Below are 55,651 nucleotides of genomic sequence, written 5' to 3'. Positions count from 1 at the left end.
AATCTCACAAAAGGTGTATCCGTTGAGGTTGGCGAAAAGCAAGTAGCTGTTGACCTAAGTGTAATTGTTGAATACGGTCAAAACATTCCTGATGTCTATAAGAAGGTTGTACAAAACGTTAAATCGTCTATCGTAAAAATGACAGGCTTAGAGGTTGTTGAAGTTACTATGCACGTTGAAGATGTTTCCACGGAGGACGAGAAGAATTACGAAAATGAAGAAGATAGGGCGCGCGTTGAATAACTTGAAATGAATGGTAGATTAAATACACCCCCTATCACATAGAAATGTGGTAGGGAGTTTAATGTTTATTTTAAATGATCCACGATGGGAAAGTAAGTATATCGAGTGTGTTTGCTTTCCATATGCTACTATCTTCTATTTTCCGATCTGTTAGAGTATGGACGACTTGATTTTTAGTCAACCGCTTATTTGTTGAAAAAGCAATAAAATTAAAAAGAATAATGGCTCCTATAAGTCCTACCATTACTAATACAGTCCCTTTTTTCACATAGCCCTCCCTTAACCTTCTTTAAATATCCTATACTGACTTTTTCTTTGAGATCAGCGCCTGTTTAATAAAAGGTAGTTGTTGTGGTTTTCTAATCCTAAAATGATGTTGTTTAGTTGTTGGGTTCACAAACCCTTCTTTATTCCTATGTAGGACTAGGAATAAAGTTGTTAATACCAACCAAAGACTCTATGAAAATATTTGAAAATTTGAAATAATTAAATTTGTTAGGTCAATTACATATGGTTAAGGAGGTTACAAATGAAAGGGAAATTTTTATTAAGTGCGGGTCTTGCGGCTGTAATTGGTTTAGGTGGTTTGCTTCCAACCGCTTCAGCCCATGATGAACTTGGTGGAGACACAATTGAGAAAGGGACAGGTGCCGGGTACGATAACATCGTTCCGACCATTGAAGGCAGTAAAAACTTTGGATGGGAAGAGATTGCTGCAGAGCAAATCCAAATGAAGGATGGCGTACAAAACAACACTGCAGACGTCTATGCTCATAATGGATTTGCTTATACGGGGACCCATACGAAAAATGGTGGGGAAGGCGGTGTACGGATTTGGGATTTGAAAGATCCTTCCAACCCAAAAGAAATCGCGGTGATTGCCGATGATATACCTGGAACATGGCAAGAAAAAGTGATAGTGAAGAGGGTCCATACAAAAGAATTCAAAGGTGATCTAGCCGTGGTTAGTGTACAGCAATTGAATACTCATAACCCTAATTCTAAAGGCGGTTTCCTATTATATGACGTTACGAACCCTTATGAACCAAATAAACTCGGTTTTTGGGAACTAGATAAGAGGGTAAGGGGAACGCATGAACTGTATTTAACAGTACAAAAGGGCCGAGCGCTTGTTCTGACAGCGAACCCTTATGCTGACTATTATACCAACGGTGAGCAAAAAGATTTTCAAATTGTTGATGTAAGTAATCCTGCTGAGCCTCAAACAATCTATCAATTCGATCCTCGTATTCTAGCTGAAGTTCCTGAGGATTTTAACGGATATCATTGGAATGCTCCGGATGGCAAAGTAAGACCGGTGTTCAACCATAGCACAATGGTAGATAAACACTATGCTTATTTATCGTTTTGGGATTTAGGTACCATCATACTGGATATTCGAAATCCTGAGCAACCCAAATATTTAGGAAGAACCACTTATGCCTCTGATCAGCAGGGATCTGCACACTCTACAGCACTTGCAAGGGGTGGAAATATCTTAATTGAAACTCGTGAAGTATATAACCCGACCAAAGAAGGTTATGAAGAGTCTTACGGGTACACACGTATCTTTGATATTAAGAATAAAAAGTATCCTAAGCTTCTTAGTGAGTTTAAAACGGATCTTGTCGATAATATAGAAGATGGTGTAACATTCGCGAACACGGTTCATGATCCAAAAGTACAAGGAAATACATTATATCTTTCTCACTATGCAGGGGGAGTACGTGCTGTAGATATCTCAAACCCAAAAAATCCAGTTGAAATCGGTAAATATGTTCCAGAAAATTCAAACGTATGGGGCGTATTCGTCGATCGAAATTATATCATCGCTTCTGACATGGGAACAGGGTTGAAAGTTTTGAAGAAACTAGGACATGGAAGACCACATAAGTAAAAAAAGGTGAATTAAGAAAACTAGCTGTCCCTAAGTCGGTATAACCGACTACTAGGGACAGCTTTTTTATTTGACTTATTAACTTTATAACGTATTATTGCATTAATTTATTAAAAGTACAATTTCTTCTTATCAAGAGAGGCGGAGGGAACTGGCCCTTTGAATTACAGACCGTATCTTTAATACGAAGCAGGCGTACATTTGCATGATGCAAAAAGAAGACAGGATCGTTAGGAGCGGTAGGTACAAACTGCATATCCCCGCCTATCCAAACATGAACGCGGTTGTGCAGCTGCGGTCCGTTGATAAATCCTTCAAGGTAGTTTCTGAAACTCTCCGTACTCGACATATCCCAAGGGGGACTATCGTAAGGGACGATTTTTAGGGCATTACCCTCTTTCAAAAAACACATCTTTTCTCTATTGAATGAGAAACATTCAATCTATGACAGGGCGGATGTGTAATGTTTGAAGGGTATTAAAGATAAAATTTTTTTACGAATTTAAATCATATGCGGAAGCTAGGATGAGTCCATAATAGAATAAAGAGATTCGAATCATCAATCCGACTGTCCAAAATCTTGGGACTTGAATATAGTAAATGCGAATTTTGATCTAACCCAAGGGCCTTATGATCTAGGCCACAAGTTCATGCTACTTTTTCACCAAAAGAAATCGTTAAACGCGGGGATTTTGCAGTAGCCATAACAAGATTTTTTAAGGCTTATCATCAATAACAAACTTTAAAACTCAGTTTGCCCAACTTAGGGGGAACTGAGTTTTTTGAAAGATAAGAAATTAAAATAGGTATACCACAGTAGGTGTACTGTTTCAGGTATGGAGACTATATTTTAAAACAGATCCTCGGTATGGAATCGGTAATCTTTGTTTGTTAACTAGCTTTTTCTTACTATAAAATCCAGGTTCTATATACCTTCTGTAGTATTCCAGCTACTACTCTTGTTTCTTGTTTTTATATCTTTTGTATTATAGTAAAGAATGTCTTTCATCTGAAATAATTAAAGTATTCGAAATATTACCAACGGGGGATGGAAAATGAAAAAAATCACCTTATTAATGTGTGTATTGTTATTGTTCTCTACCTGGTTTACTGCATTCTCATCGGTTTCGCCGGCAAATGCCGAGACAAATCACGGTGCGATTATTGATGAGAGCCTTGGAAAGGCAATGCAAAATACGACAGATCCATTAGAAGTAATCGTTACTTTTAACACAGATAATGGTCCGACGAAGGATCATATCAATCTATTAAAAGACACTGGGATTACAGCTGGACTCTCCTTCAAAGAACTGCCAATTGCTGGTGTCTTAGCGTCTCCAGATCAAATTAAGGAGCTGGCTAACAAAAAAGAAGTTCGTTCCTTATACCTAAACGAAAAATTGGAGTATGAAAATGAAAAAGGTACTGCACTTACTGGAGTGGACAAGCTTCGTGATAGCTCTGAACTTACGGAACTGAACGGGGGATTACCTGTTAGTGGGAAAGGTGTTTCCGTCCTAGTTAATGACAGTGGAGTGGATGGGACCCATAACGATATTAAGTTTGGTGACCATCTTGTCCAAAATGTAAGTGGGGCTACAAACCTCCACGCATTAACTGATATCCTCCCGGTTACATATGTAGAAGACGTTCCGAATACCGACAGCAACTCTGGGCATGGTACGCATGTTGCTGGAATCGTTGGTGGAAACGGTGCTCAGTCGAATGGAAAATACGAGGGTGTCGCACCTGGTGCAGGGATTGTCGGTTATGGATCTGGAGCAGGAATTGCAATCCTTGATACACTTGGAGGCTTCGATTACGCACTTACTCATCAGGCACAGTACAACATTCGCGTTGTGACGAATTCATGGGGTTCGACAAGCGATTCAGGAACGGATTTTGACCCCGAAAATCCAATTAACATCGCGACAAAAGAGCTGTATGACCGAAACATTGTAACAGTGTTCTCAGCTGGAAACTCTGGACCGGGCGAATCAACTATCTCTGGAAACTATAAAAAAGCCCCATGGGTAATTACCGTGGCAGCTGGGGATGCTCAGGGAAATCTTGCTGAATTTTCCTCTCGCGGTGTAAAAGGGAAGGGTGGAACAGTCACAGTAGATGGAGAAACATTTACATGGGTAGACCGTCCGACGATTACAACACCAGGAGTAGATATCGTTTCAACGAAAACAGTAGCACCACTGACTGCTCTCAGTGCCGAGCAGGATGCCGCAAATCTCGAACCGGCTCACTTACCGTATTATACACACATGAGTGGAACTTCGATGGCAGCACCACACGCAGCTGGTATTGTTGCCTTAATGCTCGATGCAGACCCAGGTCTTACCCCACGTGAAGTAAAAGAAATTATTCAAAAAACAGCAACAAACATGCCAGGATATGAACCGTGGGAAGTCGGTGCAGGCTATGCCAATGCATTTGCAGCAGTCGACTACATCTTGAACGATAAAAACTACGGTGAAACACTTAATTTAAGCCATGAGTTTAATGCAAACGGAGAAGTTGATGTACAACGAAGTCCGTTTGAGGTGGAATACAACCCTGCAACGGCTGATTCCAACAAAATTGAATTTGAGGTGGAAGAAGGTTTAAATGAACTTGTCGCAAGAGCGAACGCGAAAGGCGTACTTGGTGAAACAGGCAACCCGCTCAACCTTGTATTAACATCACCGGATGGAACCGAACACTCTTCAGGGATTTATGTTCTTTTTCCATTGTACAAAGATCGTACGGTACAATTGACAAACCCAACACCTGGGACGTGGACATTGGAACTGAGAGGGATTGAGGGAGGCGCAGCAGCACCAGAAACAGTTCAGGGAGAGTTAACTTTTAAAAAAGCAAGTGGTTTTACAGGGTTAAACGATATTAGTGGACACCCTGCAGAAGCGGCCATCAAAATCGGAGTAAGTGAGCGGTTGCTGGATAGTTACAATAGTGGAAACTATAAGCCAAATAAAGACCTCACAAGAATCGAGCTTGCAAAATATTTGATGATGGGAGCAGGAGTACGTCAAAACCTCCCTAAAGAAGGAACAACATTTACCGATGTTCCTGTTGAAGATGTACCATACGTGGAAGCTGTTTCCGCAACTGGTTCACCATTAAAGGATACGTTCCATCAATATCGTGGTGTCATGCTGCCAACTGCTGACAGTAAATTTTCACCGAAACAAGCAGTAGATCGAGCTGAACTCGCTTACTCTCTTGTGCAAAGCTTAGGATTGGAAGAAGCAGCGAAGAAACTCAACGAGAAGCCACTTACTGTTCAATATAAAGGTGAGCGAATTCCTGTAAAAGATGCTGAGGCAGTACCTTCAGATCTGAAAGGTTATGTCCAGTTGGCATTTGACCTGAACATCTTGAACGCTTATTTCGATGTAGTCCAGGGACCGTATGATACAGAACCAACGATTACAGCAGAGTTCAACCCAGGCCGAACAGTAACAAGAGGCGACTTTGCGGTAGCAATCTCACGCTACTATGCAAACTATTTAATGCCATAAAGAAAACTTGGTTCCTAAAGACTGTCGACGATAACTGAACTCGACAGTCTTTTCTACATTCTTGGTCGTTAGAGCTTTATTAAGTATCATGATAATAATATAGATAATAAGGTGACTCCTTGCCTAAAGGAGTCACCTTATTTTTTATTAACAGTAATCACAGCGTCTTCGTTTCTTTTTAGGACATTGTTTACAAGTGAATAACGTTTGTTCTCTGTCGCAGTCACAGTCTTTTTTTCGTTTTTTACGACAGCCGCCGCAACCACCACAACCACCACAACCACCACAACCACCGCAGCCACCACAGCCACCGCAGCCACCACAGCCACCACAGCCGCCGCAGCCGCCACAACCATCAAAAAAGCTTCCAGTATAATACATGGTAAAACCTCCCTTCTATACTAATATATTATCTTGTCCACCATATGGTATCGGCGAAAATACTAGTTCAATACTATTAAAGGTACATTTTAGAGGTTTCAATAAAAAATACAGTTAAATCACTATTGGTTGATGTTTATAATGGTCATTTAAATCTACGCATACGTACATTTTTACGTAATTCTAACGTATACCTAAAACCTTTTTAAGAATGAAAAATAGTATATTATGTAGCAACATTTTGATAGAAAAGGAGGACATGTTGTATGCCTATTAGTGTGAATTTAACGACTGCTCAGCGAATCCAAATTGCACGACAACTAGCTAACTTGATGACTTCAATAAATGTAAACACTGGGGTAGACCTCAGTGGAATTATTGATCTAGTTCCAGATGTTGATCCAACTCCAGATGTTGATCTTGGTCTTACAATTTCTTTAACAACTCCTATAGGGACTATTACAATTGGGATCAACTTAGATCTCGGTTTGGAAATTGAGGATGTACTAAACGTAATTATAGAATTGATAATTACAATTCTGTGTACGCTCTTCCCAAATCTAGATATTTGCACACCACCATCAGTACCATCCGCCCCATCGTCAGCTCTGTAATATAAATGGAAAGAAAGAGCCACCTCGCATTGGAGAAGTCACTTCAATGCGAGCTATGGCTCAGTACATATCGTGTATTCGAATTTAAATTTCCGAAATTGTCACAAGTGCAGTAATGATTTGTGTTACCACTTGGGCTACCACCGTAGTTTGGTCATCAATTAGAATGATTTTCACATTGTGCGAGTTTTCAATATGAATCTTTGTTTTGAGTTCCTGCTTCGTCCTAATAACTTGTAAGAAATCCTCTACAATCTCAGCAGTCGAGTAGGACCGAGGCAGGAGAGCGGTAACAGTAAAAAGGATTGCTGCTTGAAATGCAGTTTGAAGCTGATCTATGGCTTCCTCTGAAATAGAAATAATTTTCACATTACTGCAATTTTCTGTAATCGTTATGTGTTCACGTTTTTCTTCATGTTTTTCAAAAGGGTGGGGACAATTGGAATCTAATGCTTTCCATTTTTTTTTATCAGATGTTTTCTCAGTAGTCATACCCATTTTCATTCACCCTCTTTAAATTGAACTACCCGACTTACTTTCCGAATTTTCTTCTCCTACTCTGTTTGTTTTTCGGTTTCGTTTTTTTCTTGGCCATGTCCGCAAAATTATCTGCTTGCTGTTTAAATTGCGAAACTAAATTGAATAATTGGTTTTTTTGTTCTTCTGATAAAGGTTCGATATTATCCTTTTTTATTCCGTGTTTTTGTAATATAGATTGGACTAATAAATTTACAGAGTCTTGTGTAGTACTATCCAAGTGATCACTTGATTGGAGTTCCTTTAATAGGTCCTCATGAGACGATTCTTTATTGTTTTCCTCATTGTTTTTAGGTTCATCGGTCATAATCTTACCCCTCCCAAAATATAATGATGGTATAGTATATGCAAATAATTATAATCGGTTAAACGTTTACTGGGTTGACTTTTCCTTAAGAAAAAAACACCTGAATCAATGTTCAGATGTTTTTATAGACGGTTGTCCTTAATTAAGCGATTACTATGACGAAAGTGATAGCAGCTATCAGTACTTGTGCTGCAATCTGAACAGCAATGATATTTTGATCAGTATCACTTTCAACCTTAACGCCCCGAGAATTTTCAATACATATCTTCGTGCGTGCAACCTGTTTACTCTTGAAGATTTGCGTTAATTCTGCGAGAACTTCTTCATCATCAAAAGGATCGTCTACTGCAATAACCGCAGTTAGAGCTGCTATTAAGACTTGAGCTGCAACCTGAACTAAAATTAGTGATTGGTCTGATTCTCTTTTAACAGAGATATCACAAGAATCTTTGATTGTGATACATTCTTCACTAACTTGTTTTGCTGATGCAAGTTGGTTTAGTTCTGCTTCTATAGTTGCGTCGCCATCAAATACACCACCACGCCCCGATAATGCATTGAACCCATTGTTACAACAAACATCACAGCGTTTTTTATCTTCTCTTACATCACAATCTTTATAATCGTTAAAAAAACTACTCATCTATGTTTCCTCCTTTATGATTATTGTAGTTTCATTACATTAGATGAAACTGACTAATAATTGGTGTAGATTATTGTCCTAATAAAGGACAATTTATTTATATTTTTATCTTTTTATTACTTCCGACCTCTTTTTAATCTGCGTTTTTTGGAACCCACTGCATCATCTACTAAATTAGTAATGTTCTGATTTACATCTTGGAGCATTTTCATTACTTCCAACTTTGCATCACCCTTGACACCAAACCTAGTGGTTTTCTTTTCTGTGACTGTGGCCTCCTCAGCTTGTTCGTTTTTCGCATCCATATGCTGCATGAGTAGGTCCGGTAACTGAGTAGAGAGTTTATTCAGATCATCGACTGAATTGATATTAAATTTAAAATCAGGCACTTTATTCCCTCCTTTTTTAAGTGAACCGAGTAGTATATACTATGCACCTGAAAAGTAAATGGACATAAAGTTGAACAAAATAGGGTGTTCTCCTATCTATAAGTGTCTAGTATTTTTCTCTACAACCATTATTGACTCTTCATCATGTTCATTGGCGACCTCAATTGAAAGGATATCAATTGGATAGTCAATACTGTCCAAGTGTTTAATTGCTTTTATTTTTGCACCAATTTTAGTAAAAGCGGGAATGATCAATGTAAACACTATTTTTTTGTTAGCAAAGACTCGACCTGTCTCACAATTTACTTTAAACCGTTTAGATTGAGAGGCTGGAGCCGTTTGGTCCATGAGTTGTTTAAGGGATTCGCTCAAGTAATCTTTTGAATTATGGGTAGGCTGCTCTTTATCATTCATGCGAGGTCCTCCTTTGTTGAAAACTTTGTGGGGCGTGTCAAATGTGTATACAGGTGAAAGATAAGCTTCATATCATAAAAAGAACAATAGGTTCGGCTTATGAAAAGGAGCTTTTACAATATGGAAAAAGTGTCTATCGTCATCCCGTTTTACAATTGTCCTTATATTGAACATGCAATTGAAAGTGCACTTAACCAAACATATAAAAATATAGAGATCGTTGTCGTCAATGATGGTTCGACTGAACATACAGAAAAATTGCAGCCTTATATGAATCAAATAAAATACATTGAAAAACCGAATGGCGGAACTTCTACTGCATTAAATAGGGGTATCCAAAATGCAACAGGTGACTACTTCTGTTGGTTAAGTTCAGATGATATTTATTTTCCGAATAAGGTACAATTCCAATTGAATGAAATGAAACGGTATGAATCAGCGGTAAGCTATACAAATTACTATTCAATAAATGAAAACGGTGAAGTTATCAGTTTTCCACTTGGAGTTTATACACCTGATCGTATGGAATTTTTAAAAACGATGCGAACAGCAAATATCATTAACGGATGTACGATTATGATAAATAGGAAGGTATTTGATGAATTCGGAATCTTTGATGAGAGCTTACCATACACTCATGATTACGATATGTGGATTCGGATCTTGCAAAAGTATGACTTTATGTATATTAATGAACCATTGGTTTTATACCGGGTTCACGAAAAAATGGGTACTAGAAAGCATTGGGATGTAATAAAGGATGAAATCGATTTTGTCCAAAAAAGACATTCGGTTCTACTTAACCAATTAATAATGAAAGAAATTGTGAAGAATATGAAAAACAAATAATGATACCATTAATTAGTCTAAATAGGGCTGACCATTCGTTCGTTAGTGAACGTCTATGGTTAGCCCTTCGTAATTACTTCAGTGAATGAATCATGCTAAGGAAATTATTTGCGTAAAGGGGGAGAGAGAATTTATCTTTAACCTGCTGTTCCGCATGTTCGATAATGATTTTTCTAATAAAACTGCTATACATCAAGTCTTCTGCTTCAGCGACTGCTTTGGATATATCGTGATGTGGATAAATTTTTCCTGTGTTATTCTGTACAACCGACCGCTTAATACCGTCTGAATCAGTTGTTAAAACAGGGCATCGACAACTCATTGCTTCAATAATCGCATACCCAAACCCCTCGACCTTCGAAGTGGAGCATAATAATCCACCTGAATCACCGACCATAGAGTAATAGTCAGCCATACTAGCATGTGGGATATTATCGAACATTTTAATAGAGTTTGTCAGTTGCAAGGTTCTGACTGATTTATTAAAACGTAATCTTTCCTTGATAGAAGACATTGAAGAGTCCTCGAACATCCACCCATGAATAGTAGGGTTCCTATTTCTTAAAGTGGCCAATATTGTTAGATAATCGCTCCAATTTTTATTCTCCTCAATTCTTCCTACCCATGCTAAAATTGGCTGGCTTGGACAGTTGTTTTTTCTATATTGGAAAGTCGATGTATCGATGCAATTATCAAAACAAAAGTGATTATGGTTCGGGTAATATAAATCAACTAAACGCATTAAATGAGGGGTTCTTGGATACAGTAGTCCACTTACATCATTTTGTTCAATATAATGCACCGCATCCTTAAGCCATTGATCCGCTGTTTGAAAATCACCAAGTCCCTGTACTTCAAAGAGTATTTTTCCACTGTAACCTAATTTTCTAAGCCGCTCAATAAATGGATAATCTGAACAAACGATGATAAGATCATAGTTCCCTTTTTTGAGCAATCTGTTTATTTCATCATCCTTATTTGTAATAAATGTTTGATTACCGGTAATATTTTGAACTCCTTTTCCGGGATGAAAATAAAGAAAGTCAAAGCTTATTCCATGTTTTTTCATTGCCTCACTTCTTTGCCTTGCTAATGTTTCCATCCCTCCGCTAGGGAAATAATAAGTAAATAATATGTTCATTTCAATCTCCTTCAGGTTCGACAATTATATTCTATTTCCGAGTATGAACATGAACCTTATGACCACATTCTCTCATATTCTATTTTATTAATATGCTCATTGTTTGAGAGTGTTTACTTATTCAATCGCTTACCTATTAAACAAACCCTTCTAGAGATTGGTAGTGAACAGTGGAATTTGGTTGTTCTCTCATATTCGTTTATACAAAAGCTTGTCATCATTCATACGATACTAAAGGATCTATAAAATTTAATAACATAGGATGTGGAGGTGAAATATTGAGTAGATTAAATATCTTATTTCTAACGAAAGATCGAACCCATCAAATGGAAAAAAGTAGTCATTATTTCGGTGAGGAATTAAAGAAACAGTGTAATTTAACGATTTGGACGGAGGATGGACACATAGCAAATATTCTTAGACAAATACCTTTTACTCCTGATTTCATATTTATAAATGATGTTATTGATCCCCGTTTAGCACCAACCATCCAAGGCCTCAAAAATATCAAAATACCAACTGGTGTCCTTTTTCATGATATTTCCTATGAAATTCAAAAAAGAAAACAATATGTCATAAGCCACAATATCGATTATGTATTTACACATTATCGTGAAGCCTTTCTTAAATGGTTTCCTGAATTTAGAAATCGGATGGTTTGGGTACCACACAGCGTAAACGTAGACGTTCATAAGGATTACATGCAAAAGAAGACGATTGATATGCTAATGATGGGTGCTACGGTTCGAACCGTATATCCTTTACGTGATTATATGTTGAAGAAACTAACCCATCAACCAGGATTCATTTATCATCCCCATCCTGGGTATTGCGAGGTTGATAAAGTAGAAAAAGGTTCTTTAGTTGGAAAAGATTATGCGATGGAGATTAATAGAGCAAAGATCTTTTTTACTTGTAATTCCGTTTTTAAATATCCATTAATGAAATACTTTGAGGTACTTGCTTGTAATACGCTTTTATTAGCACCGCTTTCTAAAGACCTTCAGGAGCTAGGATTTAGGGATGGTGTTAATTGTGTAGATGTCGGTTACACGAACTTTCTTCAAAAGGCTAATTATTACCTTCAGAATGAACAAGAAAGAAAGAAGATTGCTCAAAACGGCTATCAGATGGTAAGAATGATGCATACAACCAAACATAGAGTTGAACAGTTTCTAATTATAATCAGAAGACTGGTTGAAGAACGCAATAGGTAAGAAAGGTAATAAAGGGATCATTTTCGAAAGGAGTTGTTCCATTCTTTAATATGATCAATATAGGTGCAAGGCCGTTAGTAAGTGTCATAGTACCTTTCTATAACTGTCCATATATACAGAGTGCTATTGAGAGTGTATTAAATCAAACGTATTCGAATGTAGAAATAATCGTCGTTAATGATGGATCGACGAAACACTCAGAGCTGCTGCAACCATTTCGTGACAAAATCATCTATATAGAGAAAGAAAATGGTGGAACTGCTACAGCTCTCAATGTTGGGCTGAAATCGGCGAATGGTGATTTAATTGCTTGGCTAAGCTCTGATGACCGTTTTGTTACTGATAAACTAGAGAAACAGGTTCACTTTATGAAGCAAACAAAGGCTGATTTAATCTATACGAATTATGACTATATAAATGAATACAATGAAATCACAGCAACTAAACTCGGAATCCCCCTTTTTAATAAAAAGGATTTACTTAGATATATGATAAGAAATAATCCGATAAACGGTTGCACGATATTAGCTAAAAGGCAGGCATTGATCAATGTGGGCCTATTTGATGAGACATTACGTTATGCAAATGATTATGATATGTGGATAAAGTTGGCTATCAATTACGAGGTCAAGTTTTTAGATGAATGCTTGGTGAGGTATAGGATTCATGAAAATATGGGTAGTAAAAAACACAGTAAAGAGGTCATGGCCGAGTTTATTCATGTTAAAAACAGATATAGGCTTCCTTTATTAAATAGGATCATTCAAGAAAAGAAAGATCAGTAGTCAACATTGGTATGGGGCTGTCCTGTAAAGTTTTGTTCCTCTTATCAGGGAGAACGATGCTTTGTATCAGGTCAGCCCCTGCCTTTTTTCAGTTACAGAGTAACTCGTCTAAACCAAACTGAATATTGTACATAAGGTAATATAGTATTCCGATTTTTGATAGATAAGGAGGAGGAATAGGATATGAAAATTATGACGATTTTAGGTACCCGACCTGAAATTATTCGTTTGAGTCTAATCCTCAAAAAGCTAGATCGTATAGCTTCTAAACATATTGTGGTCCATACTGGCCAAAATTTCACTGCATCTTTAAACGATATCTTCTTTAAAGAAATGGATATAAGGAAACCAGATTATGTATTAAGTACACGGGAGCACTCATTAGGACAACAGTTATCGTTAATGTTCCGGGAATTAGAGATTCTGTTCAATAATGAAAAGCCCGATAAAGTTCTGATTCTTGGTGATACGAACAGTGCATTGTCAGCAATCCTTGCAGAGAGAATGAATATCCCTGTTTATCATATGGAAGCTGGGAACCGTTGTAACGATTTGCGTGTACCGGAAGAAAAAAACAGAAAAACCGTAGATGCCATTTCAATGTACAACTTACCTTATACTCCTAAAAGTAGAGAAAATCTATTAAGGGAGGGCGTGCCATCAAAGAGAATTATGATGTCTGGCAATCCAATCTACGAGGTGCTTGATTTTTATAAGGATGACATTAATAAGAGTACAATCCTTAAAAAAATGAACTTAAATTCAAGTGATTATTTTTTGACTACCATTCATCGGGCTGAAAATGTAGACAACCCTGAAAATTTAAAGTTGATTTTAGAAGCGATAAATCTTATAGCTGCAACTTTCAAGAAGAGAGTGGTCTGTAGTGTTCATCCAAGAACAAGGTCCAAAATAAACGCTTTGGATTCATTAAATCTGGATCCTCTTATAGAACTTGAAGAACCTTTTGGCTTTTTTGACTTTGTCCAATTAGAAAAAAACGCGGTATGTGTACTTACAGATAGTGGAACTGTCCAGGAAGAATGCTGCCTGTACCGGGTTCCCACTGTAACAGTTAGAAACACTACGGAACGACCAGAAACCGTGGAATGCGGGAGTAATGTGGTCACTGGATTGCAGCCAGAAAACATTTTGAATGCTGTGAATGTCATGATTACTCAGCAAAGGAATTGGGAATTTCCAACAGGCTATGCTGATTCAAATGTGTCCGATAAAGTTGTTAAATTCTTAATAGGAGGAAATGAAAGTGTTGAATAAAACCATTCTAATTACTGGAGGGACAGGATCATGGGGACATGAACTTGTCAAGCAATTATTACCTAAAAATCCGAAAGAAATCAGGATATTATCTCGGAATGAGTCGAGCCAGGTCGCGATGGCCATGCAACATGAACTCAACGATAAATTAAAGTTTATTATAGGTGATATCCGAGATTATGAAGCGGTACAGAAAGCATCTCAAAATGTAGATGTTATTTATCATCTAGCCGCATTGAAGCACGTTCCGATTTGTGAGAATCAGCCATATGAAACATTGAAAACGAATATTGTTGGGACCCAACATGTAATTGATGCTGCAATCACGAACAACGTTAAGAAAGTCATTTATATATCAACAGATAAAGCTGCGAACCCAGCGAATTTTTATGGATTGACAAAAGCGATTGGCGAAAAGCTAATCATTCATGCAAATGTAATGAGATCCTCGACCAAATTTGTATGTATTCGCGGTGGTAATGTCCTAGGTACGAATGGAAGTGTAATCCATGTATTTAAAGATCAAATTCAACGTAAAGGGGTCGTCGGAATAACAGATAAACGAATGACTCGATTTTTCTTAACATTAGAGGAAGCCATAAAACTGATCTTCAAAGCGACCTATGAGAGTCAAGGTGGAGAAATATTTGTTATGAAAATGCCGACGTGTAAAATTACAGATTTAGCTGAAGTTTTAATTGAAGCTTCTGGAGAAAAAAATGTAACCATTATCGAAAATGGAATCCGGCCAGGTGAGAAGCTTCATGAATTATTGCTTTCAGAATACGAGTGTACGAGGTCCGTCTATTTTGATAACGAGTATTTTGTTATCTTACCTTCGATTGAAATTAAAGGGTTGAATGAGCACTATTCCAAACTTCAGAAAGTTGACTTACAGAGTTATAGTTCTAGCGAGGAATTAATGACCAAAGAGGAAATTAGGAAAATGCTTCAAAAAGGTGATTTTTTGTCATGAAATATTTAATTCTCGGAGGTAAAGGGATGGCAGGTCACCTTATTACTTCCTATCTAAAAGAGAAAGGATATATCGTGTATCATACCTCTAGAAATTTATATGACCAAAAATCATTATACTTGGATGCAACTTGCATAGATCAAGTGGAACATGTTATTCACCAAGTGAAACCAGATGTTGTCGTTAATTGCATAGGTTTATTGAATGAAAATGCGCAAGATCACCCGATTGAAGCAATTCAATTGAATAGTCTGTTACCTAAAGTAATTGAGAACACAGTGAATACGTATGGTGCAAAACTCGTTCATATTAGTACAGACTGTGTGTTTTCAGGAGCAAAAGGTGATTATTTAGAGAATGATGATCCAGATGGAAATTCTGTTTATTCTAAAACAAAAATGATCGGTGAAGTCTGTAATGCTCCTCATCTAACATTTCGAACGTCGATCATTGGACCTGAACTTAAAAATGGGATTGGATTGTTTCACTGGTTTATGAAACAAAAAGGAACGATCAAAGGTTTTACAAAAGTACCTTGGAACGGTGTTACCACATTAGAGATAGCAAAAGCAATCGAAGAAGCTGTTAAACAAAATTTATCAGGATTATATCATTTGACCGCACCAACGAAGATATCGAAATATGATCTGTTGATGCTAATCAAAACTACTTTCAATAAAGAAGATGTAACCATTGAACCTTATGATCAAACTGAAATTGATCGAACGTTATTAAATTCAAGGAACGATTTTTCCTATTCAGTATCTGCTTATCCACATATGATCCAGGAGCTAAAAGAGTGGATACAACAACATGAAAAGTAAACAGGAAACCATATTAATAACAGGGGCATCAGGTTTTACCGGTAAACATGCTTGTAACTACTTTGTTCAAGAAGGTATGCGTGTCGTCGGTTTATCTCGAACTGCAGAACAACCAGATACACCATATGAATACCGCCAACATGATTTGAGTGATTATGAGGGTTTAGAGTACATCGTACAAAAGATAAACCCTACCTATATACTACATTTAGCTGGAATGAACTCCGTTTCAACATCCTGGGAGGACCCGATTCAATGTATGAATACCAACCTTATATCTACATTGAACGTACTAGAGGCTGTCAGAAAGAAAGCGCCTGGATGTCAGGTTCTTGTTGTAGGTTCTTTATTGCAGTTCAACCCATTGAATGAAACCCACGCACCTCATCCATATAGCTTAAGTAAATCCTTTCAAACGATCGCAGCACAAAACTGGTCTCATTTTTTCAATCAAAAAATCATGATTGCAAAACCTTCTAATTTAATTGGCCCAGGTCATTCTTCAGGTGTATGTTCGATATTCGCTCAGAAAATGATCAGCATTGAAAATGGTGAAACTGAAAATCAATTTAGTATAAACCCAAATGTAGTAAGAGACTTTGTAGATGTAAGAGATGCTGTACGTGCCTATCATACCTTGCTCAAACACGGTGAAAACGGTCAAATCTATGAAATAGGAAGCGGGAAAGGGAAAAGCCTTCGTGAAATTGTTGATGAATTACAAAAGCTTACAACTACCCAGCTGAACGTTACGGAAACCTCTGAAAATGAAGTGGATGTATATGTAGCGGAAAATGTACGACCGATTACGAGACTTAACTGGAAACCGATCATCTCTTTTTCACACTCAATCTCAGATATTGTTATGTATTTCAGGACATAACTTTAAAATAAGTCGTAATGGTTTATAGATGAAAGGAGGAAATGCCAATGAAAATTGCAATTATAGCAGTCACCCTTTGTAAAGGTGGTGCGCAAAGGATGTTAGTAGAGCTGGCGAATGGACTGAAACAGAGAGGCCATGATATCACTATTGTCATGTCTTCTCATGGGATTGTGGAATTTCCTTTAAACGTAAAGATTATTCGAACAAAAACCCAGGACATAACAGTAAATGATATCCCAGATAGTGATGTAATTGTTTCAACTTATTATTCGTTAATTCAAGTATGTGAACAAGCTAGTCTTGCTGGAAAAGGTATCCATGTTAGAATAAGTCTTTGTTATGAGCCGGTTTTTCTACCTAATCAGGAAGTATCATTCAAAAGTTATCATATTAGTAAAAATCTCATTGTATTGTCTGCTTGGCAGAAACAAGTCATCAAATTAAATCATGGGATCGACGGTGAAACTGTTCCTGTTGGTATAAGTGGAGCGTTTCATAATATGGGGCTTAGAAATGGAAAAGCTCTTAGAGTTAGTGGGATTCTCCGTATACCAGAGGGTGGATACTCATGGCATCGTGATCAAGAATATCTTACCCAAACGCTAAACGCTATTAAACACAAATATCCTGATGTAGTAATCAGTTTAATAACTCATCCTAACGAATTAAAACATTCTCCTACTCTTAGAAGTGTCCATTCTAATCAAAACTTCGAATCTTTACACCCAGCAGATGACACTATGCTGAATCACTACTTGAATATTACAGATATTTTTATAAGTACATCAACCTTTGACACTGGATCTCTTCCCGGACTAGAGGCAATGAAATGCGGTGCTGCGGTTACTACAATCTATAGCGGTGGAAATGCGGATTATTGTCGCCATAATCATAACTGTTTGCTTTCATATCGATATGAAAATAAGTTGTTTGAACACATATCATTTTTGATCGACAATCCTGAACATCGCTATCGAATTGCTAAAGAGGGTGAAAAAGAAGCTGCAAAATGGACATGGGAAAAAAGTGTAGATGCTTTTGAATCAGCGATAAAGAAATTTATAGCAAGGATTTGAGCAATTAAGACAATGTGAAAGAATTATTTATTAACTAATCTGAAAGAAAGGGTGAAAATCAATGGGGAACCGTGAAGAACATTCATTACCTGCATTTTTATTAAATTCTATACCTAAAAGCGGTACACACTTATTAAAACAAATCCTCCTAGGTATACCTGGAATGAAACATTATCCGGATAAAGGGATGTTTGGTCATTATGAATATCAAACAGACATACAGATTAACCGGGCGAAAAATCTTGAAGACGATGAATTTATTAATGGACATTTATTCTATTCAAATAAATGGGAAGAATTTTTTAATGATATAAACATGAAGCAGGTATTTGTCATACGTGATCCGCGCGATATAGTGGTTTCATACGCACACTTTATACCAACGCTTCCAATCCACCCCTTATATGCGACCTTTACCCAAAAAGGATTTACACATCGTGACCGTATAAAATTTTTAATAGAAGGCGGGCAGCCGATAGATCCAAGAGTAGCTTACCAACCAAACGTTAACGATTGGTTTACTGGATTCTCGGAATGGATGGTGAAGTACAATGTACTTACAATTCGCTTTGAAGACATCCTTTCATCACCATTAACAAAGTTAAAAACAGTAAATAAAATCGTCCAATTTTTATGGGACGGCCGACGAGTTCCCGGTACATCGCCAATTATGGTTAAGAAAATGATTCAAAACATAGATCCTATCTCTTCACCGACATATCGTAAAGGGAAGATCGGTGGATGGAGAAAGGAACTAGATACTGATCTTAAAGATACTTTTAAAAATATTGCAGGTGATCTATTGATTTCTTTAAATTATGAAAAAGATCATAATTGGTGATTTGAAGTACTTGGACAAGTGCTTTTGCTTCCGTGGGGGGACCGACGGCGAGAGCAACTGTTTTTAAATTTTGGTCGATATTCTAGTAGCTTGGTCTATGCAATATTTTCAGTAATTTCATATGATAAACCAATTAACATAAGAGAAGCGAGGTGTAGAAGGATGAATAGCAGCTATTACCCCAAAATAAGTGTTATCATCCCATTTTATAATTGTTCATTCATACATGAAGCCATTGAAAGTGTTTTTAATCAAACTTACAAAAACATTGAATTGATAGTCATAAACGATGGTTCAACGATAAATGCTGAACGATTGACTCCATTCATGAATAGGATCTCATATTTTTATCAGGAGAATAATGGTACAGCGGCTGCTTTGAATCAAGGTATAAAACTCGCTACAGGTGATCTTATTGCATGGCTCAGCTCCGACGATATTTTTTTACCTGAAAAGCTAGAAAAACAAGTAGATTTAATACAACGAACAAATTGTGATATGGTTTATACAAATTTCAATCTAATCGATGAAAAAAGTGACGTTACAAAGAGGGATGTCGGGCTGATAATCCATGACAAATTAAGCTTATTAAGACAGTTTCGAACAAGTTGTCCAATTAATGGAAGTACAGTTCTCATAAAGAAAGAAGTTTTTTCTGAAGTGGGTTGGTTTGACAGTGAATTACGTTATACGCAGGACTATGATATGTGGCTAAGGATTGCGGCCAAGTTCAATCTTGCAGTGGTAGGGAATTCACTATTACACTACCGAATCCATGACAATATGGGTTCAAAACGTTTTATAGAGGGGCAATGGAAGGAAATTAAGCTTGTCCAAGAAAGATATCGAGGTATGCTTGCCAGGCTCATACAAACAGAAGAAAAGGGTAAGAGTTGATCCAGAATGATAGGTGGTAAAGTAGTATGAAAATTGTCTCTTCCTCTCATGCACACAGATCTACATTCGAAATAAGCATTATTATTCCGACCTTCAATAAGTTTCCTCAAGTTTTATTTACCCTTTTTTCGTTAGAAAAGCAGAATTTTGATTTATCGAGGGTAGAGGTTATCTTGATAGATGATGGATCTACCGATTCAACTGGTATCATTCCAGACCACTATCTATTCCCGTTTGAACTAAAATACATCAAGTGTGACAAAAATATTGGTAGACCAGCAGCACGGAACGTTGGGATTCGTAATGCACAAGGAAAAATTTTGATCTTTCTTGACGCTGAGATAATCGTAAGTCCTGAGTTTTTAAATATTCACTATACACACCACCAGGAAAATCAGAATCTAGTCGTTACAGGTGTTATGACAATCAAGGCACTATACTCTGTACTATTTCCGGATTTTTCAACGAATCAATTGAATCAAGCTGCACTGCTAATAAAGAATTTGCCAGAATACAAGACAAAATATGAAGTATTTCAAAAACAGCACGCGAAAACCTTTTTGTTAGACAGAATTGATATCCATTCAGGGAAGTATATAGGGTTGGCTCATACAACACCTTATGAAAAATTTTATAGGAATGTCATCATCTCTAATTATGGTTTCGATTTACAAGGGTACAGGATACCTTGGCAATTGTTCGGGACAGGTCATGTCTCAGTTCCAAAGTGGATGATCAATCAAGTAGGATTGTTTAAGGAATACAGTGGATATGGGTGGGATGATTGTGAAATGGGATATCGGTTGTATAAGAATGGTGCAACGTTTATTAGTGATGAGAACTTACTAAGTTATCATCAAGAACATCCTGTATCTGCTGGAAATGACAATCAATCTAAACAAAATTACTATACTTTTCAGGAAGCTTACAAAGAAATTGATCAAATGATCATTTCGTTAACCTTTTTACCAGCCCCGAAAAACCTCCATGAAGTAAACCAAATATTAATTAATTATCAAACTATGTGCAGTGAATTTCCAACTCAGTTTCCGATGATTGAACATGTATTCAAGGAAATGCTTCGCAATATCGGAATGAAATCAAAAAACAATGCCGATTTTTCAAATCTTTATAGTGCTACCCTAACCGAGACGGAAGCCCTTAGTAAAGAGAAGATGTTTCTAAGGAAATTGAATCGTTATCACCTATTTCTAGACTGTTTTGAATATCTTGAGAAATTATAAATCAAATTGGAGGTAGAAAAATGCCTAGCATTCCACATGGCGGGAAGCTGATTTCGCGGTATGATCCGTCTTCTTTGGAACAAGTAAAGAAGTTAAAGAAAATAGAATTATCTCAATCCGACTTATCCGAGCTAGAATGTATTGGGACCGGTGCCTATAGCCCATTAGAGGGTTTTATGAATCAATCCGATTATGATAGTGTTCTTAAACAAATGAGATTGAAGGATGGAACAATCTGGCCTTTGCCGATTAATTTATCAGTTTCCCAAGAGGTATCAAATGAACTTTCTGCCGGGGTGAGAGTTGCATTAAGCTTCGAGGGGGAGACATATGGATTCATTGATGTCGAAGAAATATACAAGGTGAATCTTGGAAATGAAGCTCAGCTTTTTTATGGAACGGGTGATTCCAATCATCCTGGTGTTGAAAAGCTGTTATCCCGCTCACCCTTTTATGTTGGCGGTCCCGTAACGATAATTAAAAGAATTCCTTCTTCTTTTCCTACTCACACATTAACCCCCGAGGAAACAAGAGACAGATTCAGATTGAATGGATGGGAAACGATTGTCGGATTTCAAACGAGAAACCCTGTTCATCGTGCCCATGAATATATTCAAAAGGTTGCACTTGAACAAGTTGATGGATTGTTCCTTCACCCGCTTGTAGGAGAGACAAAACCGGATGATGTACCTGCCCATGTTCGAATGAAATGTTACCAAACACTATTAAATAACTACTATCCATCAGACCGTTCCATTTTAGGGGTGTTCTTGGGGGCAATGAGGTACGCGGGGCCAAAGGAAGCATTATTCCATGCAATAGTCCGTAAAAATTACGGCTGTACACATTTTATCGTAGGAAGAGATCATGCTGGGGTTGGAGATTATTATGGGACGTATGATTCGCAAAATATTTTCAACCAGTTCTCCGCTAAGGAATTAGGGATTGTTCCACTAAAATTTGATCATAGCTTTTATTGTAAAAAATGTGAGCAAATGGCCTCCAGCAAAACATGCCCCCATACTAATAAAGATCATATCCACTTATCGGGGACGAAGGTCCGTCAAATGTTGAAACAAGGGTTACTTCCCCCTAAACATTTTAGTCGCCCAGAGGTTGTCAAACTATTACTAGAATATTATCGTAAACAAAAGGACTGAACCTACAAGCGATGACTGCAGATATTTTCATTACATTCTTTGTTTTGGGATTTATGTTTTTATTTTTAATACTGAACTATATTAGTGTAGAGGTTGTGATACTAGGCGCATTAATGGTCTTACTATGGGGCGGCATCCTTACACTTGATGAGGCTTTTGCCGGGTTTATAAATGAAGGAGTAATCACAATTGCTTCTTTATTTATCATGATGCATATGGTTCAGAAACACCCTTTGTTTCCAAAGCTTACACGCTTCATATTTGGCAATAAACAGACACTTCTAAGTGGAATGACACGTATGATGACTGTTACAGCGAGCTGTTCTAGTCTGATGAACAACACTCCGTTAGTTGTTTTATTTACCCCGATTGTCAAACGATGGTCCAACCTCCATTCCATTTTCCCTTCTAAATTATTGATTCCACTATCTTACGCAGCAATCCTTGGAGGCATGTGTACATTAATTGGTACTTCTACAAATTTAGTTGTACACACATTATTACAAAAAAACGGATTTGATGGATTTTCGATCTTTGAACTTGCCTTTGTAGGGGTCCCGTTATTTTTCTTTGCTTTACTATACATGGTCGTAATCGGCAAAAAATTATTACCGAATATTCAAAGCGATCCAAAAGACGTTAGTATGAATTCGCAATTAATTGAAGTACAAGTAAATGAAGACTTTCAATGGGTTGGTCAAACGATAAAAGAAGCGGGATTACGAGAACTGAAGCAATCCTATATCATGGCGATTTTAAGACAAGGAGAGTGTTTATTCCCGGTTTCACCAAATCAGAAAATACAAATGTTTGATCAACTCATTTTTGTAGGTGATACGACCTGTTATAAAGAAATCGAAACGATTCCAGGACTTTCTTTAGGAGAAACCAAATGTGAATTTATAACCCATGAAAGTGAATTGAGTTGGGTGGAAGCAGTTGTTCCACAGCATTCTTCTCTCGTATCACAACGTATTCGTAATCTGAATTTCCGCTCGCGTTTTGGTGGTGTAATCGTAGGAGTGTACAGGAATGGAAAAAGAATAAATGAAAAAATAGGGTCTATTCGGATAAAGTCCGGAGATATGCTTTACATTTTAACGTCAAAGGACCTTAGCCAGTTTCAAAGTGTCAATAATACCATGTGTTTATTAACTTCTCATTCTTCCGCCAAAAAGGCAACAGTCCGTGATTGGCTGCCGTTAATCGCTTTCGGTTCGATGGTTGGTTTAGTTGTCCTAGGGTTTTTGGAAATCGCATTTGCGGCAATTTCCACTGCAATAGTGTCATTGATCGTAAGCAGAACAACATTCGATGAGGTTAAGGATTCGATTAAATGGGATGTATTATTCGTTGTAGGAGGAGCATTCGGGATAGCAGAAGCAATGAATAAAACGGGTGCTGCAGAGTATCTGGCTACTCAACTATTTTTAATAGTAGACCCAATGACACCGTTAATCCTCTTAATGATTGTCTATATCTTAACGAATGTATTAACTGAAATGATTACGAATAATGCAGCGGCAGTTATCGTATTTCCGATTATGATGTCAATGGTTCAAGAAATGTCCTTAAATCCAGAACCATATGCTGTTGCGATCGCCATTGCTGCTTCAGCTAGTTTCTCCACTCCGATAGGTTATCAGACCAACCTTCTCGTTTACAGCTCGGGACAATACAGATTTCTGGATTTCATGAAAATCGGGTTTCCATTAAATGTGATTTGTTTTGTCGTAACTTCGTTGACTGTTCCCTTGTTTTGGCCATTATCCTAAAGGAGGAAAAGTAGATGACATCAAACTTATATTGGCATAACCAAGATGTATCTAAAAGAGAGAGACAACTATTACATGGTCATAAAAGTTTTATTATCTGGTTTACTGGTTTGTCTGGATCTGGTAAGTCAACCATTGCAAATCGATTGAACCGTTCATTATATGAAGAATCTATTTCCACCTACCTATTAGATGGCGATAATATAAGAATGGGCATTAACAATGATTTGGGTTTCGAACAAAAAGATCGTGAGGAAAATATTCGAAGAGTTGGTGAGGCAGCAAAACTGTTCGTAGATGCAGGTGTTGTTGTGTTAGCTACGTTCGTCTCTCCATATGTCAGGGACAGACAATTTGTCAGAAACCTCGTAGGTAATGATGAATTCATCGAAGTATATGTCGAATGCGATATGGAAACGTTGATAAAACGTGATCCAAAAGGGCTTTATGAAAAAGCATTGAACGGGAAAATAAACAACTTCACTGGTATAACAGACCCATACGAGCAGCCTGTAAACCCAGAGGTCATCTTAGATACATCTAAAATACCTTTAAATGAATGTGTCAAACATATTGAAGAGTATTTATATAAGAAAGGTTATCTATCGGAAATAAAATAAAAAGCTGAACCAGTATCTTTGATGACCACTGGTTCAGCTTTTGCATATATATGAGAACGGCCCATAAGTGAAGTTCGGAAACACCCGTATGATGTTAATTAATCTTGTGTTGGAGGCTTCCATGTCACCTTACCGCACGTCGAGCAGGATTTTTTTGGTTTTGCTGGGAAAAGTGATTTATTTGAAGTTCGTTTTCTTCTTTCACTCTTAATCTTATTGTATAACCCTTGAAGATCTTTCTTTTGCAACATCTGTCACCCCTTGTATGTTCTCTGTGAACATATAATATTCCACATAAAAAGAAGGGGTGTATTATTTGGGACGAAATGGATTAATCTTTTTTGTAGTTGGACTTTTAGCTTGATTTTTAAATGGATTTATTGGATTTTTCTTTGAGTTGTTTTTTTGTTTGAAAGGTTGGATGGGATTTTCCTTTATGTCTCCTGATCGTTTTGATCGGTTAAGGTCGTTTGAAACACGCTTACTTGAACTGTGAGTTTTTTTGTTCCCTTTTAAAAGGGGAGGATTCGGCCAATCGTTTTTATTTTTGTCTTTATTGTTCATTTGTATGTCACCCTTTCAAAAATAGGCATTAATCTTTGTATCATAACCCATGATTATTCCATAGTATGTATTGAATCTTCAGTTCATGATGAAGAAAGGAAGGGAAACTATGAGTTACAAAAAACACAATATACCTAAAGCTACTAACAGCTTACAGGATGAGTGTATTCGCGTACAAAAAGTTTACGATTGGGTAACGGATGCTTTATCCGTTCGCAAAACGGTACGGTTTACCCGCGACCAGCTTAAAGATATAGAAGAAGCGATGGAAGATCCTTGTCGTCGCCCTCTACGTCTAATCTGTGAACCGCCAAAAACACCGCCTCTATTCCCTCTAAACAATAGAAAATATGATTATGATAAGGACCATGAAGATCTAGATTTCATTTGTGAACAAGTGGGGGATAAGCGTGATGTAACGATTTCTACAAATGGCGGATTTGTAGATGCTCAATTGGTCGAGTTATTAATCAGTACCGATTTGAAAATTAATGTCGTTGACCGAAATGGTGATATAGTAACATGCCTAAAAGTCAATGCATCAGTATTTGAATCCTTTGTACTTTGCTATCCAGAGGGTACAGAGTTATTCTGCAAGGTATCCAAAATATTCTGTAGAATACCTACTGGAACGGTGCTCCTAAATACACCATGTCCAGATGAATTCGATATTGAGATTACATTCTGTCTTGATATTCAGGTGGAGGCAGAAGTGAAATTAGAAGTACTCGCAAAATTCTGTTCACCACGTGACAATGATCTTATCGCACCTGAAATGGGTGATCAGTGTCCGAAAGTTCATTTTCCACCTCAATGTCCAGATATCTTTCCACGTCCAAACTGTGATTGTACAGCAGAAGGGGAAGCAAGCGGGAATACTGGTTCAGGTGCAACAGAGGAAGGTCGCATAGCCGTTCTCGTCGACATCTGTCCGAATTGTAGCCTCATTGACAGTGTTCTTCGTGCAAGCTTTAAGGATCTGGATACTGGAGACGGTCAAAACGGATTTAATTTCACAGCAACGAGCTTCGATCAAGAAACACTTTGCTGCGACGAAAAAGATGGAGACCTTCGACTTACAATTAGTGGTGAAGGCCGAGCAGATGGTAAGAAAGTAGACTTCAACTTTGCAGTCGTGGATTGTAGTGAAGGAACTGAATTCCAGCTTCAATTGATCAATAACAAAGGTAAAACGATATTCGATACCGGAATTGTTGAAGCAGATGAAGGCGAAGTCGAAGTTGAAGATTGTGTCACTTTTGATGATGTTAAGATCAAGCAACCATAATCTACATGCTATAAAGAGCGAGGGGTCCTCTCGCTCTTTTTTTTGCACGAAAAAAGTAGTTGTAAAGTCTATTCGCGAATATACATATGATAAGGATGAGTGCCCGGTAAGGAGGGGAAACGTTTTATGAACTCGCAAAAAGAGCTTAGTTACGATCGATTAGCCTCACGTACCAAATATTATCAAGAAAAATCGCTTCAGTTAGAAAAAAAGTTACTTTTTGCTGAAGATACAATTGAACAGCTGGAAAAAAAGCTTAAAGAGGCTGAAGAAAATGATGGTCTACAACGTGAATTACAAACTAAAGAAGAGGAGCTCGTCCAATACCATCAGGAAATACATCGCTTAAAAGACCAACTTTCAAAGAGTAACCACGACGAAATGAACAATAAGATTAGCGGTTTCGAGGAACTGCTTGAAACGGTCGAGAAGGAGATGAATGAAAAGGAAAAACAAATTGACTCTTATCGTAGCAAAATTAAAAGCTTGGAGAAACGTCTGAAGCTGCAAAACCAAGCTGATAAAGCGCCAAAAGATATAGTAAAAGAAGAAACCGCCAAAGAGGAATTACTCCTCTCTGCTTATTTTAATTATAGTTTAATTTGCAAGGATGAGGGATCTTACGTCATTCATGGAAGTTTCCATATGACAAATATTGGGGAGAAAGAGCTTGAAAACCCACTCATTTGTTTTCGATATCAACCCACTGATTATACAAGCTTAAAAGGTAAGATAGGTTCTATGGAACAAACGAATGTAGCGGATGAGAAAAAGGAGTCTTTGCAGTGGGTTTTTCTAGAAAATGACTGGGCTAAAGAAGCACGAGAAAGAGGTGAGATATGGATCGCTTCCATGCATGAACTAAAACTTCAAGCGAACCAAACGATTTCTCTTACTGATTTCCAAATACCAATTCAAAAAGAGTTTGAAGATAGTATTACAATCGAGGCATTCGTTTATTTTCCTAATCATGAGTATCGGGCTCGTGCTGTTAACCAGATCGCCCTTAACTTCTAAGGTTGTTAAAAAGAAACCATATGATTGAACGGAGCCAATCGTATCCAAAACGGATAATAGGAGTTTCATTTTGAAAACTGGGGGTATATAAAGAATAAAAGCGTGAAGTAGGTGATGAAAATGGGATATGTACCTCCAATAGTACCTCAACAAAATTTAATTTACGGGAGTCGGACAGAGAACAACGTTGCTCTTAAATTAAGACTCTATCCAGTAGAACAAGTTCAATTGAATGATGTAACGGAAACCCCATTGGAAACGATTCAGAATCATGATTCAAAAAACGGAAAACGTGAATCCTTTAAAAAATTATTATCTGATTTAACAGGAAAAGGGCAAAATATAAACGAAGTAATATAGGGAATGAGTAGGGTCGATCCGCTCATTTCCTATTTTTTAATAGAAATGGTGCGATGTGAAAATGGAATTTATTCAAATAAACCATTCATGCTATTATTTTAACGGTCCTGTAAACGTCGGTTATGTAAATGAAGGTGAGCACGGTTTACTTATAGATACCGGAATTGACAAGCAAGTCATGAAGAAAATCATCCGAAAACTTGAAGAACTGTCATTGCCGATTACCCATCTTTTTATTACGCACGCTCACGCCGATCACTATGGCGGAGCCAATTACCTGCAAGCTTCAAAAAGGGTATATACAATAGCTCCTGCTGTTGAAGAATCAATCCTGCAAAATCCGATTCTTGAACCGATCTATTTATCACAAGGAAATAGACCACTTGATGAAATGCGCAATAAATTCCTAGAGGCACCTCCCGTTCGTGTAGATCTAGTGGTCACAGAAGGGGTTATTGAATTAGGTCAGTTCAATTTAGAGCTTATACCACTCCCAGGCCATAGTATCAATCAATTAGGTGTAAAAGTGAAACGAATCCTGTATGCAGCTGATAGTTATTTTTCTGCGGAACAACTAAACAAGCATCGTATTCCTTATATCATTGATGCAGATGCAACACTGGCTACACTCGAGAAATTGCTTTCGATGGACGTCGATGGCAGTATTCCTGGACATGGAATATATGAAGAAAATCCAGATCAAACACTGATCACAAATTATGACCACCATGTAGCAATTATCGAAAGTATGTATGAGATTCTTTCGATGTATGAGAGCGGTTGTAGCTTCGAAACTTTTATGAGCGAGATGTGCAGAAGGTGGGAGGTAAAGCTTCAATCGGTTTCCGTATGGGCACTCTACCGTACTGCAATCAACTCATATTTACTAAAAGGAATCGAAGATAAAAGAATCAACGTTGAAATAAGAGACTTTTCCCTTTACTTTACCCCGATTGCAGAAGCGTGACGGGTTACCAATAATCTTTCTTCTGCAATCCGCCATTCAGCATGTAATACGATAGAATAATCACCAATATTTTGCTGTTGAAGCTGGTATTTAAGCCATTTCACATCTTTTCCAAGTTCAATCAAATTATCATGAACAATCTCTCGATCAATGATAAGGGTTATTGGCAAGGATTGTTGTTTTACAGGCAAGTTTAGATCTTCACGATTTACGATATCATTTTGGGATTTAGGAAGAACGCTTACAGTTCCATTCGTTTCTAAAATGGCATATTCAACATCATAAAGTGAAAAAAAGCCTTTTTGTCGGATTAACCCCTGAAGTTGATTAAGGTCTAACTTACTCTTTTTCAAGGGTTGGTATAAAATTTTTCCTTTGTGAATAACAATTACGGGCTGTCCTTCTAATAAACCACGGGCACCCATTTTTTTCTGAGTCCACAATTCGATTGCATAAATCATTATTCCCCAAAGTACAAGGGCATAAAGAATAGAAAATATACTGACCTTATCATCATAAATGGCATTCCCCAATAACTCACCTAAAATAAGTGAGGAAATAAAATCAAACGGTGTAATTTGTGAGATTTGTGTCTTTCCCAGTAAACGGGTGACGATAAATAAGCCAATAAAACCAATGATAAGCTCGATCGATAATTCTAAAAGGTCCAAAGCCAACCCCCCGATGATTATTCTGGTCATAGTTTGGTCGAGAGCAGCTTAATTTAAACATTAAAACGGGACTGACAATAGAGTCAATCCCGTAAATTATGATCTGTTTTTTTGATTACACGTTAAGAAAGTATAACTTTTCAGCTGGAAGTAAATCGACGTTGAGGAAAAGTTTAAGTCCTAAGTATAAGTGCAGCTAGTGCTAGCCTGCGCAAAGCTTGGCTGGGCCAAGCTTACTTTACCTTACTTTACCAAGATGGAACGTTTCAAAAACTGTCCAAGTACCATTTTCCAGTTGATAGAGAAGTTGGAATCGATCCACTGCTTCGGTATGATCGACTTCCATCATCTTCAATGATTCTAAAACGTCATGGTGTTCTTCATCTGAAAGCTTTTGAGCTAATGTGAGATGAGGAACAAAGTTATATGAACGCTCACTGTATAAGTTATTCTCATGTAGCTTCTCGTGAAGTTCTGTTAATTTCTCATCATCTTTTATCCGAAAATAAATGACGTTGTTTACTGGGTGGAATGATCCTACCTTATAAACTTGAATGTTAAACGGTTGAATATTATCCGAAATTTCATGAATTCGTCTCGCTAGAGCCTTTAATTCGTCTTCGTCATCGACTTCAAATGGAGCTTTTAAAGTCACGTGAGGAGCGATTAAAGCATAATGAGGGTCATAACGTTTACGATATGTGTTAACAGTATCTTGTAGTTTTTTTGATGGAAAAATTACAATGCCGTACTTCATAGTTTCCCTCCTCAAAATCAATAGGTAGATTAAAGTGTACACAAATTCCATTATAGCAAATTTTCTTACTATTTCCTACTTTATCTTAAAGACCGTCTATTTCGCAATCGAACTTAAGTCTGATATTTACCGTGGAAACATCCATTTTAATGCGTTTGGAATGTCTGGCTGCCAATACTTCCAGGTGTGGTTGCCATCAAATTCCTCGTAGTAATAGTTAAAGGTTCTGTTCGATAACTCTTGGTTTAACTTACGGTTCGGTTCAATGAAATTTTTCACTTCTCCATTAGTTGTTTCAACCGCGGTCTCTCCTACACCTGCAATATGGTAAATCGATAATAGAGTCGGATTTTGGAACGATTTTACTTCATTTAACACTTTTTCATTCACAAAAGGGGACTGTAAAATGACTTTTCCGAATGTACGTGGATAGGAAAGGGCTGACATTAACGAAACAGTGGCTCCTAAGGAATCACCGATTAAACCGCGCGCATTAGAGAGTTCTAGAGTAGAATACTCAGCTTCGATGTATGGAACAAGTTCATTTATAAGAAAACGAATATATTCCTCGTTCTGTTCTCCTTCCGGGTGGTATTTCTTGCGACGGTCTTGAACGCTTTTATATGGAATTCCGATGATTATAAATTCTTCAATTTCGTTGTCATCACTTAGTTTCTCAGTCGTTCTGGCAATCCTACCTAGCTTGAAATAATCGTCACCATCTTGAGCAATTAGGACAGAATATCGTAAAAGTGGGGTATAAGATGGTGGCAAATATGCTAGGAGTTGGATGTCTTCACCTAATACCTCACTATAAATTGTTTTCTCTTCGATGCTACCTTTTTGTTTCATAAGAATCAGCCTCCGGTATTTCTTCGATAATGCTTTCAATTGTAATCTAAGATTGATTTTAACATAAATGATATAATAGTCATAAGTAAGCGAACTGGCTTCAAGAGAGGAGACTGTCCGATGAAAAAGCGAGTCCATAGTAAAGAAGTAAAAGCAGCTACGATGGAACTATTAAAGGAGCGAGGAGTTAACATTATCGATGTTGCAGAGATTGTATACCAAATGCAGGCTCCCTATGCTCCAGGGTTGAAAATGCAAGATTGCATCGAGAGTGTTGAGGCTGTTCTTGAAAAAAGAGAGATTCAGCATGCATTACTCGTTGGTATTGAACTAGATAAACTAGCTGAACAAAAGAAATTATCAGAACCGCTACAAGCAATCGTAGAATCGGATGAAGGCTTATTTGGTGTTGATGAAACGATTGCAATGGGCGCAGTGTTAGGATATGGAAGTATTGCGATTACGACATTCGGACATCTCGATAAACAGAAAGTCGGAATCATTGAAAAGCTTGATACAAAGCATGGAAATGGTGTACACACATTCTTAGATGATCTTGTAGCAAGTTTAGCAGCGAATGCATCAAGTAGACTTGCGCATCGTATTCGTGATCGGGAGGAAAATTTAAAGGAAGAAGAAATTAGGAAACGTGATGAGGAAGAAAAAATCGGCTAGTAAATTAACGAATGAGGAGATGGCCCGTAAATAAGTTCTTCAACGATAAATAGCGAAATGGTTTACCGGTCATCTCAATAACTATTAATAAAAAATGTATTGACATTAAGTTGAAAGATTCGTATAGTATTAATTGTCCGTATAAGGAAATCAAGTCTTAATAATACCTGATCCGTTAGCTCAGCTGGGAGAGCGCTACCTTGACAGGGTAGAGGTCATTGGTTCGAACCCAATACGGGTCACCATAACAGATAATCCAAAGCCCTTGATACATAAGGGTTTTTCTTATGTCTAAAATTAGTACAGTTTTACATAAAATGAGTAGTACAGGCAAATTGGGGACGAATTGGGGACATAGAAAAATTTATAGTCATTTTTGGGGACTAAATGGAATTAGATGTAAGTTAGGCTTTAATCGTTTTAGATAGAGGAGGTCCCGCAAACATCGTATTTATCGTATTATCGTATTTTCCCTTGATATGACAGGCTTTAAACCAATACGATAATTTTAAACATCGTATTTAATATCGTATTTATCGTATTTTTATCGTATTTTCAAAAAAAAGACGACTCAATATGAGTCATCCTTGTTGAGATGGTCGGAACAATTGATTTAATTTGTCCGCTGCTTCCTCGTCAGCTTGTCGTACATAGTGACCATATATATTCATGGTTGTTTTAATGTCCGCATGTCCTAACCTTTCCGAAATCACTTTAGCATGTACACCTTGGTTAATTAATAAAGTGGCAGCCGTATGTCTTAAATCATGGAAGCGGATATACTTTAATCCAGTTCGATTGATAAACCTTCTCCACCACGTACCCGGTACAGTTGGATAATATGGCTTACCGTGCCAAGTAGAGAATACAAAGAAATATGATCCACCTTCCCATAATTCCGCAGCTTGCAACCGTTCCTTCTTTTTCATGTGGTGAAACTGTCTCAATTCCTCCAGGACAAAATTAGGGGGAATAACTACACGAACCTTGTTATTTTTAGGTTTCTTCAATTTGTATCCATCTTCTTTGGTATATTGAAGCGAATGATTAACTTGTATAGTTCTATCCTCGAAATTAATATCTTCCCATTGTAAGCCCAGCAGTTCCCCTCTACGCAGTCCGGCAGTTATGGCAAGGGTAATCATTATACGATTGCTTATAGGCTCATTCTGTAGCTTCTCAAACACTTCACGTACTTCATCATCTGTATACACTTCTGTTTTGTTTTGTGTAACCTTTGGACGTTTCACGCTTTCTACTGGATTGGATTTAATTAACTTCCAATCATATGCACGACTGAATATATCTCTAAGCACTCTGTAATGGTAGTAGATACTGGATGAAGATAATCCACCAGGCTTATTGTCTTTCCTTATTCCGTCCTGTTCTAAGCTATCCAGATAGTTAATGATGTGAATTGGTTTCACGTCACCTATACGAGCATGACCGAATGTAGGAAGGATATAATTCTTTAATGGATAACCATATGTTTCTAGAGTTTTAGCGGACAAATGTTTTTTAGCGTACTTTTCACGCCATTCCTCCACAAAGTCAGCTAATTTTATTTTAGATGGATCAATATATTGTCCGGCTTCAATTTCAGTAACAAATTCCGCTAGTTTTTTATTCGCTTCTGTTTTATTCTTCGCTTTAATGGTCTTTTGCTTCTTGATCCGTTTTCCGTTCTGATCGTATCCCATACTATAGGTAAGTCTCCACGAATTAGAGCCACGCTTTTCTATGCTTCCAGCCAAGTTTACCCCTCCTTATCTGTTTTTCTTCTCGTAAAGGTAATCAATGAATGTTAGAATTTCCTTCTTTTCTTCATTGGTTAAGTATTGACCTTTATAATCCAGAAGCATTTCATCTGTGAAAATGTCCTCAATTGCATAGACAAGGGTAGGATTCTTTGAAGTTGTAAAACCTTGTTCTACTAATTGTCTGTGAATTTCTATTTTTCGCTCGTGTTCTTCCTTCATTTCTTTTAAAACATCATCCATATCGTTTAAATAACCGGCAACTTCCAACAATTCAACAGAAGAAATGCCTAAGCCATCAGACAATTTTAAAACTGTTTCATGTTTTGGGGTTGAACGTTTACCGCTTTCTAATTTAGATAAAAAAGAAGAGGAAATACCGGATCGTCTACTCAATTCCCTCATAGATAAGCCTTTTTGTTCCCTCATTTTCTTTAATTCATCACCAAAACTCATAAATATCACGACCTTTTAAAAGTGTTGTTGTTAACAAGTATACCCACAATGAGTCCAAATGTAAACATTTTTATTTATGTGTTGACTTTTGGACGCACTTCGATTAATATGAAATTAGGTAATAAAAACAACACCATCAAAAAACTAAATATCGAAAGTCGTGGTTACGGAATAACAAGACTAAAACTTAAAAAACGTCTGGTAGCCTTCCAGGGACAGGAATAAAAGGGTATAAGAAACTAGCGGGACTATCCACGTTTATCCACAATCAATTCTCTTACAGTCAAGCGGGTTACTGATGGGTTTATCCACATATTAACAATACCCTTAATATGAACACTGTTGTTGTGTTCCGTATTATGTAAGCTATAACAACAACAAGAAATACTCGTAGGAAAAGAGATTTTCAAAGGGACATATCCCTTATCGAATTAAAAGGAGAGGTTAAAAAGTGAATAACCAAGATGTTAGAAAAGCGATCCAAGAAGCTGGATTGAAACAATGGCAAGTAAGTGAGGTCTATGGCTTACATGAAGGAAATTTTAGTCGCTTGTTACGCAAAGAACTTCCTATAGATAAGAAGGAAAAAATCTTTTCTATTGTAGATCAACTAAAGGGGGACAAATAATGCACACATATGAAGAAGCACTTAAAAAGAAAGCCGCTTTTATTATAGAGAATCAGAAAGAATGGTATCAAAGAGGTCTACCGTTCAAAGAAGCACGGGAAGAAAAAGGCTTACCTATGTCATTCGTTGCAAATGAACTTGGAATATCACCAGGAAGACTCAAAAGATTCGAAAACGGAGATCCCGTATCTGATAGTAGATTGATTGAGAAGGCATATAAAATGTGGTTAGATAACTGGAATCTAACAGGAGAAATGCAAAGAACATTAAATCGTTATCGTTAGGGGGATGTAATATTGGAGCGTACAACATTATCTGTAGCGGAATCTGCTGAATACATTGGAGTGTCCGAAGATTTGTTAAGGAAAGAAATAAGGGAAAAACGACTAAGACACATTCGAATTGGCAGACGTATTCTGCTGAAAAAACATTCATTGGATCACTGGATGGATGAATTAGAGGAAGAAAGCACAAAACAAAAAACGCCTTATAGCGGAGGCGTTGGGAATGGGGCGGTTCTTTAAATGTCTACAGTAAGTATAACAGATTCTAAGAAAAGTCACAAGAACTATTTAGCTGCTCTTGCTTTTGCGCAGAAATTAAATTTACCTGTATTTCCATTATGTCCAAGGACTAAAAAACCTATACATGATGGAGGGTTCAAAAATGCGACAACCGATATTGAGCAGATAAAAGAGTGGTGGAATGCTACACCCGATGCCAATATCGGGATGCCTTGCGGGGCAGTAAGCGGGATAGTCGTGTTGGACGAAGATCCTCGAAACGGAGGAAGTGAATCACTTCACCGATTGGAAGATGATTACGAAAAACTTCCCGATACAGTCACTTGTTTAACTCCTGGAGGGGGTCAGCATTTTTGGTTCAAGTGGGACGATCGAATCAGTAAATCTAAATTATACGAATATGAAGGTTTGGACGTACAGGGAAACGGTAAATACGTGGTATTGCCACCAAGTGTCCATCCGAACGGGAAGGAATATACCTTCGAATTATCATCAAGACCTTTAGAAGTACCAATCGCAGAAATGCCTGGTTACTTAATTCAAATGTTAAAAGATGAGCCAAGCCAGAGGAAGAAAAAGCCTACAAGTTATTGGGCGAATGTCATGAACGGATCCAAAGAAGGGGAACGGAACCACACAGCTTCACAGTTAGCAGGTCATTTATTTAGAAGATACGTAGATCCTCATATAGTGCTTGAGGTTCTGCACATGTGGAACCAATTCAAAAATGAATCCCCTTTATCTAAAGAAGAATTAAACAAAGTTATAAATAGCATAGCTGGTAAAGAGTTAAGAAGACGTAACGGAGGACGAGCATGAGTGAAGAATTACAAAATGTTGATGCACTAGCCAATGAGGATACGAGCGGAGAAAAGAAAACACAGTCACAAATATTAGTAGAAATGGCTTCGGATGTGGAATTTTTCCATACTCCGGATGAGAAAGCCTATGCGGTTATTATGATAGATGGTCATGAGGTAGCAATGCCTTTACGTAAGAAAAAATTCAAACGGTGGCTACAGATGAAATTCTATGAGGACTTCGGCAAGGTGGCAGGGTCCCAAGCTGTAGAAGATGCTCTTTCGATGATGGAAGGTGCAGCATTGTTCAAAGGTGAAAAACACGAGGTCCATTCACGAATTGCCGAACATGAAGGATGTATCTACATTGACTTAGGAAACGAATTACACACTTCAATAGAAATTGCTGAAGACGGATGGGGAATTAGACTCGATCCGCCTGTTTACTTCAAACGTACCAACTCGATGGGAGTGTTACCTGTACCAAAGAAGGGTGGCACTATCGACCAATTAAAGAAATTCATCAACTATCAGCATGAAGATGATTTCAAAATGGTTGTAGCGTGGGTGTTGGGTGCAATGAGACCCAATTCACCTTATCCGATTTTAGTAGTCCAAGGCGAGCAAGGTTCAAGTAAATCGACAACTACGAAGGTCACAAGGTCATTAATTGATCCATCTGAAACGATGCCCTTGCGGAATTTACCAAAGACCGAAGAAGAACTAGCCATAGCAGCAAGTAAGGCTCATATAGGAGCGTATGACAACATTTCGTCATTATCAAACGCTATAAGTGATACGTTCTGTAAAATCGCTTTAGGCGGGTCTGTAGCTAAGCGTGAACTATATTCCGATGACGAGGAAACAGTCATTACGGTTATGAAGCCAAGTATATTGAATGGTATTTCTGATGTAGGAAAAAGACCGGATTTGCTAGACCGTTCAATTATGTTAAACCTACCAGCTATTCCAGAAGAAAAACGAACAGATGAACAAACATTCTGGAAGAAATTCGAAGAAGAACGACCATATATAATAGGTGCTTTCCTTGATGTGATTAGTTCAGCGCTTGGAAACATTGACAACGTAGAATTAGAGCATAAACCACGAATGGCAGATTTCGCATTATGGGTAACAGCGTGTGAAAAGGCTCTCGGATGGTATCCTGATGAGTTTATGGATATTTACAAGCGGAATCGTAGTAGGGGCGTTGAGCAATCGCTAGAAACTGACCCATTAGCAGTAGCGGTACTTGAATTTATGGAAAACAGAGCAGAATGGACAGGCACACCTACTGCAGCTTATGAAGCTTTATCAGAATATGTGGAAGACAGAAGGGACCGAGCTTGGCCGACTTCACGATCAATACGAGGAAGATTGACACGAATTGCACCAGGGTTACGATCACAAGGGATACATTACATTGACTTAGGAACTGAGAAAAATAAGCGGATGCTTAAATTGAAACGTGATGACAAACCAGAAATTGATGAGGACGTGATCTTATAGAAGCGTTAATTGAATCAGTTGAACAAGCGGGAGCGGAATTGGTAACGGAAGGTGAACAGCTACGTATCAAGCGGGGGAAAAGCCTTCCTCCTTCCCTTCTCCAGAAAGTTAAGGAAAATAAGCAGAATATCATTGAAACGATGACAAGAGACAATTCAGCCAAGTTGAACGGGTTTCTAATCGGTCTATCTGGAAAGCTTTACACTAAATCATTGAACCATCGAAGTAATGTCTATATAGAACAGATTGGCGACAAGTGGGAAGCGTGGCGGGAATCCTACCAAAAAGGACAAAGGATATCTACTAAGAGTATAGCTACTGGTACATTTGACGAGGTAATCGAAAAGGCGAAAAGTTATTTTGAATTTATGGAGAGAAAACGGGGAAATTAAGCCCCTGTCTTATACAACAAAATGTATATTATATACAGAATTGGTCGTTATAAACTGATTTATGTAAACTAACTAAAAGTAAGTTATAAGGGGCACAAGGGATTCAAGACTCAGTGAATAAGACCATTTTATAGAATATGCAGGATTTTATACATCGTTGATTTATCAAGGTTTTTCAGCAATCTATGATACTTTAACGTGATGAATTATTGCATAAATAGGGAGGGTGAAAATCTATTGAAAGATGATCTAATTGAAATCAAATTACCTAAATGTACATTGTTTCTAACCAAAGGCGAAATACAACAGTTACTACGGCATGACTTGGACATATGGCAGGAATCACTTAAGCGGGGCAAATACATCTTAAGGAGCAGGAAACAACGTCAGAGAGAGTCTAATAAGGAGGTGAAAGGATAATGGAAAAGGAACTATACAACTTACTTTATAAAACAAGGTTCTCCGGAATCTCCATGTATGAAGTCAGAACCAAACTAAACCTGACCAACAAGCAAATTATGAACCTGGTCGATGCGTTGAAAGAAAAAGGTCTGCACATTAAAAAGATTCGATTCTATAGCCATCAAGTGGAAAGACTACAGCTGATCCTCGATATCAGGGCGGTGGAAGTGTGAGGAAACGAAAAAATAGACACTACAAGACATGTATTAAGGTTAGGGACCATCTGACGGATGTACAAGTTATCAAGCTAAGAAGTTTACAACAGGTGTTACTAAAGGGGGGTGAGCAATGATACTTACTGAGCAAGAGCAAACACTCTTAGACCTTATCACTTCACATGGTGGAGGTAAGAAGGTAAGAGAGTTGGAAAGGGAAACAGGACTTAACTATCAAGAAATCATTAAAACGTCAAGATCACTTATTAGTAAAGGCTATGGGATACGAGGTATAGGGGTGTCTGACTGGATAGAACGATTATTTCTAAGTCCGTATGACAAAAACTATGAAACACTAATTCAAAAATAAAGGGTGTAGTCTTTGTTATCTGAAAAACAGAAGAAAGTATTGGATGTTTTGCAGGGCTATTCTGACGGTGTGGACGTTGATGAAGTTACCAAACAAACCGGATTAGATTATATCCAAATTATCAATGCTGTTTATGTTTTAAATAAAAGAGGTTATATAATCGCCGGTTCTTTAGAAGGCAATAAGAAGATTCATCCTTTTTTCAAAGGTCAAACCAAGAAACTTTATTTATGTAATTAATCTTAATCAATTTAAAAATAGGAGGAATTTTAAATGACAGCAGAACAAATTTTGACAGAATTGAAACAATTTTTGGTGGCAAATCGTGATCATGCTCGTGGAATAGGCGGGAAATTCAATCGTACTTCAACAACATTAGATCGTGTATTAGAAAAGCTTCAGGAGTTGGATCCGACTATTACAGATGCAGAAATTTATTACAATGGTACAGAGTTTTATCCAGAAAACTACAATATGTTACCAAAGGCGTAAGGGGGATTTAATACATGAGTAAACTAAGCGTATATGAAGTATATGGACAGGATAAAGAATATCAGAGCTTTATGGGTGAGTTTAACAAGAAAAAATGGTTACTTGAAGAAATGGCCAGACAAGGAACATACAGCAAAGAACACCTCAGAGAAGTATCTAAACACCTGCACAGTCAATTACAAAACTTTATGTCAGGTCATAAAGATAAACGTTGCAACGAGAGAGCAGAACGAATGAAAGAGATCAAGAGCAAAACCAATAAAATCGGCTATGTGGAGCGAAAAGATGAAGCAAAGGAGCTTGAAATGCGGTTCAGGTTGGCGAATGATTTCGAACTAAAACGAATGGTCGATGAATTGGACTCGACAGACCTTCTGGAATTAAACCTCTTACGAATGGAACTGAAAAGCAGAGGATTAGATAAAAACGATGTTTCAGGTCAAAACTCTGATGCTAAAGTTAAGCAGCACATCATCAAAAACAACCTCGAAGGTATGAGTCCGGATGATCAGAAAGAACATGACCGACTCCAAGAAGAAACAAACATATACTTCTCAATGGGATCAAGCTTCATTGTGGGAGAGGATAGTTTCACCACATTAGAAACTGTCAAAGGTGAACTGGATAAGGCAGTCAACACTATTCCGGACAAGCAATCGGCGGAACGGAGCGTTAACTTAGAACGGTTCAATTTATAAAACAATGCCCGATGAACCTTAACAGGGGAGGGTGTTTCCTTTAAGGGGGTACTGATGGAGGATATAGATTTCATGAAGTATGAGGTTAGGAAAAAACTTAAGAGTTTACTTGCCTTAAATAGTTTGGATCGTGAACGTGAAGAACTCGAAAAAGAATTAGAAGAAGACTGCTACCGACCAACCAGCGCTTATATTTGTCCACATACTGGGTTAATGCGGTTCAATAATTCGAATGTAGAAAAAGTCGTTATTGAACATGATGAAATCAGGACTGCCTTTGATACTCATTACAATCACGTAAAGGAAAATGCTGGACAAATTAGAGAAGGACTTCAATCCTTATCAGACCATGAACAGACGATAATAGAAGACCACCGACCAAGTGAAGAATTAGACCAGGTATATATTAAGCTTTATGAATTCCTTACAGGGATTAAAGTAGAAAAGCATAAGCAAGCAGAGTTGCAACGTAAAGCAGAAATGATTATTAAAAGCGGACGGAAACATACCAAGTCAGGGAAAAAGATATTAGCACAAGTGGGATAAGTTACTTACAAAATGAAAGTGGGTGCGAGTTAATGCGAGAATTAGAGGGGAAATTGAGCAGGAAACAAGAAATTGCAGTCATGGCATTATTAACAGAACCGACAATTAAACAAGCTGCCGAAAAGGTTCAAGTAAATGAAGCGACCTTGTATAGATGGTTACAGTTAGAAGGTTTTCAAGATATGTACAAGAACGCTAAACGTCAAGCGGTGGAACAGGCTACTGCAAGACTACAGCAATCCTCTACATTGGCAGTAAATACCTTGAACGATGTTATGAGTAACCCAAAGGCAGCAGCTATGGCACGTGTAACCGCAGCTAAGACGGTGCTAGAGTTTGCATATAAAGCATATGAACTCGACGAGCTGCAGGAACGTGTGGAAGCCTTAGAAGAGTCGTTGAAGGAAAATAGCGCATGAACCTATTGAACCGCATTAAAAGGCTAGAACAGACCACAGGAGGGGCTTATGTATGGATGAGTGAGCTTCTTCCTTTATGGGAAGGCGAGAAGGATATAAAGGTCAATGAAAACAAGATTGTCGATGATTGGGTGCAAGCAGTGTTGGCGGTAGGGGATGATGAAGAATGAGACTATTAAAACGTTTAGAGAAGATGGAGCAACAAGTCAACGTGTCTAATGCCTTCCCAGTAGTTATCATTAGGGAGAATGAGCTTATAAGGGTAGAGGATGGTATTTTATTGGTCGTACCGTCTGAAAAAGAAATGGAACAATATAAGAACCGGATCAATAAGGATACAGTCATTATTATAGATAATATTCCAGATGATGACGAGGTGACAGTATGAACCTGTCCACTAGAATTAAGAAACTGGAACTGTCGGTAATGACTACTGACGATGGAGAGGGATTACTTCTAATTGATGATTATGGCGATGTAAGTATAAGAGATCGTAACGATGATGAATCTATTGAGGAATACAAGGAACATCTTACATCAATCGGAGTAGGCTTTCTGCATCTACCATTAATAAAAAGGCGGTGAGGGTTTGTCTGCACTATCTAGTCGTATTAAAAAGTTGGAAATGTCAGTCAAGCCTAATGAAGAACATCTGATAGTTATCATCCCTAAAGGGCGAGAAATACGTCAAGAGGATGAATTTAAAACGATGGAAGAATACAAAAAGTATTTAGATTCAATCGAAGTAAAATATGTTTCTGTGTTGCTTTGATACACCGATTTTATGCAGGATTCTATGCAAAAAGTGCGGTGTATATTTTATGCATACAGGATTTTAAGGGATAAACACTTGTTAAACCAGTGATATCAAGGGGGTTACTATAACCTTCATTATGTTAACTAAAGTATAGGAAACACGTTGTAACCCTTTGTGTATAAACGTTCAAGGCATCCTATTAGGGTGTCTTTTTCTGTTTGAAAACAATCATTTTAATTTGAATAAATATTCAGGTTTCATACATTAATCATTTTATCACAATCGGAGGGAAAACATGATAGAAGTATCTAACTTACAAATGCAAAGAGTGGCCATATTAGAAAATGCTTTTAAAATTGGTTACGACCAAACTATGAATGAATTATGGAGTTGTGAATTCACGTTACCATTGGACGATCCGAAGGTTAATGAATGCCAACCACTGTATTTTATTGACCTATGGGATGGTGAAAAGTATATAGGTAAGTTCAAAATTAAGCCTAACCAGACGGTAAAGAACAATAGTTCTAATACCATTAGGTTCTATTGCGAGCATGTCCTTTGCACATTGATGGATGACATTATGTTCGACTACAACCAGACCGTTAATATTCCCACTAACGAAGTATTACAATTTATACTGGATAAACAGACTACAAAACATTGGCAATTGGGACAGGTTGATATAACGAGATATTTTCATTACAAATGGGAGTCTGAAAACCTTCTAAGTGCCTTACTAAGTGTTACACAACCATTCACAGGACAATATATGTGGACATGGGATACGTCTACCTATCCATTCACCTTAAACCTTCTAAGACCGTCTGATGAAGTTAAAGGGGAAATACGATATGGCAAGAACATGCGAGGTATTACAAAGGATGAGGACCCATCCAATCTAATTACACGTATCTACCCGCGGGGTCGGGGTGAGGGAGTGAATCAATTAGGGATTACAGAAGTCAATCCAACAGGCTTACCTTATATTGAAGCAGAAGGAAGGTACATTACCAAATACGGGATTATCTCTTATCCGTGGGTAGATAGGCGGTATGAAAATGCAGAATCCTTATACAACAGTGCTAAGGCTATACTTGATGAATACAAGGAACCAAAGTTATCCTATTCGGTTAGTGTGGCTGACCTTGAAATATTACCAGAGTATAAAGAACTTGAACAATTAGAAATGGGCAGCGTAGTACGCATTGTGGACCCTGATATAGGGACGGTCAAACAACGTATCGTAAAACGTTCTAAAGCAGATGTAACCGGTAAACCATGGGATCTCCAATTAGATATAGGACATATACAGGATGATATAGCAACACAACAAAGAGAGGTCAACAGGGATATAGATACCAATAAGAAGTATGCACAGGGTAGCTTGTCGGTTGATTCGCAAAACTACAATGACAACTGCGACCAAAACCACGGTGCAATCATTCGTTTTTGGCTACCATCAGACATTGTAAATATTAATGAAATGAAATTGAGTTATGAAACGACAGGATTTAGAGCCTATTCAGGGACTACTGTATCAGGTGGATCCACTACGAGTGCAGCTGGGGGTGGTGGAACATCCGGACCATCAAGTAAAACTACAAGCGCATCCGGTGGTGGTGGAACATCTTCGAACGGTGGAGGGACTACAGTAACAAGTAGTTTTGAAAAGCCTAACTTTTACCTATATACGTCTATTCCATTGCCGTACGATTATGTAGAGGATCATATACATGCCTTAGAGGTGGTTGACGAATTAAACCATGCGCATAACGTAACCGTGTCTTCACATAGTCATTCGATGCCAGACCACACACATAATATCGACCACACCCATCAGCTGCCCACCCATACACACGAAAATCCTGCACATAGCCATGGGGTAAAACATGAAATTACAGTCCTGAATAATTTACCGACTGATATAACGGTTAAAGTAGATGGAAATACAGTACCTACAAACTCATTAAACGGTGATGACATAGACATTATCCCTTTCTTAGATAAGGATTCATCAGGACGGATCAGTCGTGGAAGATGGGTAGAAGTTACACTAACACCATCGAGTCTTGCACGTATCAATGCCAATGTTATCGGGCGTTATTTCGTGCAGTCGTATATCGGTGGGATATATTAATGAAACTTATCTTGTAGAACTTCGTAAAGACAGATATACTCAATTTAGAGAATAACTGGAACGGAGTTGAATGATATGAAAAGCGTTATAACAGGTGTATTGGCGGTATTAATAGCCGGTGGGGCTGCAACGTACATTATAGCAAATAATGAACCAGCAAAGGAAGAAGGTGAAAAGGTGGAAACAGTCTCCAATGAAGAAACGACAGCAACGGAACAGGTGACCATAGAACCACCTACAGAAAGAACGCTAACAGCACCGAAGTCCAGACACCCGTGGAAAAATTTCAAACGTGAAGAAATTCAAGCAGAAATCGATAAGGGCGGCCAAGTATTTTTGTTTGAAGATGGTAAGGTTTTAGAAAAAGGAGCTTTAGGGGTAAAGAATACGCCTAACACAAAAGAATTCACACAAGGAAATGCCGAAAACCTTACTATAGATATGGTAGCTAACGGATGGGCAGAAACTATTCGGATGTATGTCCTCGATCTAAAGGAATACTATCCGGATAAAGAGGAATATTTCAATAAATTGAACGAAGTAGCTGTAGCATTAGAAAGTCAGAACTTCACAACAGTCGATACAAAGATTAAAGAAGCTAAAACATTAAGAGTCCAGTAAAATGGGCTCTTTTTTTGCGTTTAACGGACTATCTACCATACTTTAAAAGTTAATTGCTCTACAATCCCCCATAGAAGCACACCCCACACCTCTAATTAGCTTTCCTTTGAACACATTTCAACTTTCCTAATAACTAGCATACGAACAATCTGAAAAATGCAGTAGCACTAATAACGTACATACTTACGTAGATACTGTGTTACTTACGCAGGTAGATATGTCAGGCGAACGTTCCCCGATTTTGGGGAATAGCGTTAAATCAACCATTAGTAAAATAATCCTTTACATTTAATTCTAACTGTATTACAATGTAATACAAGGAGGTGAGAACATGAGTAAAAGCAAACCAATTTCAATACGATTGGATGAAAAGTCAGAAAAAGCACTGGAATTCATCCAAGACCATTTTGAGAATAATGTAACAATGGTTCGCCCAAACAAAACAGATGCGATCCAGTATGCATTGATACTGTACGCTGGACACATAAAGGAAGTGGAGGGGGAAAAGTAATGAAACATTTGTATCATGCCACAAAGAATAAAAATTTTTATGATATTTATGATGAAGGGTTGAAACCTGGTTGGGATGGTTTGATTTATTTTTGTACTGAAAAGGAACACGCAGTGAACTGGATTGCTATGAGTTGTTCAAAAGGTGAAGAAATTGCGTGTTTTCGTGTACGAGTTAGTGATTTAGACCAAGAAAAAATAAAAGACGGTTACGATCATGATCCTAACTATTTTAAAGGTGTAACAGTTAAAACATACAGTGAAAATATATCACCGGATTCATTAGAAGATGATGAAGGTTTAGATATTTGGGGCGAAGTATACACAGTATTATAATCCGACTTATGTATTGAAAGGTGGTGAGGATATGAAAAGCCAGGTACTAACAGAAGTCATATTAAAGCGTAGGCAAATTCCGAAACTACTTTCAGACTTATCTTATATCAATCAAGAAAAAGCAGTAAAATACTTACGAATCTTTGCTAATAAGGAACTGCCAGTCACTCCACTTTATGAAAAACTAATCGAAGAAATCGACAAAGGATAAAAAAGCATTTTTAGGATGTAATGCAATCGACGGGTATCTAAATAATAGGAGGGTAACAAAATGGATAAAATAAAATTGGCTGTTGCTATGGATTATGTGACCACACATGAGGACATTGACCTGAAACAGTTACTATCGTTGCTCGTTTCCAAAGAAGAAGCACTGAAAATCCTGCAATATATTAAAGGGGAGGTTGAAGAGTATGAATACCTTTAAACAGGATTTATATTCATTGTTCAATAAGCGTAATGAGTATCGCACAAATGATTATCCTAATGAAATGCTTAATAAGGTACTTACTAAAGCCGAAAAGTCCATGGATCGTGAAGACTTCATCAAGTTTGAGGATTTATTTGCTGAACTGATTGGTGATTTCCAAGACATGTACTACAAAAAAGGTTTCGTGGATGGTATCTCGTTTCAAGAAGAGGTGCAGAACATGAAAATAGACCTTGCCAACGCTGGGGAGCAATTAAGCAAAGTCCAATAATCCATATAATATTATATCATAAAGGGGGGGGTTTAGCCTTCCTCTTTTTTTGTCCTGAATATAACCATTAATAACGCCACCATAAACATACACCAAAAAAGGGGAGCGTTAAAAGGAATAAAACCGACCATCTTATCGTAACAATGTAACTAAGTAACATCGTAAATGTGTAACAATGTTACTGGGATAAAGCCTGTTATTAAGCGAAATAATTTGAAGGGGAGAGGGTAGTATGGGGATAAAATTCAATTTAGGAAAATCAGAAAGAAAAACTCGATCAGATAAAAAGATTCGTGTTAATCCATCACTTGACCAAGAAACACACGAAAAGCTAGATCGTCTTTCGATAGCTTGTCACATACCAAAAACACAGTTAGCTTATGAAATAATAAAAATTGCGGTAAACAATCCGAGTCTTATCGAATATCTGCAGCATAAACACAACACCTATAAATATACCCGTGTCGTTCCAATAGTTCATGATGGAGAGGTATTCTACCAGGATTAAGGCTTAATACGTTTCGCCCACGATCCCATAGACTTATAAGCCTTATAACATTTCGCACATAGTCCCCATCTTTCATTATGCTTGTCCTTCGATACACGTACAGAGCAACCACATTCACGACATTTCATGATATACCCTCCTTGTCACCAGCATTACCATTTACAGAGCATATATTCCATGAGGTTGGGTAGATATCCTTCCTCTTTTTTTATATGGACCACCAGAATAAAATACGATATCTAAATACGATAAATACGATGTTAAAAAATTATCGTATTGGTTTAAACGTTGATATGACGGGCTTAAATACGATAAATACGATAATACGATAATTTTACTCTCTTAGTCTAAAAAGAAAAAGAGTAATACATATAGCGAGGGGGGATGTTTATTGTGAAGGTGGTCTATTGGGGACAAACTGGGGACGAAATAAGACAACTTGTCTCGGATTTTACAGAGTAGAACACACGTACCCATATATAAATCATTGGTATAAAAGCGTTTGCCGTATTAGAACTGTATTAGTCACAGGAACTACCCCACATTGACAGGGTAGAGGTCATTGGTTCGAACCCAATACGGGTCACCATACATAATCTATTTATAAACTAGCTCATTAATTGAGTTAGTTTATTTTTTTACATTGAGAAACAAGTCCACCACCACTAACCAAAAAAACCTGAATGGGGCAAAATACCCTCTATCCAGGTTTTTTTGGTAAATGTAGATGCCGAATCGCAAAAAAAGACAGCACCAGTGTTATTTATACAATCCGAATTTTTCTCATTTATGTATGAACAACCTTTTATGTAGTAAACCGAATTATATCAATATAGGTATTTACGAAATTTTCTGAAAACTGATCTGGTTGCTTCTAGATTGCTCACTTTGGTGTAATTGGATGAGAAGATCTAACTCCTGACTGCATTTAAGTGTCTGTTTAGAAGACATCCCAAATCGTTTAGCAGTCTCAAACATTTGATTTCTTTTGTTCTCAATTGCATTTGAAAGCATCGCTACCTTACCTCCGTGTTTTTTAAATCAACCTTGTACATTATCTTACAAAAGAAAGTTTGTTAAAAGCATTTCGAGCAAAGTTCTTATTGTTCGACAGAAATAGAACAAAATTTCATGAGTTTGAGTTGTCTAACATAGGGTAAATTAGTAAGACTGTACTAGAAAGGTGGTGCTTAAATGGGAAGACAGGAGGATTTAAGAAGAAAGAAAGGGTTACCTCCAGGGTCACTTATACACGTCGGGGATGAAAAAGCTGCTTATACGAATATTTCAATTACCGATTATAAAAAGGACATCTTAGCGGAAGTCAATGCTGATAACATCGATGATATCTTCCAATACACAGACTCAGATAGTGTAACATGGGTCAATGTCGAGGGTTTACAGGATATATCTGTTTTTACGACATTAAGGGATCGATTTGATGTTCATCCACTCTTGATTGAGGACATTTTAGATACGGAGCACCGTCCAAAAATCAATGTGTTGAATGATTATATTGTCATTCTCTTGAAAATGGTTTGGTTCAATAATGAGGAGCTTCAGATAGATGAAGAGCAGATTAGCATCGTCGTGAAAGATCAGGCCATCTTTACGTTTCAAGAAAAGGCCGGCGATGTACTAGATCCAGTGAGAAAAATGATCCGACAAAACTTAGGTGAAATTCGGGAAAAGGGTACTGGGTATTTGACCTATTCAATTCTTGATGCAATCGTCGACCATTATTTAATTGAATCGGAAAGAATAACGGAGCATATTGAAAAACTGGAAGAAGAGCTTGTATTGAATCCTGACCAAGCGATTTTACAACAAATTTACCATTACAAGAACATCGGGATGCAGCTACGTAAAGTTGTGTGGCCGGTAAAAGAAATCATTACAGGTTTGGAAAAGACAAAAATAATTGATATGAATACAGAATTTTATTTAAAGGATGTAACGGACCATATTATACATGTTATGGATATGGTGGAGATGACCAGAACAATGGCGACAAATTTACTCGACGTTTATTTTTCAAGTGTGAGCCATAGAATGAATGAAGTTATGAAAGTATTGACTATTGTTTCTACTATTTTTATACCGTTAACATTTATAGTGGGTGTGTATGGGATGAATTTCCGGTTTATGCCTGAGCTAAATGAACACTGGGCGTACCCTGCGATTTGGATTGTTATGGCTTCAATCACGCTTGGGATGATTATTTATTTCCGAAAAAAGCGCTGGTTTTAATTAGGTCATTTTAGTACCAATTTTGTACTTGGTTGTTATAATGGGATGGTGCTAATCAATTAATTGGAAGTGAAATTAATGACTAAAGAAGACATAATTACGGGAATTAAAGAGCGGGAAACCAATCGTCCACTTGTTCTTGCAGCTGTCATCCTAGCAATGTTTATGGCAGCTATTGAAGGAACGATTATTTCTACTGCAATGCCGAGCATTGTTGCAGACCTTGGAGGATTTAAACTATACAGTTGGGTGTTTTCTTCCTATTTACTAATGCAGGCAGTTACGATTTTAATTTATGGGAAACTCTCTGATCTGTTTGGCCGTAAACCTGTCTTTACATTTGGTGTCGGCATGTTCTTAATTGGTTCATTATTATGCGGGTTGGCTGAAACAATGGAGCTATTAATTATTTTCCGACTGATTCAGGGTCTTGGGGCCGGCGCGGTTATGCCGATTGCAACGACGATCGTTGGTGACATGTATACAATGGAAGAACGTGCAAAAATACAAGGTTATTTAGCCAGTGTTTGGGGGATATCTGCTGTAGTTGGGCCTGCATTAGGCGGCTTTATTGTGCTGTATTGGGATTGGTCTTGGGTATTTTGGTTAAACCTACCGCTGGGCGTATTAGCGATTGTCGGTACATACTTATTTTTACATGAAGATATTGAAAAGAAAAAGCCTCAGATCGATTATATAGGAGCTTTGTTAATTTTTCTCGCCGTAAGTAGTTTGATGGTTGCCTTGATACAAGGAGGAGTTACCCTACCGTGGGATTCGTGGCAAATCCTATTACTGTTATCAACTTGTGTTGTGAGTTTTATCCTTTTTATTTGGCAGGAGAAACGAGCTGCCGAGCCAACCATGCCACTGCATATTTGGAATAATAGATTAATAACACTAGCAAATCTAGCTTCACTGACAACTGGTGCAATTCTTTTTGGGATATCGTCCTTCTTGCCAGCTTATGTTCAGGGTGTTATGGAAGAATCACCTCTCGTTGCAGGATTTACGTTAACTACGATGTCAATTGGTTGGCCAATCGCATCAACCTTGGCAGGCAGACTGATTATTAAAGTCGGGTTTCGAACAGTTGCCTTAGGCGGGGGAATTGCCCTCGTGCTTGGTTCACTTTTTTTCGTAACGTTAGATCCAACTAAGGGACCGATATGGGCTGGAATTGGCTCCTTTATAATCGGTATTGGAATGGGTCTTTCAACGACAACCTTTATTGTGGCGATTCAATCATCCGTCGATTGGAAAACGAGAGGAATTGCGACCGCCTCTAACATGTTTATGAGAATACTTGGCAGTGCAGTCGGGGCAACCTTACTTGGTGGGATTCTCAACAATCAGTTACAATCGTACCTTAATAAGCATGGTGCAGGTGTTGATGAATCGTTGTCAATTGAAGCAGCAAATATATTATTAGATGAATCTCAGCGTGAGAAGTTAGCGCCTGATACACTGGAAGTCCTTCAGGATGGTTTAACATTCTCACTTGAGAGTGTGTATTTAGGAGTTTGTGTATTAGCCGTTACGAGCTTTTTGTTAATCGCATTTTTACCTAAGAAGGAAAAGGAAAATGAGCAAAGTTCAATACAGTAATGAAAAAGGGGAGTAGCTCGATACAAGCTACTCCCCTGTAGGAAACTATAAAATTCTTAAGCTGTAGTTAACTTTTGATTCAAAATGGTATTTAGCTTGATGATTTTACATATTAGAGACCTGTCTGAGTCCAATTTAGTGTTAAAAGTAGGAATAACACTTCTTCAAGAGTATATGAAGGTCATATTTAATGAAAAACATACAGATTTAACAGCTGTATTCAGAATAATTCATCCAGAAAACATAGAATTCATCCGTATTGAGAATATTTTATCCAGAAAATCTAGAATTCATCCGTGTTGAGAATAATTCATCCTGACAACATGGAATTCATCCGCATTGAGAATAATTCATCCGAACTGAGAAAAATTCCATTAAAAAATTCAGGACACCAGGATAATAGGAAAAATGTAGTTTTTTATGCGTACGATCCTTACTAGAAAATATCCCATTCGCTTATTCCATCAGAAATTCACGATGAAGATCGTTGTAAAAGTTCAAAGCGATTATTAAATGGATCGAAAAAGGAAAAACGTTTCATACCTGGAATTTGAGTCTCTTCTTTAATTGTTACAGAATGTTTTTGTAAATAGTGTTTCATTTCCTCAAGATGCTCAACTTCGAAAGCAGGGTGCCGCTTACTGTTTTCTGTGTAGGGTTCGGTACCAATATGTAATTCAATATCCCCAGCTTGGTACCATAACCCTCCGTTCTGCTTCAGAGCGAAGGGTTTTTCTATTTCCTTTAATCCAATGATATTTGTATAAAATTCCCGTGCAACGACTTCTTGACCTGTTGGAATACAGATTTGGATATGATGTAGACGTTTGATTTTTATTTTCATGTTATACACTCCCGAAGAAAATTTGATAAATCAATTGCACTAAGAGCAGTAAGGTGATCAATCGTAGTAAGATCTTTACGACTGATTTTGAAAATTTCCCAGCAAGTCTGACAGCAATCTGTGCACCAATTAATGAACCGATTGCGAGTGGAATCGCAACATCCCATCGAATGAGTCCTGCAAAGTAAAAACTGAAAAAAGCACCGATACAGCTTAAAAAGGTGTTAAACCGCGTATAGGCAATTGTCCGGAGATAGTTGATTCCCTGGTAGAAAAAGAGATACATTTGAAAAGTAGCCTGCCCAGGCCCGAACATTCCGTCATATGTCCCTATCCCAAACAAACCAGGATACGTCCATCTAGAAACTTTAGAGTCATCGTCTAAGCGGTTTGAAGGCTTTCTGATAAATGATATGAAAAAGGCGAAAATTAATAAACTAATTCCGATGATCATCATTACATCTTCAGATAGAGAGGATGCAATGAGACCACCCGTAATTCCCCCAAGAAAACTAAACGGAGCTATTTTTACCGCTGATTTAAAATCGACTTCCTTTTTCCTTAATAAAACATAGAAACTCGAAAATGAACTTATGGAGTTTGAAAACTTGTTTGATGCAATGGCTGAATGGATTGGTACACCAACTATGAGCATCGCTGGAAGGTTGATAAGTCCACCGCTGCCAGCTAGGGTTCCTATAAAAGACGAAACAAATCCGATGACGATAAGTGAAAGTTCCATTCTAATCCTTCTTTCCTAAAGTGTGCGTTCAAAAGTCCGAAGGCTAACAGGATGTTCCTCGGTGTAACTCGTAGTCATAATATCAATTATTGATCGTCGCTGTTATCATACGATATCATTCGTTATAATAAAAGTAGATAATTTCGATACTAAACGATAAGAATTACTTATCAATGAGGGTGTGTAATTCATGCAGATGACAGAGCTTCAAGTTTTACAAGTCTTAGCTGAAGAGTTAAATATGCGAAAAGCATCTGAAAGGCTATTCGTATCACAGCCTGCTCTCAGTCAGCGTTTGCAATCGATTGAGCAGAGATGGGGAGCAAAACTTTTTATTCGTTCGCAAAAAGGACTTACCTTAACTCCTGCTGGAGAGAAAATAGTTGAATTTGTTAATTCGACTCTTCAAACGGAAGAATCAGTGAGGGATGAGGTGCTTTCATTAGGTAATGAAGTATATGGAACATTGAAACTTGCGGTTGCGTCGATTATCGGGCAATATTGGCTGCCTAAAGTATTAAAGAAATATGTTGAGCGCTACCCGAATGTCAAAATATCCTTAGTGACAGGCTGGAGTAGTGAAGTTCAACGGCAATTATATGATGAAAATTTCCATGTTGGGATTATTCGTGGTGATCCTGATTGGAAAGGGCCTAAACAGCATTTAATTTCAGACAGTCTATACTTAGTCGATACGACTATCAAATCACTTGATGAACTACAGGATACTACGAGGCCATTCATCCAATTCAAGAGTCATTCGACCTATTATCAAGAAATCCAAGACTGGTGGATACAAAAATTTAAAGCACCACCAAAACGAACAATTGTCGTCGATCAAATCGAAACCTGTAAGCAAATGGCCATGAATGGGATAGGCTATGCGATCTTGCCTTCAATTAGCTTAACAAAAAAAGATCGAAGCCTTTATACCATCCCTATCCTAAATGAAAAAGAAATTCCTCTTAGCAGGGATACATGGATCATCAGCACTGAAGCCTCACAACAGCTTAAACAGGTAGATGCTTTTTTAAGCTTGATAAACAGTATGAAATTAGTGAACTGAATCGAATAAAACACTAATACTTAACAACAAGCACGAAATACGATAAAATTAACGCGATTGGCTTGTGCGTTTGGAATGGAACACTTTTTTCAGAAGGTCAGGGAAGTATAAATTTTAGCACTAGCCAAGTTTTATAAAAAAACAAAGGAGGAATAATACTTATGGAAATGATGGATGCAAACGAAATTATCTCGTTTATACAAAATAGTGAAAAATCAACTCCTGTAAAAGTACATATTAAAGGGGACCTCGAAGGAATTGATTTCGGTTCGAACACGAAATCATTCATTACTGGGAACACGGGTGTATTGTTTGGTGAATGGAAAGACATTAAAGTGGCCATTCAATCGAACGAAGGACAAATTAAGGATTACGTGATTGAAAATGATCGTCGTAACTCAGCCATTCCAATGTTAGATTTAAAAGGTGTTCAAGCTCGTATAGAGCCAGGTGCTGTTATTCGTGATCAAGTAGAGATTGGCAAAAATGCAATCATCATGATGGGAGCAATGATCAATATTGGTTCAGTCGTAGGGGAAGGAACAATGATTGATATGAACGTTGTTCTCGGAGGACGTGCAACGGTCGGTAAAAACTGTCATATTGGTGCAGGGGCGGTCCTAGCTGGGGTCATTGAGCCACCATCAGCAATGCCTGTAGTCATAGAGGACGATGTTGTAGTAGGTGCTAATGCCGTTGTTCTTGAAGGCGTTACAGTCGGTAAAGGTTCAGTTGTTGCAGCAGGAGCAGTCGTTACAGAAGACGTTCCCCCACTTTCAGTTGTTGCCGGAACACCAGCAAGAGTAATTAAAGAGATTGATGAAAAGACCAAGGGTAAAACAGAGATTAAGCAGGAATTACGTCAGTTAAAAGAAGACTAATATAAAAAGTTAAACTCTAATTATGTAAAGGAGAGTCTTACAATGATTTCTCTCGATGAATTAATCAAGATAAGGCGCACTTTACATCAGATACCTGAGCTGGGTTTTCAAGAGGTGAAAACCCAGCAATTTTTGTTAGGATACATTGAGTCGTTGCCTCAAGAGTTTCTAGAAATTACTCAATGGAACACGGGACTGATTGTAAAGGTATGTGGTAAGCAGCCAACCAAAACAATTGGATACCGGGCAGACATGGATGGACTTCCGATTGAAGAAGAAACGAGTTATGAGTTTCGTTCTGAACATCAAGGTATGATGCATGCATGCGGTCATGATATGCATATGACAATAGCACTTGGGATCTTAACACATTTTGCATCAAATCGTCCGAAAGAGAATTTACTGTTTGTATTTCAACCTGCAGAAGAGGGACCTGGGGGCGCTCTTCCCTTAATGAATAGTAAGGAATTTCAGAAGCATCGTCCAGTTATGATGATTGCTTTACATATCGCACCCCAATACCCGGTAGGAACGATAGCTACCAAAGAAGGGCTCTTGTTTGCAAATACCTCAGAGCTGTTTATCGACTTAAAAGGAAAGGGTGGTCATGCTGCATTTCCTCATCAGTCAAACGATATGGTCGTTGCTGCAAGTCATCTGATCACGCAGCTTCAAACAATTGTTGCGAGGAATGTTGATCCTCTTGATTCGGCGGTAGTGACGGTTGGGAAAATTGAAAGTGGTACGAAACAAAACATAATAGCTGAGCGTGCAAGAATTGAAGGAACAATCCGTACCTTAACCCCAGATTCGATGAATCGTGTCAAACAGCGAATTGAATCGCTTGTAAAAGGGATTGCAGCTAGCTTTGAATGTGAAATTGATGTGGATTATGGTGCGAATTATTTTCAAGTAAATAATGAGCCGGAATTAACGAACGAGTTCATGGATTTTGTGAACAAGCAGCTTCCGGAACTTGAACTAAGAGCGTGTGATAAGGCGATGACAGGAGAAGATTTTGGCTATTTTCTTAAAGATTATCCTGGATTTATGTTTTGGCTCGGTGTGGAAGCATCCTATGGTCTACACAACTCACAAATTGAGCCGAATGAAGGTGCGTTAAAGGTTGCAACCGATCTACTGATTAAATATTTAGGTTACAAAACAAATTAGGACCTAATTTTAGTGGAATATCTCTTTTCTGTTCGGGTTACTATAAACCTATCTCAAGGAGGTGGTTGTAGTGCCTAGAATTGGAGTTGAACAATCCTTAACAGCTGTCCAGGAAGCACTTCAAAGTAAAGGGTATGACGTGAAACAATTAAGACAGGAGCAGGATGCAAACGAATGTGACTGTTGTGTAATTACAGGTCAAGATGAAAATATGATGGGGATACAGAATGTCGTCTCACAGGGGTCTGTTATCAATGCCCATGGTTTATCTTCAGATGAAGTGTGTCAGAAGATCGACCAAAAGTTTCAACATTAAATCTGGTTATATAGAATCCAACCAGACCGGTTATCAATACGGGTTTGATAAAGATAGGATAGTTTGCATAACGAAAAGAAGACTAACGTAAATGTCAGTCTTCTTTTTTTACACGTTAAGAAAGTATAGAGCGTCCGAGCATAGGTGATATTCCATAATGGGTGGGAACCCCATCAGGTAAGAACTAGCCATTCACCTGTAGCGAGTCTTGGAGGGTTGGAGGTAACTCCTATCTTTAAGCGTAGACAGCAAGACAGTGGGCCGAAAACCAAATGGCTGAAGGGATGGAGCCCCGAAAACTTATATACGGGA

The 55,651-nt window shown here is 37.8% G+C and carries 72 protein-coding genes and 1 tRNA gene (1 of these 73 cut by a window edge); 55 read left to right on the top strand and 18 right to left on the bottom strand.

Translation table 11 applies throughout. The features are described from left to right. Positions 1-243, top strand: partial view of an Asp23/Gls24 family envelope stress response protein gene (locus tag NON16_RS11230; protein WP_257349119.1) — the 3' portion only. The gene continues 168 nt to the left of window position 1, outside the view; only the last 243 of its 411 coding nucleotides appear in the window; its start codon lies beyond the left edge, outside the window; it ends in the stop codon at positions 241-243. 70 nt (positions 244-313) lie between these two features. Here the strand turns inward: NON16_RS11230 and NON16_RS11225 are convergent, their stop codons facing one another. Next, a complete protein-coding gene (locus NON16_RS11225; RefSeq protein ID WP_257349118.1) occupies positions 314-511 on the bottom strand; it encodes a hypothetical protein in 198 nt (65 codons plus the stop codon). A 261-nt stretch (positions 512-772) separates the two neighbouring features. Between NON16_RS11225 and NON16_RS11220 the strand changes: the two genes are divergently transcribed. Next, the gene (locus tag NON16_RS11220; protein ID WP_257349117.1) at positions 773-2,140 is read left to right on the top strand and encodes an LVIVD repeat-containing protein; all 1,368 of its coding nucleotides are present in this window, start codon (positions 773-775) and stop codon (positions 2,138-2,140) included. Positions 2,141-2,234: 94 nt separating this feature from the next. On the opposite strand, the gene NON16_RS11215 is transcribed toward NON16_RS11220, so the two are convergent. Then, positions 2,235-2,489, bottom strand: a complete 255-nt coding sequence (locus tag NON16_RS11215; protein ID WP_257349261.1) for a tyrosinase family protein — start codon at positions 2,487-2,489, stop codon at positions 2,235-2,237. 706 nt (positions 2,490-3,195) lie between these two features. On the opposite strand from NON16_RS11215, the gene NON16_RS11210 reads away from it, so the two are divergent. Further along, a complete protein-coding gene (locus NON16_RS11210) occupies positions 3,196-5,673 on the top strand; it encodes a S8 family serine peptidase (protein ID WP_257349116.1) in 2,478 nt (825 codons plus the stop codon). Between the two features lie 137 nt (positions 5,674-5,810). Here NON16_RS11210 and NON16_RS11205 read toward each other — a convergent pair whose 3' ends face one another. After that, complete coding sequence (locus tag NON16_RS11205) at positions 5,811-6,029, bottom strand: hypothetical protein (protein ID WP_257349115.1); 219 nt, start codon at positions 6,027-6,029, stop codon at positions 5,811-5,813. A gap of 291 nt (positions 6,030-6,320) precedes the next feature. On the opposite strand from NON16_RS11205, the gene NON16_RS11200 reads away from it, so the two are divergent. Next, complete coding sequence (locus NON16_RS11200; RefSeq protein WP_257349114.1) at positions 6,321-6,668, top strand: hypothetical protein; 348 nt, start codon at positions 6,321-6,323, stop codon at positions 6,666-6,668. 84 nt (positions 6,669-6,752) lie between these two features. On the opposite strand, the gene NON16_RS11195 is transcribed toward NON16_RS11200, so the two are convergent. The 5 genes from NON16_RS11195 to NON16_RS11175 all read right to left on the bottom strand — a co-directional run bounded on the left by NON16_RS11195 (position 6,753) and on the right by NON16_RS11175 (position 8,958). Further along, positions 6,753-7,166: a spore coat protein gene (locus tag NON16_RS11195; RefSeq protein WP_257349113.1), complete on the bottom strand. Its 414-nt coding sequence runs from the start codon at positions 7,164-7,166 to the stop codon at positions 6,753-6,755. Between the two features lie 34 nt (positions 7,167-7,200). Continuing rightward, positions 7,201-7,512 carry a hypothetical protein gene (locus NON16_RS11190; RefSeq protein WP_257349112.1) on the bottom strand — a complete coding sequence of 104 codons (312 nt, stop codon included), beginning with the start codon at positions 7,510-7,512 and terminating at the stop codon, positions 7,201-7,203. Between the two features lie 142 nt (positions 7,513-7,654). Then, positions 7,655-8,155 (bottom strand): spore coat protein, encoded by a 501-nt coding sequence (locus NON16_RS11185; protein ID WP_257349110.1) that lies wholly within the window; start codon positions 8,153-8,155, stop codon positions 7,655-7,657. A 116-nt stretch (positions 8,156-8,271) separates the two neighbouring features. Further along, positions 8,272-8,544, bottom strand: coding sequence for a hypothetical protein (locus NON16_RS11180; RefSeq protein WP_257349108.1), 273 nt, complete (start codon positions 8,542-8,544; stop codon positions 8,272-8,274). A gap of 96 nt (positions 8,545-8,640) precedes the next feature. Further along, positions 8,641-8,958, bottom strand: coding sequence for a hypothetical protein (locus tag NON16_RS11175; protein WP_257349106.1), 318 nt, complete (start codon positions 8,956-8,958; stop codon positions 8,641-8,643). A 120-nt stretch (positions 8,959-9,078) separates the two neighbouring features. On the opposite strand from NON16_RS11175, the gene NON16_RS11170 reads away from it, so the two are divergent. Next, complete coding sequence (locus NON16_RS11170) at positions 9,079-9,807, top strand: glycosyltransferase family 2 protein (RefSeq protein ID WP_257349105.1); 729 nt, start codon at positions 9,079-9,081, stop codon at positions 9,805-9,807. A gap of 73 nt (positions 9,808-9,880) precedes the next feature. Here the strand turns inward: NON16_RS11170 and NON16_RS11165 are convergent, their stop codons facing one another. Further along, entirely contained in the window at positions 9,881-10,948 is a 1,068-nt protein-coding gene (locus NON16_RS11165; RefSeq protein WP_257349103.1) for a glycosyltransferase family 4 protein, read from the bottom strand. Positions 10,949-11,226: 278 nt separating this feature from the next. Here NON16_RS11165 and NON16_RS11160 point away from each other — a divergent pair, with 278 nt between their 5' ends. The 13 genes from NON16_RS11160 (at position 11,227) to cysC (ending at position 24,527) form a co-directional block, all read left to right on the top strand. Next, positions 11,227-12,165: a glycosyltransferase family protein gene (locus tag NON16_RS11160; RefSeq protein WP_257349101.1), complete on the top strand. Its 939-nt coding sequence runs from the start codon at positions 11,227-11,229 to the stop codon at positions 12,163-12,165. Positions 12,166-12,215: 50 nt separating this feature from the next. Then, the gene (locus tag NON16_RS11155) at positions 12,216-12,950 is read left to right on the top strand and encodes a glycosyltransferase (protein WP_257349100.1); all 735 of its coding nucleotides are present in this window, start codon (positions 12,216-12,218) and stop codon (positions 12,948-12,950) included. 183 nt (positions 12,951-13,133) lie between these two features. Beyond that, the gene (gene wecB / locus NON16_RS11150) at positions 13,134-14,228 is read left to right on the top strand and encodes a non-hydrolyzing UDP-N-acetylglucosamine 2-epimerase (protein ID WP_257349098.1); all 1,095 of its coding nucleotides are present in this window, start codon (positions 13,134-13,136) and stop codon (positions 14,226-14,228) included. Beyond that, complete coding sequence (locus NON16_RS11145) at positions 14,218-15,204, top strand: polysaccharide biosynthesis protein (protein ID WP_257349096.1); 987 nt, start codon at positions 14,218-14,220, stop codon at positions 15,202-15,204. Before wecB ends, NON16_RS11145 begins: the two co-directional genes overlap by 11 nt. Continuing rightward, complete coding sequence (locus tag NON16_RS11140) at positions 15,201-16,028, top strand: dTDP-4-dehydrorhamnose reductase family protein (RefSeq protein WP_257349095.1); 828 nt, start codon at positions 15,201-15,203, stop codon at positions 16,026-16,028. Before NON16_RS11145 ends, NON16_RS11140 begins: the two co-directional genes overlap by 4 nt. Next, positions 16,018-16,911, top strand: a complete 894-nt coding sequence (locus NON16_RS11135; protein WP_257349094.1) for an SDR family NAD(P)-dependent oxidoreductase — start codon at positions 16,018-16,020, stop codon at positions 16,909-16,911. The genes NON16_RS11140 and NON16_RS11135 overlap by 11 nt, the downstream gene beginning before the upstream one ends. Before the next feature lie 47 nt (positions 16,912-16,958). Further along, entirely contained in the window at positions 16,959-17,990 is a 1,032-nt protein-coding gene (locus NON16_RS11130; protein ID WP_257349093.1) for a glycosyltransferase family 4 protein, read from the top strand. A 61-nt stretch (positions 17,991-18,051) separates the two neighbouring features. After that, complete coding sequence (locus NON16_RS11125) at positions 18,052-18,831, top strand: sulfotransferase domain-containing protein (RefSeq protein ID WP_257349092.1); 780 nt, start codon at positions 18,052-18,054, stop codon at positions 18,829-18,831. Between the two features lie 162 nt (positions 18,832-18,993). Beyond that, the gene (locus NON16_RS11120) at positions 18,994-19,728 is read left to right on the top strand and encodes a glycosyltransferase (protein WP_257349091.1); all 735 of its coding nucleotides are present in this window, start codon (positions 18,994-18,996) and stop codon (positions 19,726-19,728) included. Between the two features lie 26 nt (positions 19,729-19,754). Beyond that, positions 19,755-20,972, top strand: a complete 1,218-nt coding sequence (locus NON16_RS11115) for a glycosyltransferase family 2 protein (protein WP_257349090.1) — start codon at positions 19,755-19,757, stop codon at positions 20,970-20,972. 20 nt (positions 20,973-20,992) lie between these two features. Next, positions 20,993-22,132 (top strand): sulfate adenylyltransferase, encoded by a 1,140-nt coding sequence (sat, locus tag NON16_RS11110; RefSeq protein ID WP_257349089.1) that lies wholly within the window; start codon positions 20,993-20,995, stop codon positions 22,130-22,132. Positions 22,133-22,143: 11 nt separating this feature from the next. Further along, positions 22,144-23,907, top strand: coding sequence for an SLC13 family permease (locus NON16_RS11105; protein WP_257349088.1), 1,764 nt, complete (start codon positions 22,144-22,146; stop codon positions 23,905-23,907). Positions 23,908-23,921: 14 nt separating this feature from the next. Continuing rightward, a complete protein-coding gene (cysC, locus tag NON16_RS11100; RefSeq protein ID WP_257349087.1) occupies positions 23,922-24,527 on the top strand; it encodes an adenylyl-sulfate kinase in 606 nt (201 codons plus the stop codon). Between the two features lie 312 nt (positions 24,528-24,839). Here cysC and NON16_RS11095 read toward each other — a convergent pair whose 3' ends face one another. Further along, positions 24,840-25,091, bottom strand: a complete 252-nt coding sequence (locus NON16_RS11095) for a hypothetical protein (RefSeq protein ID WP_257349086.1) — start codon at positions 25,089-25,091, stop codon at positions 24,840-24,842. A gap of 109 nt (positions 25,092-25,200) precedes the next feature. On the opposite strand from NON16_RS11095, the gene NON16_RS11090 reads away from it, so the two are divergent. From NON16_RS11090 to NON16_RS11075, 4 genes are all read left to right on the top strand, one after another. After that, the gene (locus NON16_RS11090) at positions 25,201-26,379 is read left to right on the top strand and encodes a BMQ_0737 family morphogenetic spore coat protein (RefSeq protein ID WP_257349085.1); all 1,179 of its coding nucleotides are present in this window, start codon (positions 25,201-25,203) and stop codon (positions 26,377-26,379) included. Between the two features lie 126 nt (positions 26,380-26,505). After that, complete coding sequence (locus tag NON16_RS11085) at positions 26,506-27,396, top strand: hypothetical protein (protein ID WP_257349084.1); 891 nt, start codon at positions 26,506-26,508, stop codon at positions 27,394-27,396. Between the two features lie 120 nt (positions 27,397-27,516). Beyond that, a complete protein-coding gene (locus NON16_RS11080; RefSeq protein WP_257349083.1) occupies positions 27,517-27,756 on the top strand; it encodes a hypothetical protein in 240 nt (79 codons plus the stop codon). A 61-nt stretch (positions 27,757-27,817) separates the two neighbouring features. Further along, positions 27,818-28,723, top strand: coding sequence for an MBL fold metallo-hydrolase (locus tag NON16_RS11075; RefSeq protein ID WP_257349081.1), 906 nt, complete (start codon positions 27,818-27,820; stop codon positions 28,721-28,723). On the opposite strand, the gene NON16_RS11070 is transcribed toward NON16_RS11075, so the two are convergent. The 3 genes from NON16_RS11070 to NON16_RS11060 form a co-directional block, all read right to left on the bottom strand. Then, positions 28,696-29,394 (bottom strand): DUF421 domain-containing protein, encoded by a 699-nt coding sequence (locus NON16_RS11070; protein WP_257349080.1) that lies wholly within the window; start codon positions 29,392-29,394, stop codon positions 28,696-28,698. The genes NON16_RS11075 and NON16_RS11070 overlap by 28 nt on opposite strands. 238 nt (positions 29,395-29,632) lie before the next feature. Next, entirely contained in the window at positions 29,633-30,151 is a 519-nt protein-coding gene (locus NON16_RS11065) for a YjcG family protein (RefSeq protein WP_257349079.1), read from the bottom strand. Between the two features lie 126 nt (positions 30,152-30,277). Then, on the bottom strand, positions 30,278-31,003 hold the full coding sequence (locus NON16_RS11060) for an alpha/beta hydrolase (protein WP_257349078.1): 726 nt from the start codon (positions 31,001-31,003) through the stop codon (positions 30,278-30,280). Positions 31,004-31,123: 120 nt separating this feature from the next. On the opposite strand from NON16_RS11060, the gene NON16_RS11055 reads away from it, so the two are divergent. Beyond that, the gene (locus tag NON16_RS11055) at positions 31,124-31,678 is read left to right on the top strand and encodes a phosphatidylglycerophosphatase A family protein (RefSeq protein WP_257349077.1); all 555 of its coding nucleotides are present in this window, start codon (positions 31,124-31,126) and stop codon (positions 31,676-31,678) included. A gap of 169 nt (positions 31,679-31,847) precedes the next feature. After that, positions 31,848-31,923 (top strand) — tRNA-Val (locus tag NON16_RS11050). Between the two features lie 336 nt (positions 31,924-32,259). Here NON16_RS11050 and NON16_RS11045 read toward each other — a convergent pair. Together NON16_RS11045 and NON16_RS11040 are read right to left on the bottom strand one after the other, a co-directional pair. Then, entirely contained in the window at positions 32,260-33,432 is a 1,173-nt protein-coding gene (locus NON16_RS11045) for a tyrosine-type recombinase/integrase (protein ID WP_257349076.1), read from the bottom strand. Positions 33,433-33,444: 12 nt separating this feature from the next. After that, on the bottom strand, positions 33,445-33,891 hold the full coding sequence (locus NON16_RS11040) for a helix-turn-helix domain-containing protein (RefSeq protein WP_257349075.1): 447 nt from the start codon (positions 33,889-33,891) through the stop codon (positions 33,445-33,447). A gap of 451 nt (positions 33,892-34,342) precedes the next feature. On the opposite strand from NON16_RS11040, the gene NON16_RS11035 reads away from it, so the two are divergent. From NON16_RS11035 to NON16_RS10915, 25 genes are all read left to right on the top strand, one after another. After that, positions 34,343-34,519 (top strand): hypothetical protein, encoded by a 177-nt coding sequence (locus NON16_RS11035; protein WP_257349074.1) that lies wholly within the window; start codon positions 34,343-34,345, stop codon positions 34,517-34,519. Further along, on the top strand, positions 34,519-34,803 hold the full coding sequence (locus NON16_RS11030; protein WP_257349073.1) for a helix-turn-helix domain-containing protein: 285 nt from the start codon (positions 34,519-34,521) through the stop codon (positions 34,801-34,803). The genes NON16_RS11035 and NON16_RS11030 overlap by 1 nt, the downstream gene beginning before the upstream one ends. 12 nt (positions 34,804-34,815) lie before the next feature. Then, complete coding sequence (locus tag NON16_RS11025; RefSeq protein WP_257349072.1) at positions 34,816-35,043, top strand: helix-turn-helix domain-containing protein; 228 nt, start codon at positions 34,816-34,818, stop codon at positions 35,041-35,043. Further along, positions 35,044-35,862, top strand: coding sequence for a bifunctional DNA primase/polymerase (locus NON16_RS11020; protein ID WP_257349071.1), 819 nt, complete (start codon positions 35,044-35,046; stop codon positions 35,860-35,862). It begins immediately after the preceding gene. Further along, positions 35,859-37,352 (top strand): hypothetical protein, encoded by a 1,494-nt coding sequence (locus tag NON16_RS11015; protein WP_257349070.1) that lies wholly within the window; start codon positions 35,859-35,861, stop codon positions 37,350-37,352. Before NON16_RS11020 ends, NON16_RS11015 begins: the two co-directional genes overlap by 4 nt. 38 nt (positions 37,353-37,390) lie before the next feature. Further along, positions 37,391-37,744 (top strand): hypothetical protein, encoded by a 354-nt coding sequence (locus NON16_RS11010; protein WP_257349069.1) that lies wholly within the window; start codon positions 37,391-37,393, stop codon positions 37,742-37,744. A gap of 419 nt (positions 37,745-38,163) precedes the next feature. After that, positions 38,164-38,379 (top strand): hypothetical protein, encoded by a 216-nt coding sequence (locus tag NON16_RS11005; RefSeq protein WP_257349068.1) that lies wholly within the window; start codon positions 38,164-38,166, stop codon positions 38,377-38,379. A gap of 115 nt (positions 38,380-38,494) precedes the next feature. Further along, positions 38,495-38,731 carry a hypothetical protein gene (locus tag NON16_RS11000; RefSeq protein ID WP_257349067.1) on the top strand — a complete coding sequence of 79 codons (237 nt, stop codon included), beginning with the start codon at positions 38,495-38,497 and terminating at the stop codon, positions 38,729-38,731. A 12-nt stretch (positions 38,732-38,743) separates the two neighbouring features. Beyond that, a complete protein-coding gene (locus NON16_RS10995; protein WP_257349066.1) occupies positions 38,744-38,971 on the top strand; it encodes a hypothetical protein in 228 nt (75 codons plus the stop codon). Between the two features lie 33 nt (positions 38,972-39,004). Continuing rightward, positions 39,005-39,223, top strand: a complete 219-nt coding sequence (locus NON16_RS10990; protein WP_257349065.1) for a hypothetical protein — start codon at positions 39,005-39,007, stop codon at positions 39,221-39,223. Between the two features lie 14 nt (positions 39,224-39,237). Beyond that, complete coding sequence (locus NON16_RS10985) at positions 39,238-39,921, top strand: hypothetical protein (RefSeq protein WP_257349062.1); 684 nt, start codon at positions 39,238-39,240, stop codon at positions 39,919-39,921. Between the two features lie 54 nt (positions 39,922-39,975). Further along, positions 39,976-40,467 (top strand): hypothetical protein, encoded by a 492-nt coding sequence (locus NON16_RS10980; protein ID WP_257349061.1) that lies wholly within the window; start codon positions 39,976-39,978, stop codon positions 40,465-40,467. Between the two features lie 32 nt (positions 40,468-40,499). Further along, positions 40,500-40,886: a hypothetical protein gene (locus NON16_RS10975; RefSeq protein ID WP_257349060.1), complete on the top strand. Its 387-nt coding sequence runs from the start codon at positions 40,500-40,502 to the stop codon at positions 40,884-40,886. Next, entirely contained in the window at positions 40,883-41,056 is a 174-nt protein-coding gene (locus NON16_RS10970) for a hypothetical protein (RefSeq protein WP_257349059.1), read from the top strand. The genes NON16_RS10975 and NON16_RS10970 overlap by 4 nt, the downstream gene beginning before the upstream one ends. Continuing rightward, positions 41,053-41,274: a hypothetical protein gene (locus NON16_RS10965; RefSeq protein ID WP_257349058.1), complete on the top strand. Its 222-nt coding sequence runs from the start codon at positions 41,053-41,055 to the stop codon at positions 41,272-41,274. The genes NON16_RS10970 and NON16_RS10965 overlap by 4 nt, the downstream gene beginning before the upstream one ends. After that, positions 41,271-41,471, top strand: coding sequence for a hypothetical protein (locus tag NON16_RS10960; RefSeq protein WP_257349057.1), 201 nt, complete (start codon positions 41,271-41,273; stop codon positions 41,469-41,471). Before NON16_RS10965 ends, NON16_RS10960 begins: the two co-directional genes overlap by 4 nt. A 4-nt stretch (positions 41,472-41,475) precedes the next feature. Further along, positions 41,476-41,658: a hypothetical protein gene (locus NON16_RS10955; RefSeq protein WP_257349056.1), complete on the top strand. Its 183-nt coding sequence runs from the start codon at positions 41,476-41,478 to the stop codon at positions 41,656-41,658. A 280-nt stretch (positions 41,659-41,938) separates the two neighbouring features. Next, positions 41,939-43,783 (top strand): phage tail spike protein, encoded by a 1,845-nt coding sequence (locus NON16_RS10950; protein ID WP_257349055.1) that lies wholly within the window; start codon positions 41,939-41,941, stop codon positions 43,781-43,783. Positions 43,784-43,858: 75 nt separating this feature from the next. Next, entirely contained in the window at positions 43,859-44,404 is a 546-nt protein-coding gene (locus NON16_RS10945) for a hypothetical protein (protein WP_257349054.1), read from the top strand. 331 nt (positions 44,405-44,735) lie between these two features. Further along, positions 44,736-44,915 (top strand): hypothetical protein, encoded by a 180-nt coding sequence (locus NON16_RS10940; RefSeq protein WP_257349053.1) that lies wholly within the window; start codon positions 44,736-44,738, stop codon positions 44,913-44,915. Further along, complete coding sequence (locus NON16_RS10935; protein ID WP_257349052.1) at positions 44,915-45,250, top strand: hypothetical protein; 336 nt, start codon at positions 44,915-44,917, stop codon at positions 45,248-45,250. The genes NON16_RS10940 and NON16_RS10935 overlap by 1 nt, the downstream gene beginning before the upstream one ends. A gap of 31 nt (positions 45,251-45,281) precedes the next feature. Continuing rightward, positions 45,282-45,461, top strand: coding sequence for a hypothetical protein (locus NON16_RS10930; protein ID WP_257349050.1), 180 nt, complete (start codon positions 45,282-45,284; stop codon positions 45,459-45,461). Between the two features lie 60 nt (positions 45,462-45,521). Then, positions 45,522-45,677 (top strand): hypothetical protein, encoded by a 156-nt coding sequence (locus tag NON16_RS10925; protein ID WP_257349049.1) that lies wholly within the window; start codon positions 45,522-45,524, stop codon positions 45,675-45,677. After that, positions 45,664-45,951 carry a hypothetical protein gene (locus NON16_RS10920; protein ID WP_257349048.1) on the top strand — a complete coding sequence of 96 codons (288 nt, stop codon included), beginning with the start codon at positions 45,664-45,666 and terminating at the stop codon, positions 45,949-45,951. Before NON16_RS10925 ends, NON16_RS10920 begins: the two co-directional genes overlap by 14 nt. A gap of 232 nt (positions 45,952-46,183) precedes the next feature. Then, positions 46,184-46,459, top strand: coding sequence for a hypothetical protein (locus NON16_RS10915; protein WP_257349047.1), 276 nt, complete (start codon positions 46,184-46,186; stop codon positions 46,457-46,459). 840 nt (positions 46,460-47,299) lie between these two features. Here the strand turns inward: NON16_RS10915 and NON16_RS10910 are convergent. Further along, positions 47,300-47,473 (bottom strand): aspartyl-phosphate phosphatase Spo0E family protein, encoded by a 174-nt coding sequence (locus NON16_RS10910; RefSeq protein ID WP_257349046.1) that lies wholly within the window; start codon positions 47,471-47,473, stop codon positions 47,300-47,302. A gap of 180 nt (positions 47,474-47,653) precedes the next feature. Here NON16_RS10910 and corA point away from each other — a divergent pair, with 180 nt between their 5' ends. Together corA and NON16_RS10900 are read left to right on the top strand one after the other, a co-directional pair. Continuing rightward, a complete protein-coding gene (gene corA, locus NON16_RS10905; protein WP_257349045.1) occupies positions 47,654-48,709 on the top strand; it encodes a magnesium/cobalt transporter CorA in 1,056 nt (351 codons plus the stop codon). A gap of 78 nt (positions 48,710-48,787) precedes the next feature. Further along, positions 48,788-50,317: an MDR family MFS transporter gene (locus NON16_RS10900; RefSeq protein WP_257349044.1), complete on the top strand. Its 1,530-nt coding sequence runs from the start codon at positions 48,788-48,790 to the stop codon at positions 50,315-50,317. Between the two features lie 472 nt (positions 50,318-50,789). Here the strand turns inward: NON16_RS10900 and NON16_RS10895 are convergent, their stop codons facing one another. Beyond that, positions 50,790-51,161: a VOC family protein gene (locus NON16_RS10895; protein WP_257349043.1), complete on the bottom strand. Its 372-nt coding sequence runs from the start codon at positions 51,159-51,161 to the stop codon at positions 50,790-50,792. A gap of 1 nt (position 51,162) precedes the next feature. Then, entirely contained in the window at positions 51,163-51,903 is a 741-nt protein-coding gene (locus NON16_RS10890) for a sulfite exporter TauE/SafE family protein (protein WP_257349042.1), read from the bottom strand. A gap of 190 nt (positions 51,904-52,093) precedes the next feature. Between NON16_RS10890 and ccpC the strand changes: the two genes are divergently transcribed. The 4 genes from ccpC to NON16_RS10870 all read left to right on the top strand — a co-directional run bounded on the left by ccpC (position 52,094) and on the right by NON16_RS10870 (position 55,339). Next, complete coding sequence (gene ccpC, locus NON16_RS10885; protein WP_257349041.1) at positions 52,094-52,969, top strand: transcriptional regulator CcpC; 876 nt, start codon at positions 52,094-52,096, stop codon at positions 52,967-52,969. Between the two features lie 161 nt (positions 52,970-53,130). Continuing rightward, a complete protein-coding gene (gene dapD, locus NON16_RS10880) occupies positions 53,131-53,850 on the top strand; it encodes a 2,3,4,5-tetrahydropyridine-2,6-dicarboxylate N-acetyltransferase (RefSeq protein ID WP_257349040.1) in 720 nt (239 codons plus the stop codon). A gap of 45 nt (positions 53,851-53,895) precedes the next feature. Next, on the top strand, positions 53,896-55,023 hold the full coding sequence (locus tag NON16_RS10875) for an N-acetyldiaminopimelate deacetylase (RefSeq protein ID WP_257349260.1): 1,128 nt from the start codon (positions 53,896-53,898) through the stop codon (positions 55,021-55,023). Positions 55,024-55,093: 70 nt separating this feature from the next. Beyond that, a complete protein-coding gene (locus tag NON16_RS10870; RefSeq protein WP_257349039.1) occupies positions 55,094-55,339 on the top strand; it encodes a YkuS family protein in 246 nt (81 codons plus the stop codon). The last annotated feature ends 312 nt before the right edge of the window (positions 55,340-55,651 follow it).

It is taken from the genome of Pseudalkalibacillus decolorationis, from assembly GCF_024609785.1.
GTDB lineage: Bacteria > Bacillota > Bacilli > Bacillales > Fictibacillaceae > Pseudalkalibacillus > Pseudalkalibacillus decolorationis.
The sequence above is the reverse complement of the archived record's forward strand: the minus strand, read 5'-3'. Positions and strand labels throughout refer to the sequence as shown.

What these genes read in the sequence shown, in the direction of transcription:
- NON16_RS11220 (WP_257349117.1), top strand. Translation starts at nt 773, where the DNA reads ATGAAAGGGAAATTTTTATTAAGTGCGGGTCTTGCGGCTGTAATTGGT.
- NON16_RS11215 (WP_257349261.1), bottom strand. Translation starts at nt 2,489, where the DNA reads ATGTCGAGTACGGAGAGTTTCAGAAACTACCTTGAAGGATTTATCAAC.
- NON16_RS11210 (WP_257349116.1), top strand. Translation starts at nt 3,196, where the DNA reads ATGAAAAAAATCACCTTATTAATGTGTGTATTGTTATTGTTCTCTACC.
- NON16_RS11205 (WP_257349115.1), bottom strand. Translation starts at nt 6,029, where the DNA reads ATGGTTGTGGCGGCTGCGGCGGCTGTGGTGGCTGTGGTGGCTGCGGTG.
- NON16_RS11200 (WP_257349114.1), top strand. Translation starts at nt 6,321, where the DNA reads ATGCCTATTAGTGTGAATTTAACGACTGCTCAGCGAATCCAAATTGCA.
- NON16_RS11195 (WP_257349113.1), bottom strand. Translation starts at nt 7,166, where the DNA reads ATGGGTATGACTACTGAGAAAACATCTGATAAAAAAAAATGGAAAGCA.
- NON16_RS11190 (WP_257349112.1), bottom strand. Translation starts at nt 7,512, where the DNA reads ATGACCGATGAACCTAAAAACAATGAGGAAAACAATAAAGAATCGTCT.
- NON16_RS11185 (WP_257349110.1), bottom strand. Translation starts at nt 8,155, where the DNA reads ATGAGTAGTTTTTTTAACGATTATAAAGATTGTGATGTAAGAGAAGAT.
- NON16_RS11175 (WP_257349106.1), bottom strand. Translation starts at nt 8,958, where the DNA reads ATGAATGATAAAGAGCAGCCTACCCATAATTCAAAAGATTACTTGAGC.
- NON16_RS11170 (WP_257349105.1), top strand. Translation starts at nt 9,079, where the DNA reads ATGGAAAAAGTGTCTATCGTCATCCCGTTTTACAATTGTCCTTATATT.
- NON16_RS11165 (WP_257349103.1), bottom strand. Translation starts at nt 10,948, where the DNA reads ATGAACATATTATTTACTTATTATTTCCCTAGCGGAGGGATGGAAACA.
- NON16_RS11155 (WP_257349100.1), top strand. Translation starts at nt 12,216, where the DNA reads ATGATCAATATAGGTGCAAGGCCGTTAGTAAGTGTCATAGTACCTTTC.
- wecB (WP_257349098.1), top strand. Translation starts at nt 13,134, where the DNA reads ATGAAAATTATGACGATTTTAGGTACCCGACCTGAAATTATTCGTTTG.
- NON16_RS11140 (WP_257349095.1), top strand. Translation starts at nt 15,201, where the DNA reads ATGAAATATTTAATTCTCGGAGGTAAAGGGATGGCAGGTCACCTTATT.
- NON16_RS11135 (WP_257349094.1), top strand. Translation starts at nt 16,018, where the DNA reads ATGAAAAGTAAACAGGAAACCATATTAATAACAGGGGCATCAGGTTTT.
- NON16_RS11130 (WP_257349093.1), top strand. Translation starts at nt 16,959, where the DNA reads ATGAAAATTGCAATTATAGCAGTCACCCTTTGTAAAGGTGGTGCGCAA.
- NON16_RS11125 (WP_257349092.1), top strand. Translation starts at nt 18,052, where the DNA reads ATGGGGAACCGTGAAGAACATTCATTACCTGCATTTTTATTAAATTCT.
- NON16_RS11120 (WP_257349091.1), top strand. Translation starts at nt 18,994, where the DNA reads ATGAATAGCAGCTATTACCCCAAAATAAGTGTTATCATCCCATTTTAT.
- NON16_RS11115 (WP_257349090.1), top strand. Translation starts at nt 19,755, where the DNA reads ATGAAAATTGTCTCTTCCTCTCATGCACACAGATCTACATTCGAAATA.
- sat (WP_257349089.1), top strand. Translation starts at nt 20,993, where the DNA reads ATGCCTAGCATTCCACATGGCGGGAAGCTGATTTCGCGGTATGATCCG.
- NON16_RS11105 (WP_257349088.1), top strand. Translation starts at nt 22,144, where the DNA reads ATGACTGCAGATATTTTCATTACATTCTTTGTTTTGGGATTTATGTTT.
- cysC (WP_257349087.1), top strand. Translation starts at nt 23,922, where the DNA reads ATGACATCAAACTTATATTGGCATAACCAAGATGTATCTAAAAGAGAG.
- NON16_RS11095 (WP_257349086.1), bottom strand. Translation starts at nt 25,091, where the DNA reads ATGAACAATAAAGACAAAAATAAAAACGATTGGCCGAATCCTCCCCTT.
- NON16_RS11090 (WP_257349085.1), top strand. Translation starts at nt 25,201, where the DNA reads ATGAGTTACAAAAAACACAATATACCTAAAGCTACTAACAGCTTACAG.
- NON16_RS11085 (WP_257349084.1), top strand. Translation starts at nt 26,506, where the DNA reads ATGAACTCGCAAAAAGAGCTTAGTTACGATCGATTAGCCTCACGTACC.
- NON16_RS11080 (WP_257349083.1), top strand. Translation starts at nt 27,517, where the DNA reads ATGGGATATGTACCTCCAATAGTACCTCAACAAAATTTAATTTACGGG.
- NON16_RS11075 (WP_257349081.1), top strand. Translation starts at nt 27,818, where the DNA reads ATGGAATTTATTCAAATAAACCATTCATGCTATTATTTTAACGGTCCT.
- NON16_RS11065 (WP_257349079.1), bottom strand. Translation starts at nt 30,151, where the DNA reads ATGAAGTACGGCATTGTAATTTTTCCATCAAAAAAACTACAAGATACT.
- NON16_RS11060 (WP_257349078.1), bottom strand. Translation starts at nt 31,003, where the DNA reads ATGAAACAAAAAGGTAGCATCGAAGAGAAAACAATTTATAGTGAGGTA.
- NON16_RS11055 (WP_257349077.1), top strand. Translation starts at nt 31,124, where the DNA reads ATGAAAAAGCGAGTCCATAGTAAAGAAGTAAAAGCAGCTACGATGGAA.
- NON16_RS11040 (WP_257349075.1), bottom strand. Translation starts at nt 33,891, where the DNA reads ATGAGTTTTGGTGATGAATTAAAGAAAATGAGGGAACAAAAAGGCTTA.
- NON16_RS11030 (WP_257349073.1), top strand. Translation starts at nt 34,519, where the DNA reads ATGCACACATATGAAGAAGCACTTAAAAAGAAAGCCGCTTTTATTATA.
- NON16_RS11020 (WP_257349071.1), top strand. Translation starts at nt 35,044, where the DNA reads ATGTCTACAGTAAGTATAACAGATTCTAAGAAAAGTCACAAGAACTAT.
- NON16_RS11015 (WP_257349070.1), top strand. Translation starts at nt 35,859, where the DNA reads ATGAGTGAAGAATTACAAAATGTTGATGCACTAGCCAATGAGGATACG.
- NON16_RS11005 (WP_257349068.1), top strand. Translation starts at nt 38,164, where the DNA reads ATGGAAAAGGAACTATACAACTTACTTTATAAAACAAGGTTCTCCGGA.
- NON16_RS11000 (WP_257349067.1), top strand. Translation starts at nt 38,495, where the DNA reads ATGATACTTACTGAGCAAGAGCAAACACTCTTAGACCTTATCACTTCA.
- NON16_RS10990 (WP_257349065.1), top strand. Translation starts at nt 39,005, where the DNA reads ATGACAGCAGAACAAATTTTGACAGAATTGAAACAATTTTTGGTGGCA.
- NON16_RS10985 (WP_257349062.1), top strand. Translation starts at nt 39,238, where the DNA reads ATGAGTAAACTAAGCGTATATGAAGTATATGGACAGGATAAAGAATAT.
- NON16_RS10980 (WP_257349061.1), top strand. Translation starts at nt 39,976, where the DNA reads ATGGAGGATATAGATTTCATGAAGTATGAGGTTAGGAAAAAACTTAAG.
- NON16_RS10975 (WP_257349060.1), top strand. Translation starts at nt 40,500, where the DNA reads ATGCGAGAATTAGAGGGGAAATTGAGCAGGAAACAAGAAATTGCAGTC.
- NON16_RS10970 (WP_257349059.1), top strand. Translation starts at nt 40,883, where the DNA reads ATGAACCTATTGAACCGCATTAAAAGGCTAGAACAGACCACAGGAGGG.
- NON16_RS10965 (WP_257349058.1), top strand. Translation starts at nt 41,053, where the DNA reads ATGAGACTATTAAAACGTTTAGAGAAGATGGAGCAACAAGTCAACGTG.
- NON16_RS10960 (WP_257349057.1), top strand. Translation starts at nt 41,271, where the DNA reads ATGAACCTGTCCACTAGAATTAAGAAACTGGAACTGTCGGTAATGACT.
- NON16_RS10950 (WP_257349055.1), top strand. Translation starts at nt 41,939, where the DNA reads ATGATAGAAGTATCTAACTTACAAATGCAAAGAGTGGCCATATTAGAA.
- NON16_RS10945 (WP_257349054.1), top strand. Translation starts at nt 43,859, where the DNA reads ATGAAAAGCGTTATAACAGGTGTATTGGCGGTATTAATAGCCGGTGGG.
- NON16_RS10940 (WP_257349053.1), top strand. Translation starts at nt 44,736, where the DNA reads ATGAGTAAAAGCAAACCAATTTCAATACGATTGGATGAAAAGTCAGAA.
- NON16_RS10935 (WP_257349052.1), top strand. Translation starts at nt 44,915, where the DNA reads ATGAAACATTTGTATCATGCCACAAAGAATAAAAATTTTTATGATATT.
- NON16_RS10930 (WP_257349050.1), top strand. Translation starts at nt 45,282, where the DNA reads ATGAAAAGCCAGGTACTAACAGAAGTCATATTAAAGCGTAGGCAAATT.
- NON16_RS10925 (WP_257349049.1), top strand. Translation starts at nt 45,522, where the DNA reads ATGGATAAAATAAAATTGGCTGTTGCTATGGATTATGTGACCACACAT.
- NON16_RS10920 (WP_257349048.1), top strand. Translation starts at nt 45,664, where the DNA reads ATGAATACCTTTAAACAGGATTTATATTCATTGTTCAATAAGCGTAAT.
- NON16_RS10915 (WP_257349047.1), top strand. Translation starts at nt 46,184, where the DNA reads ATGGGGATAAAATTCAATTTAGGAAAATCAGAAAGAAAAACTCGATCA.
- NON16_RS10910 (WP_257349046.1), bottom strand. Translation starts at nt 47,473, where the DNA reads ATGCTTTCAAATGCAATTGAGAACAAAAGAAATCAAATGTTTGAGACT.
- corA (WP_257349045.1), top strand. Translation starts at nt 47,654, where the DNA reads ATGGGAAGACAGGAGGATTTAAGAAGAAAGAAAGGGTTACCTCCAGGG.
- NON16_RS10900 (WP_257349044.1), top strand. Translation starts at nt 48,788, where the DNA reads ATGACTAAAGAAGACATAATTACGGGAATTAAAGAGCGGGAAACCAAT.
- NON16_RS10895 (WP_257349043.1), bottom strand. Translation starts at nt 51,161, where the DNA reads ATGAAAATAAAAATCAAACGTCTACATCATATCCAAATCTGTATTCCA.
- NON16_RS10890 (WP_257349042.1), bottom strand. Translation starts at nt 51,903, where the DNA reads ATGGAACTTTCACTTATCGTCATCGGATTTGTTTCGTCTTTTATAGGA.
- ccpC (WP_257349041.1), top strand. Translation starts at nt 52,094, where the DNA reads ATGCAGATGACAGAGCTTCAAGTTTTACAAGTCTTAGCTGAAGAGTTA.
- dapD (WP_257349040.1), top strand. Translation starts at nt 53,131, where the DNA reads ATGGAAATGATGGATGCAAACGAAATTATCTCGTTTATACAAAATAGT.